This window comes from Mammaliicoccus sp. C-M13 (genome assembly GCF_022386845.1).
GTDB lineage: Bacteria > Bacillota > Bacilli > Staphylococcales > Staphylococcaceae > Mammaliicoccus > Mammaliicoccus lentus.
On sequence record NZ_JAJNHQ010000014.1, the window covers coordinates 1 to 57671 of the forward strand.

55 protein-coding genes and 1 riboswitch (1 of these 56 running past the window's edge) are annotated in these 57671 nt (G+C 31.6%); of the genes, 20 read left to right on the plus strand and 35 right to left on the minus strand.

The features are described 5' to 3' along the window. Positions 1 to 432 precede the first annotated feature (432 nt). Together LQ615_RS10910 and LQ615_RS10915 are read left to right on the plus strand one after the other, a co-directional pair. A complete protein-coding gene (locus LQ615_RS10910; RefSeq protein ID WP_017000907.1) occupies positions 433 to 834 on the plus strand; it encodes a DUF4870 domain-containing protein in 402 nt (133 codons plus the stop codon). Positions 835 to 1063: 229 nt separating this feature from the next. Then, the gene (locus LQ615_RS10915) at positions 1064 to 2362 is read left to right on the plus strand and encodes a cation:dicarboxylate symporter family transporter (RefSeq protein ID WP_017000905.1); all 1299 of its coding nucleotides are present in this window, start codon (positions 1064 to 1066) and stop codon (positions 2360 to 2362) included. Positions 2363 to 2398: 36 nt separating this feature from the next. Here the strand turns inward: LQ615_RS10915 and gmpC are convergent, their stop codons facing one another. From gmpC to LQ615_RS10930, 3 genes are all read right to left on the minus strand, one after another. Then, a complete protein-coding gene (gene gmpC / locus LQ615_RS10920) occupies positions 2399 to 3241 on the minus strand; it encodes a dipeptide ABC transporter glycylmethionine-binding lipoprotein (protein WP_103268997.1) in 843 nt (280 codons plus the stop codon). A gap of 66 nt (positions 3242 to 3307) precedes the next feature. After that, positions 3308 to 3414, minus strand: a riboswitch (SAM riboswitch). Between the two features lie 53 nt (positions 3415 to 3467). After that, positions 3468 to 4127, minus strand: a complete 660-nt coding sequence (locus LQ615_RS10925; RefSeq protein WP_017000902.1) for a methionine ABC transporter permease — start codon at positions 4125 to 4127, stop codon at positions 3468 to 3470. Then, the gene (locus tag LQ615_RS10930) at positions 4127 to 5146 is read right to left on the minus strand and encodes a methionine ABC transporter ATP-binding protein (protein ID WP_017000900.1); all 1020 of its coding nucleotides are present in this window, start codon (positions 5144 to 5146) and stop codon (positions 4127 to 4129) included. The genes LQ615_RS10925 and LQ615_RS10930 overlap by 1 nt, the downstream gene beginning before the upstream one ends. 262 nt (positions 5147 to 5408) lie before the next feature. Here LQ615_RS10930 and LQ615_RS10935 point away from each other — a divergent pair, with 262 nt between their 5' ends. Next, complete coding sequence (locus tag LQ615_RS10935; RefSeq protein WP_017000898.1) at positions 5409 to 5720, plus strand: DUF485 domain-containing protein; 312 nt, start codon at positions 5409 to 5411, stop codon at positions 5718 to 5720. Beyond that, positions 5717 to 7264 carry a solute symporter family protein gene (locus tag LQ615_RS10940; RefSeq protein WP_103268998.1) on the plus strand — a complete coding sequence of 516 codons (1548 nt, stop codon included), beginning with the start codon at positions 5717 to 5719 and terminating at the stop codon, positions 7262 to 7264. The genes LQ615_RS10935 and LQ615_RS10940 overlap by 4 nt, the downstream gene beginning before the upstream one ends. 216 nt (positions 7265 to 7480) lie before the next feature. On the opposite strand, the gene LQ615_RS10945 is transcribed toward LQ615_RS10940, so the two are convergent. The 4 genes from LQ615_RS10945 to fdhF form a co-directional block, all read right to left on the minus strand. Then, positions 7481 to 8608 carry an FAD-dependent monooxygenase gene (locus LQ615_RS10945; RefSeq protein WP_239704168.1) on the minus strand — a complete coding sequence of 376 codons (1128 nt, stop codon included), beginning with the start codon at positions 8606 to 8608 and terminating at the stop codon, positions 7481 to 7483. A gap of 179 nt (positions 8609 to 8787) precedes the next feature. Beyond that, complete coding sequence (locus LQ615_RS10950; protein ID WP_369917462.1) at positions 8788 to 9567, minus strand: N-acetylglucosaminidase; 780 nt, start codon at positions 9565 to 9567, stop codon at positions 8788 to 8790. A 153-nt stretch (positions 9568 to 9720) separates the two neighbouring features. Continuing rightward, positions 9721 to 10191, minus strand: coding sequence for a helical membrane plugin domain-containing protein (locus tag LQ615_RS10955; RefSeq protein ID WP_017000947.1), 471 nt, complete (start codon positions 10189 to 10191; stop codon positions 9721 to 9723). After that, positions 10191 to 13130 (minus strand): formate dehydrogenase subunit alpha, encoded by a 2940-nt coding sequence (fdhF, locus tag LQ615_RS10960; RefSeq protein ID WP_103269002.1) that lies wholly within the window; start codon positions 13128 to 13130, stop codon positions 10191 to 10193. The genes LQ615_RS10955 and fdhF overlap by 1 nt, the downstream gene beginning before the upstream one ends. Positions 13131 to 13343: 213 nt before the next feature. Between fdhF and LQ615_RS10965 the strand changes: the two genes are divergently transcribed. From LQ615_RS10965 to LQ615_RS10985, 5 genes are all read left to right on the plus strand, one after another. Continuing rightward, positions 13344 to 14783, plus strand: coding sequence for a carbon starvation CstA family protein (locus tag LQ615_RS10965; RefSeq protein WP_239704167.1), 1440 nt, complete (start codon positions 13344 to 13346; stop codon positions 14781 to 14783). A gap of 162 nt (positions 14784 to 14945) precedes the next feature. Further along, positions 14946 to 16235, plus strand: coding sequence for a D-serine ammonia-lyase (locus LQ615_RS10970; RefSeq protein WP_239704166.1), 1290 nt, complete (start codon positions 14946 to 14948; stop codon positions 16233 to 16235). A 6-nt stretch (positions 16236 to 16241) separates the two neighbouring features. Continuing rightward, positions 16242 to 17174 (plus strand): DMT family transporter, encoded by a 933-nt coding sequence (locus tag LQ615_RS10975; protein WP_017000944.1) that lies wholly within the window; start codon positions 16242 to 16244, stop codon positions 17172 to 17174. Between the two features lie 20 nt (positions 17175 to 17194). Further along, positions 17195 to 17659 carry an NUDIX hydrolase gene (locus LQ615_RS10980; RefSeq protein WP_017000943.1) on the plus strand — a complete coding sequence of 155 codons (465 nt, stop codon included), beginning with the start codon at positions 17195 to 17197 and terminating at the stop codon, positions 17657 to 17659. Between the two features lie 332 nt (positions 17660 to 17991). After that, positions 17992 to 19464 (plus strand): catalase, encoded by a 1473-nt coding sequence (locus LQ615_RS10985; protein ID WP_017000942.1) that lies wholly within the window; start codon positions 17992 to 17994, stop codon positions 19462 to 19464. Positions 19465 to 19718: 254 nt separating this feature from the next. On the opposite strand, the gene LQ615_RS10990 is transcribed toward LQ615_RS10985, so the two are convergent. Next, positions 19719 to 20906 carry an MFS transporter gene (locus LQ615_RS10990; protein WP_239704165.1) on the minus strand — a complete coding sequence of 396 codons (1188 nt, stop codon included), beginning with the start codon at positions 20904 to 20906 and terminating at the stop codon, positions 19719 to 19721. Further along, complete coding sequence (locus LQ615_RS10995) at positions 20906 to 21337, minus strand: MarR family winged helix-turn-helix transcriptional regulator (protein ID WP_070044985.1); 432 nt, start codon at positions 21335 to 21337, stop codon at positions 20906 to 20908. The genes LQ615_RS10990 and LQ615_RS10995 overlap by 1 nt, the downstream gene beginning before the upstream one ends. Before the next feature lie 164 nt (positions 21338 to 21501). On the opposite strand from LQ615_RS10995, the gene LQ615_RS11000 reads away from it, so the two are divergent. Then, positions 21502 to 22692 carry a M20 family metallopeptidase gene (locus tag LQ615_RS11000; protein WP_239704164.1) on the plus strand — a complete coding sequence of 397 codons (1191 nt, stop codon included), beginning with the start codon at positions 21502 to 21504 and terminating at the stop codon, positions 22690 to 22692. A 711-nt stretch (positions 22693 to 23403) separates the two neighbouring features. On the opposite strand, the gene LQ615_RS11005 is transcribed toward LQ615_RS11000, so the two are convergent. Then, positions 23404 to 24705, minus strand: coding sequence for a Na+/H+ antiporter NhaC family protein (locus LQ615_RS11005; RefSeq protein WP_239704136.1), 1302 nt, complete (start codon positions 24703 to 24705; stop codon positions 23404 to 23406). A 146-nt stretch (positions 24706 to 24851) separates the two neighbouring features. Between LQ615_RS11005 and LQ615_RS11010 the strand changes: the two genes are divergently transcribed. Continuing rightward, positions 24852 to 25448: a hypothetical protein gene (locus LQ615_RS11010; protein WP_016998757.1), complete on the plus strand. Its 597-nt coding sequence runs from the start codon at positions 24852 to 24854 to the stop codon at positions 25446 to 25448. 59 nt (positions 25449 to 25507) lie between these two features. Here LQ615_RS11010 and LQ615_RS11015 read toward each other — a convergent pair whose 3' ends face one another. Then, positions 25508 to 26365 carry a helix-turn-helix domain-containing protein gene (locus LQ615_RS11015; RefSeq protein WP_016998759.1) on the minus strand — a complete coding sequence of 286 codons (858 nt, stop codon included), beginning with the start codon at positions 26363 to 26365 and terminating at the stop codon, positions 25508 to 25510. Between the two features lie 252 nt (positions 26366 to 26617). On the opposite strand from LQ615_RS11015, the gene iadA reads away from it, so the two are divergent. After that, complete coding sequence (gene iadA / locus LQ615_RS11020; protein ID WP_239704135.1) at positions 26618 to 27769, plus strand: beta-aspartyl-peptidase; 1152 nt, start codon at positions 26618 to 26620, stop codon at positions 27767 to 27769. Between the two features lie 42 nt (positions 27770 to 27811). Here iadA and LQ615_RS11025 read toward each other — a convergent pair whose 3' ends face one another. Next, on the minus strand, positions 27812 to 28528 hold the full coding sequence (locus LQ615_RS11025; protein ID WP_135021030.1) for a tyrosine-protein phosphatase: 717 nt from the start codon (positions 28526 to 28528) through the stop codon (positions 27812 to 27814). 181 nt (positions 28529 to 28709) lie between these two features. Here LQ615_RS11025 and LQ615_RS11030 point away from each other — a divergent pair, with 181 nt between their 5' ends. Next, positions 28710 to 29312, plus strand: coding sequence for a nitroreductase family protein (locus tag LQ615_RS11030; protein ID WP_016998763.1), 603 nt, complete (start codon positions 28710 to 28712; stop codon positions 29310 to 29312). Between the two features lie 84 nt (positions 29313 to 29396). Continuing rightward, positions 29397 to 29591, plus strand: a complete 195-nt coding sequence (locus LQ615_RS11035; RefSeq protein ID WP_369964520.1) for a hypothetical protein — start codon at positions 29397 to 29399, stop codon at positions 29589 to 29591. Positions 29592 to 29722: 131 nt separating this feature from the next. Here the strand turns inward: LQ615_RS11035 and LQ615_RS11040 are convergent, their stop codons facing one another. The 8 genes from LQ615_RS11040 to LQ615_RS11075 form a co-directional block, all read right to left on the minus strand. Further along, positions 29723 to 30289 (minus strand): GNAT family N-acetyltransferase, encoded by a 567-nt coding sequence (locus LQ615_RS11040; RefSeq protein WP_016998765.1) that lies wholly within the window; start codon positions 30287 to 30289, stop codon positions 29723 to 29725. Positions 30290 to 30313: 24 nt separating this feature from the next. Beyond that, positions 30314 to 31177 (minus strand): ROK family protein, encoded by an 864-nt coding sequence (locus tag LQ615_RS11045; RefSeq protein ID WP_147640827.1) that lies wholly within the window; start codon positions 31175 to 31177, stop codon positions 30314 to 30316. A gap of 41 nt (positions 31178 to 31218) precedes the next feature. Then, positions 31219 to 32163, minus strand: a complete 945-nt coding sequence (gene corA, locus LQ615_RS11050; RefSeq protein WP_016998767.1) for a magnesium/cobalt transporter CorA — start codon at positions 32161 to 32163, stop codon at positions 31219 to 31221. 244 nt (positions 32164 to 32407) lie between these two features. Then, complete coding sequence (purU, locus tag LQ615_RS11055; protein ID WP_016998768.1) at positions 32408 to 33250, minus strand: formyltetrahydrofolate deformylase; 843 nt, start codon at positions 33248 to 33250, stop codon at positions 32408 to 32410. 115 nt (positions 33251 to 33365) lie between these two features. Further along, positions 33366 to 34232: an SDR family NAD(P)-dependent oxidoreductase gene (locus tag LQ615_RS11060; protein ID WP_016998769.1), complete on the minus strand. Its 867-nt coding sequence runs from the start codon at positions 34230 to 34232 to the stop codon at positions 33366 to 33368. A gap of 183 nt (positions 34233 to 34415) precedes the next feature. After that, complete coding sequence (locus LQ615_RS11065; RefSeq protein ID WP_239704134.1) at positions 34416 to 34730, minus strand: PTS sugar transporter subunit IIA; 315 nt, start codon at positions 34728 to 34730, stop codon at positions 34416 to 34418. Positions 34731 to 34739: 9 nt separating this feature from the next. Continuing rightward, positions 34740 to 35042: a PTS sugar transporter subunit IIB gene (locus tag LQ615_RS11070; protein ID WP_064211402.1), complete on the minus strand. Its 303-nt coding sequence runs from the start codon at positions 35040 to 35042 to the stop codon at positions 34740 to 34742. Positions 35043 to 35044: 2 nt separating this feature from the next. After that, on the minus strand, positions 35045 to 36139 hold the full coding sequence (locus tag LQ615_RS11075) for a DUF871 domain-containing protein (RefSeq protein WP_064205073.1): 1095 nt from the start codon (positions 36137 to 36139) through the stop codon (positions 35045 to 35047). 114 nt (positions 36140 to 36253) lie between these two features. Here LQ615_RS11075 and LQ615_RS11080 point away from each other — a divergent pair, with 114 nt between their 5' ends. After that, complete coding sequence (locus LQ615_RS11080; protein WP_064205074.1) at positions 36254 to 37555, plus strand: PTS sugar transporter subunit IIC; 1302 nt, start codon at positions 36254 to 36256, stop codon at positions 37553 to 37555. A 143-nt stretch (positions 37556 to 37698) separates the two neighbouring features. Here LQ615_RS11080 and LQ615_RS11085 read toward each other — a convergent pair whose 3' ends face one another. Both LQ615_RS11085 and LQ615_RS11090 read right to left on the minus strand, forming a co-directional pair. After that, positions 37699 to 38181, minus strand: coding sequence for a DUF456 domain-containing protein (locus LQ615_RS11085; protein ID WP_016998932.1), 483 nt, complete (start codon positions 38179 to 38181; stop codon positions 37699 to 37701). Positions 38182 to 38195: 14 nt separating this feature from the next. Further along, positions 38196 to 39407, minus strand: coding sequence for a sugar efflux transporter (locus LQ615_RS11090; RefSeq protein WP_016998931.1), 1212 nt, complete (start codon positions 39405 to 39407; stop codon positions 38196 to 38198). A 133-nt stretch (positions 39408 to 39540) separates the two neighbouring features. Between LQ615_RS11090 and LQ615_RS11095 the strand changes: the two genes are divergently transcribed. Further along, positions 39541 to 40179, plus strand: coding sequence for an MOSC domain-containing protein (locus LQ615_RS11095; protein ID WP_016998930.1), 639 nt, complete (start codon positions 39541 to 39543; stop codon positions 40177 to 40179). A 28-nt stretch (positions 40180 to 40207) separates the two neighbouring features. Here the strand turns inward: LQ615_RS11095 and LQ615_RS11100 are convergent, their stop codons facing one another. Continuing rightward, on the minus strand, positions 40208 to 41083 hold the full coding sequence (locus LQ615_RS11100; protein ID WP_016998929.1) for a LysR family transcriptional regulator: 876 nt from the start codon (positions 41081 to 41083) through the stop codon (positions 40208 to 40210). A 174-nt stretch (positions 41084 to 41257) separates the two neighbouring features. Here LQ615_RS11100 and LQ615_RS11105 point away from each other — a divergent pair, with 174 nt between their 5' ends. Next, entirely contained in the window at positions 41258 to 42079 is an 822-nt protein-coding gene (locus tag LQ615_RS11105) for an undecaprenyl-diphosphate phosphatase (protein WP_218688304.1), read from the plus strand. Positions 42080 to 42155: 76 nt separating this feature from the next. On the opposite strand, the gene LQ615_RS11110 is transcribed toward LQ615_RS11105, so the two are convergent. From LQ615_RS11110 to LQ615_RS11120, 3 genes are all read right to left on the minus strand, one after another. Then, the gene (locus tag LQ615_RS11110; RefSeq protein ID WP_016998927.1) at positions 42156 to 42710 is read right to left on the minus strand and encodes a ribonuclease FAU-1 family protein; all 555 of its coding nucleotides are present in this window, start codon (positions 42708 to 42710) and stop codon (positions 42156 to 42158) included. A gap of 193 nt (positions 42711 to 42903) precedes the next feature. Then, complete coding sequence (locus LQ615_RS11115) at positions 42904 to 44787, minus strand: DHA2 family efflux MFS transporter permease subunit (RefSeq protein WP_016998926.1); 1884 nt, start codon at positions 44785 to 44787, stop codon at positions 42904 to 42906. Positions 44788 to 44799: 12 nt separating this feature from the next. Next, positions 44800 to 45447 carry an HlyD family secretion protein gene (locus LQ615_RS11120; protein WP_016998925.1) on the minus strand — a complete coding sequence of 216 codons (648 nt, stop codon included), beginning with the start codon at positions 45445 to 45447 and terminating at the stop codon, positions 44800 to 44802. A 209-nt stretch (positions 45448 to 45656) separates the two neighbouring features. Here LQ615_RS11120 and LQ615_RS11125 point away from each other — a divergent pair, with 209 nt between their 5' ends. Continuing rightward, the gene (locus tag LQ615_RS11125; RefSeq protein WP_016998924.1) at positions 45657 to 46208 is read left to right on the plus strand and encodes a TetR/AcrR family transcriptional regulator; all 552 of its coding nucleotides are present in this window, start codon (positions 45657 to 45659) and stop codon (positions 46206 to 46208) included. 55 nt (positions 46209 to 46263) lie between these two features. On the opposite strand, the gene LQ615_RS11130 is transcribed toward LQ615_RS11125, so the two are convergent. Further along, positions 46264 to 47787 (minus strand): phospholipase D-like domain-containing protein, encoded by a 1524-nt coding sequence (locus LQ615_RS11130; RefSeq protein ID WP_239713585.1) that lies wholly within the window; start codon positions 47785 to 47787, stop codon positions 46264 to 46266. A 129-nt stretch (positions 47788 to 47916) separates the two neighbouring features. On the opposite strand from LQ615_RS11130, the gene LQ615_RS11135 reads away from it, so the two are divergent. After that, positions 47917 to 49026 carry a 5-methyltetrahydropteroyltriglutamate--homocysteine S-methyltransferase gene (locus LQ615_RS11135; RefSeq protein WP_218707232.1) on the plus strand — a complete coding sequence of 370 codons (1110 nt, stop codon included), beginning with the start codon at positions 47917 to 47919 and terminating at the stop codon, positions 49024 to 49026. A 130-nt stretch (positions 49027 to 49156) separates the two neighbouring features. Here LQ615_RS11135 and LQ615_RS11140 read toward each other — a convergent pair whose 3' ends face one another. The 3 genes from LQ615_RS11140 to LQ615_RS11150 all read right to left on the minus strand — a co-directional run bounded on the left by LQ615_RS11140 (position 49157) and on the right by LQ615_RS11150 (position 51212). After that, entirely contained in the window at positions 49157 to 49639 is a 483-nt protein-coding gene (locus LQ615_RS11140; RefSeq protein WP_016998921.1) for a cupin domain-containing protein, read from the minus strand. Between the two features lie 14 nt (positions 49640 to 49653). After that, positions 49654 to 50367, minus strand: a complete 714-nt coding sequence (locus tag LQ615_RS11145; RefSeq protein WP_016998920.1) for a YebC/PmpR family DNA-binding transcriptional regulator — start codon at positions 50365 to 50367, stop codon at positions 49654 to 49656. Between the two features lie 197 nt (positions 50368 to 50564). Further along, a complete protein-coding gene (locus LQ615_RS11150; protein ID WP_135031185.1) occupies positions 50565 to 51212 on the minus strand; it encodes a Bax inhibitor-1/YccA family protein in 648 nt (215 codons plus the stop codon). A gap of 325 nt (positions 51213 to 51537) precedes the next feature. Here LQ615_RS11150 and LQ615_RS11155 point away from each other — a divergent pair, with 325 nt between their 5' ends. Next, positions 51538 to 52344, plus strand: a complete 807-nt coding sequence (locus LQ615_RS11155; RefSeq protein ID WP_016998918.1) for a LysM peptidoglycan-binding domain-containing protein — start codon at positions 51538 to 51540, stop codon at positions 52342 to 52344. Positions 52345 to 52577: 233 nt separating this feature from the next. Here LQ615_RS11155 and LQ615_RS11160 read toward each other — a convergent pair whose 3' ends face one another. The 5 genes from LQ615_RS11160 to LQ615_RS11180 form a co-directional block, all read right to left on the minus strand. Then, positions 52578 to 53576 (minus strand): inorganic phosphate transporter, encoded by a 999-nt coding sequence (locus LQ615_RS11160; RefSeq protein ID WP_064205079.1) that lies wholly within the window; start codon positions 53574 to 53576, stop codon positions 52578 to 52580. Positions 53577 to 53588: 12 nt separating this feature from the next. Then, the gene (locus tag LQ615_RS11165) at positions 53589 to 54206 is read right to left on the minus strand and encodes a DUF47 domain-containing protein (RefSeq protein ID WP_016998473.1); all 618 of its coding nucleotides are present in this window, start codon (positions 54204 to 54206) and stop codon (positions 53589 to 53591) included. 198 nt (positions 54207 to 54404) lie between these two features. Beyond that, the gene (locus LQ615_RS11170) at positions 54405 to 56336 is read right to left on the minus strand and encodes an ABC transporter permease (RefSeq protein WP_239704133.1); all 1932 of its coding nucleotides are present in this window, start codon (positions 56334 to 56336) and stop codon (positions 54405 to 54407) included. Continuing rightward, a complete protein-coding gene (locus LQ615_RS11175) occupies positions 56326 to 57087 on the minus strand; it encodes an ABC transporter ATP-binding protein (RefSeq protein WP_016998475.1) in 762 nt (253 codons plus the stop codon). The genes LQ615_RS11170 and LQ615_RS11175 overlap by 11 nt, the downstream gene beginning before the upstream one ends. A gap of 104 nt (positions 57088 to 57191) precedes the next feature. After that, positions 57192 to 57671 carry the 3' portion of a sensor histidine kinase gene (locus LQ615_RS11180; protein WP_016998476.1) on the minus strand. It continues 528 nt past the right edge of the window, so 480 of the gene's 1008 nt are visible here — the last part of the coding sequence; its start codon lies off the right edge, out of view; the stop codon is at positions 57192 to 57194.

Consider the following 57671-nt stretch of genomic DNA (forward strand, 5'->3'; position numbering starts at 1 on the left):
CACCTCTACAATATTTTCTTAGTCGATTACATTGTACTAAAGTGAGCTATATTTGGCTCTTTTTTTATTACACAATTATATGGACATATTCTGATATAGTGCTCTAACGGGCTAGATATTTTAGTCTTGCACGTTACATTTTCTAACGAGCTAGAGTACATAAACTAGCACGTTAGAGCTTCATTTCCCCTATTTTTAATGTGATTTTATATTGAATTTATTTGATATATCGCTCTAAAGGGCTAGATATTTTAGTCTTGCACGTTACATTTTCTAACGAGCTAGAGTACATAAACAAGCACGTTAGAAAGATACTATAGGAAAGCATGCACTTTCAAAATCGAATATTTTTCATTATTATTCCTTAAAGATTAGTAGTTCACCGCTAAAACATGTATAATAATACCAATAGTTAAGCGAGGAGGAAATGATATGACGAACAGTGAACAGAACCCTTTTCAAGAATCTACAATTCATGAAGAAAATAATATAAATATTGATAATCAAACATCTACTAATGATGATGAACGTTTATTCGGGATGCTCATATATTTAACGAGTCTATTTACTGCATTAATTGCACCTTTAATTATATGGTTGATTAAAAGAGATGAATCTTCTTTTGTAGATCGAATTGGTAAAGATTATTTAAACTTCTTTATTTCTTATACAATATGGGGAATAGTTGCTGGAGTACTATGTTTGATTATTATTGGCATTATTTTACTTCCAATATTAGCAATTTTAGTATTTATCTTCACCATTATTGGCGCAGTTAAAGCTTATCAAGGTGAAACTTATTTACCACCATTATCTATTCGCTTCATTAAATAGAAATAATTAAAACACTTTTTGTATAAAAAAGTGTTTTTTTTCTTTTTAAAGATAAAAGAGGCTCATTACTTTAATTATTAATCATGATAAAATAACTTGTATTCTTTTACACTCAAGAATACATATATTTATACGTCCCCTTTTTAAACATCATTTGTGCAATTCCTAAGATGGAATCGCATAATTTTTTTGTATTAAAAACTATAGTGCTTTAAAGGAGGAAATTTTTTTGAAAGAAAACCTTAAAAAACCAAGAAGAAGATATATAAGTCTACCTACTCAAATATTAATTGCTTTAATATTAGGTGTTGTTGTAGGCTATTTTTTAAATGGACAAGATCAACTTATTAAATTTATACAACCAGTCGGTGATGTATTTTTAAACCTTATTAAAATGATTGTAATTCCTATTGTGTTTTGTTCATTAGCATTATCAATATCTAATGTTGGCGATATGCATACAGTCGGTAGATATGGTTGGAAAACATTACTTTACTTTGAAATCATTACAACTATTGCTATTGGTTTAGGTATTATATTTGGTAATTTATTTAAACCAGGTTTAGGATTAGATGCAGATAAATTGCCTAAAGGCGATATTTCTACATATGAAAGCACTGCTGATGCAGCAGAAAAATCTACTTATGGAAATCATATAATCGATACAATTGTAAGCATTATTCCTACTAATATATTCGAAGCTTTAGCTGCAGGAGAGTTACTCCCAATTATATTCTTTGCTGTATTCTTCGGATTAGCTATTGCTGCAATTGGAGAGAAAGGACAGCCTGTTAAGGATGTTCTTGGAGGTGCACTAGAAGCTGTATTTTGGATGATACATAGAATTCTACGCCTTGCACCATATGGTGTATTTGCTTTTATTTGTGTAACGATTATGACATTTGGATTATCTGCATTAATTCCATTAGTTAAGCTATTAGCTGTTGTTGTAGGTGCTATGATATTCTTTATTGTTGTTGTTTTAGGCATAGTAGCCAAAATTTGTGGTATTAACATTTTTTCAATTGTTCGCATATTGAAAGATGATTTATTACTTGCTTTCTCAACATCAAGTTCTGAAACTGTTTTACCTTCAGTGATGGAAAAAATGGAAAAATTCGGTGCACCAAAAGATATCGTATCCTTTGTAGTACCTACAGGATATACTTTTAACTTAGATGGTTCTGCTTTGTACCAATCTATAGCAGCGTTATTTGTTGCTCAAATGTATGGCGTACATTTAAGTCTAGTAGAACAACTTATTCTAATGTTCACTTTAATGATCACGTCTAAAGGTATGGCTGCTGTTCCTGGTACTTCTATTGTTGTATTAATTACCACTCTAGGATCGATGGGGTTAAATCCAGAAGGTTTAGCATTAATCATTGGTATCGATAGATTATTAGATATGATGAGAACGTGTGTTAACGTAGTAGGAAACGCACTCTCTACAGTCGTTATTTCAAAATGGGAAAATAAATATGACCATGAAAAAGGTCAACTATATTTAAATTCTCTAAAAAAATAACAAAAAAAGATTCGGCTTGGGGGAGCCGAATCTTTTTTATTTTAATGAATCCTGTATTTCTTTAATTTCTTCTTGTTTTAAATCAACTACAATTTCTCCGTCTTTAGTGTCTTCTTTCAGAGCTTCTTTCGCTTCTTCTGAATGGTATAGCTCAGCAACTCTTTTTAAAGTTTTATTATCTTTATCTTTTGTATTTGCAGCTATAAAGTTGATATATGGTTTAGCAGCATTTGCATCTGGGTTTTCTGAATAGATAGGGTCTTTCTTAGGATTTAATCCTGCTTTAGATGCAACACCATTATTTATAACAGCGATATCTACTTCATCTAACGCTCTAGCTGTTTGTTGAGCATCGACTGCTTTAATATTTAAATTCTTTTTATTTTCAACTATATCTTTAGGACCACCATCTAATCCAAAGTCTTTCTTCAATTTAATATACCCTGCTTTTTCTAATAATTTTAAAGCTCTAGCTTGATTAGAAACGTCGTTTGGTATAACAACTTTAGCACCGTCTTTTAAATTTTTAATATCTTTTATTTGATTAGAATAAATACCCAGTGGAGCGAACACAGTTGTTCTAATTGGTGTGATTTCTGTTCCTTTATTTGCTCTTTGGAATTGATCTAAAAATGCAAAATGTTGGAATGAGTTTAAATCAATATCACCGTCTGACAATGCTTTATTGGGAACGTTATAATCCGAAAATTGTTTAACCTCTACATTAATATCTTCTTTTTTAGCTAATTCTGCTACTTTATCCCATACAGCAGTATCATTTGAAGCGATACCCACTGTTACCTTTTTATCATCTTTTTTATCACCACATGCTGCTAATAGTAAAACTAATGTCATTAATAATGTTAATACTTTTTTCATTTTATTCGCTCCTTTTCTTATGTATATAAATAAAAATCCCTTTTAAGCTTAGCTCAAAAGGGATTAACTTTATCTGCCAAGTTTAAAACTTGATGGATTTAGCACAGTTCTCTTTATAGAGTCCGCTGCTGAGATTTCATCGGGCCATATCCCTCAATCTCTCTTGATAATTTTTATTTGATTAATTCTGATAATACCTATCATATTACTCTAAGTCAATACTTTTTTAACTTCTTCTTACAATTTTAGACAACACATTACCTAAAGATTGGATAAGTTGTACCATAATGACTAGAATAACGACCGTAATAACAATAACAATTGTATCAAAACGTTGATAACCATAAGCTAAAGCTAAGTCACCAATACCGCCTCCACCTACTGCACCGGCCATCGCTGTAGCACCAATTAAACCGATAATAGATGTTGTTAATGCTAGAATTAAAGACCCTAGTGCTTCAGGTAATAAGAAATGTCGAATAATTTGAAACGGTGATGCTCCCATAGAATGTGCCGCTTCTATGACGCCTGAATTCACTTCTAACAGTGAGTTCTCTACTAATCTTGCAATATAAGGCGCAACATAGACTGTTAAAGGTACTATTGCTGCAGAAGTTCCAATAGATGTACCCACAATCATTTTAGTAAAAGGTACAATAGCAATAAGTAAAATAATAAACGGTACCGAACGGAATATATTAATAACTGGATTTAGCACATGATATATAAAAGCATTTGGCCAAATACCATTCTTTCTAGTTATAACAAGTAAAATACCTAAAGGAATACCAATTAATGCACCGATTACTAAAGAAACAGTAACCATGTATAGCGTTTGGTATATAGCGTCATATAGTTGAGATGAATCTAAAGATGATCCAAACATTATGCTTCAACCTCCTCATATTCAATATTTAAATCTGTTAAATACTGAAAACTATTTTGAATTGCTTCTTGTTCTCCATTCAGACGTAGTGTTAAATAACCTACTGGTGTACCTTGAATGTCTGACATTGATGCAAACAGTATATTTATTTGTACGTGGAATTTAGTGATTAAATCATTGATAATACTATGTGTCACTTGTTCACCATCTATGTATAATTTAATGTCTGTAGCAGTTTTATCTTCAGGAATAAGTTTTCTTAAGTTTGAAGATATATCTGTAGTTATCACAGTTGATACAAAGTTTTTAGCAGTTGATGTTTGGGGGTGACTAAACACATCTAATACAGGACCAATTTCAATAACTTCACCATTTTCCATAACCGCTACTTTATTGCATATTTGTTGGATAACACTCATTTCATGTGTAATTAATAATATTGTGACTCCAAATTGTTCGTTAACTCTCTTTAGCAGTTTTAAAATTGAATCTGTAGTTGCAGGATCAAGCGCACTTGTTGCCTCATCACATAATAAGATTTTAGGATCTGTAACTAATGCTCTAGCAATTGCTACTCTTTGTTTTTGACCACCTGATAATTCATTTGGATATTGTTTACCTTTGTCTTCTAAACCAACAAATTCAAGCAATTCATTCACTTTATCTTTAATGTCATTTTTATTTTTACCTTGTAAAATTAAAGGCATAGCTACGTTATTAAAAACTGTCTTTGAATTTAACAAGTTAAAATGTTGAAATATCATTCCTATATTTTTCTTAATGACTTGTAACTTTTTCTTCGAATATTTATTCACATCATGACCGTCTACTAATACTTCTCCAGATGTCTTTTCTTCTAATACATTCACTAACCTAATTAAAGTACTCTTCCCCGCACCGCTATATCCGATAACACCGAATATATCTTGCTCTTCTACTTTAAAACTTACATCTTTAAGTGCTTGTATTTCAGAATTCTTTTGTTGGAAAATTTTATTCACATTTTTAAATTCTATCATAACATTTATCCCTTCCGAATTCTTATTATTATGATAAGAATTATATTGATGTTTACCTTTAACGTCAATACTTATAATCAAACTTTTCTAAATATTCATATATCTATATTGTATTTTTTCTCTTAAATACTTTATTCACATTTTCTTGATGAATTTTTATTAATGTAAGCGTTATCAATAAAATATTGACAACTTTGTGAACAATCAATAAAATGAAACTTAAGATGTATTTTTACATCCAAAAAACAAGGGGGTTATAAGTATGGCTGAGCATGATTTCAAGCGTTTAGCAGCAGATCCAAAGTTTAAAGAACTTGTGAAAAAAAGAAATAACTTTATATTTCCTATATCTATATTCTTTATTTTTGCTACACTGCTATTTCCAGTATTGACTGGATATACAAATATCTTGAATAATATTGCATTTTGGAATATCTCTTGGGCATGGATTTACGCATTATTATTATTCATTATGGTATGGACTCTTGTCACTTTGTATATGCGTAAAGCTAAATCTTTTGATAAAGATGCTGAAGCATTATTAATGGCGCATAGAGAGGGGCAAAACAAATGAATGTAATTGTCGTCGTTATGTTTATACTATTTGTTAGTATTACATTGTTTATTACATATTTTGCATCTAAAAGAACGCAATCAGCAAATGACTTTTATACTGCTGGAGGCGGGTTAACAGGTTGGCAAAATGGGTTAGCAATTGCTGGTGATTACTTATCAGCTGCATCATTTTTAGGTATAGCGGGTGCCATCGCATTATGGGGATTTGATGGTTTCTTCTATAGTATCGGTTATTTAACCGCGTATCTCATTGTGTTATACATTGTTGCAGAGCCTTTAAGAAACTTAGGTAAATATACTTTAGCAGATATGATTGCAGCTCGATTTGAGCTTAAAAAAGTTAGAGCAATGGCAGCAGTATCTTCCATTACCATTGTTATTTTCTATATGTTAGCTCAATTAGTTGGAGCTGGTGCACTTATTCAATTGCTATTCGGTATACCTTATACACTTGCTGTTATTTTGGTCGGTATCATGATGACAATTTATGTATTGTTTGGTGGTATGACTGCAACAAGTTGGGTTCAAATGGTTAAAGCCGTATTACTTATGATTGGTACTATTATTATTTCATTTTTAGTGCTATTACATTTTAATTTCAATCTTTCTACTATGTTTGGTGAAATGCACAATATTAAATCACCTGCTTTTAAAAGTGAATTTATCAACCCTGGCTCACAAGGTAAACCGCCTTTAGATAATATCTCACTAATTATTGCTTTACTATTTGGTACAGCAGGTTTACCTCACATACTGATGCGATTCTTTACAGTTAAAGATGCCAAAACAGCAAGATCTTCTGTAATGTGGGCAACATGGATTATTGGTATATTTTATATTTTAACGATATTACTAGGATTTGGTGCGGCTGCATTATTAACACGTGAAGAAATCATAAACGCTAACCCTGCTGGTAATATGGCAGCCCCATTATTAGCTGCAAAGTTAGGCGGAGACTTCTTAATGTCATTTGTTTCAGCCGTAGCATTTGCTACGATATTAGCAGTAGTAGCTGGATTAGTATTGACTGGAGCATCTGCTTTCGCGCATGATATTTACGGGCAAGTTATAAAAAAAGGGAAAATTAGTGAGCGTGAGCAAATGAAAGCAGCAAAATTAGCATCATTAGCGGTTTCAGTTGTATCTATTATACTAGCCTTATTTGCACAGAATTTAAATGTAGCGTTCTTAGTATCATTAGCATTCTGTGTCGCAGCAAGCGCAAATTTACCTGTTATTATATTCACAATATTTTGGAAAAGATTTAATACTCATGGTGCAATTACTGGTATAGCTGTTGGCTTAATTGTGTCACTTGTACTCGTAATATTAAGTCCAAATGTCATGAATCCAGAAGGAACAGCATTTATTACAATGTCACCAATATTCCCATTATCAAACCCTGCAATCATATCAGTTCCAGCAGGATTTATTGGTGCATTTTTAGGGACATTCTTAGGCAAATCAGAATCTCATGATAAATTCCAAGAAGTGCAAGTTAAATCAGCGACAGGCATTTCAACTTCAGATATTTCACATTAAAAATCCGTTCAGTTATGTTAAAAGAGTCTGGGACATAAATAATTGTCCCAGACTCTCTTTTTGTATTGGCAGTAGCTGACTGGTATGAGAATGCGCTTATAACAAGCTATTTTCATACCTAGTCATCCTTGCCGAGGTGGGACTACGAAATCTTTTTAATAAAATGAGATTTCTGTCCCACACCCTTTCTTAATTTTTAATTAGCCTATTCATAAATTATTTTAATTTCGCTTTTTGTAAAAATTTAACTTTTTTACTTAATGATTTTGAAGACATAGATTTCAGCATTTTATTTCTCATTTTTATTTTCATCGTATTGGATGCCTGTCCAGCTTTTCCAATTTTCCTAGATTTTTTAATTACTTTTTTAGTGTGCTTAACTCTTAGTTTATTGTATCTTTTTAATGCTGCATCAACGTCTTTTTCTTTTAATAAGTTGGTTAAAGTAACAGCATCTTCAATAGCTTGTCCTGCTCCTTGCCCCATATCTGGCGTAGTTGCATGAGCTGCATCACCTAATAATACTACTCTTCCTGAAATGAATGATTTTAATGGTGTAAGGTCATACATATCATGGTGCAAAATACCAAGTTCTTCTTGAGCGTCTAATACATTACGTACTTCATCAGGATATTGATTAAAATATGCTTGAAGATGAGGCTTTTCGAATGATTTAAACTGTAAATCGTTCTCTTTGGCATTCATTGTACAGAACCAATATAATTCGTCATCCTTTAAAGGTACAATTCCAAATCTACCTTTATGTCCCCAATATTCTAATGCAGTAGTTCGATCAATATTCAAGTTTTCATTTACAACGCCTCTGAAACAAGTATACCCTGCGTATTTAGGTTCAGATTTTGGTTGAATTTGTTTCCTAATATTTGAATTCAAGCCATCTGCTGCGATAACTAAATCAGCTTCTGCTTCTTGCCCATTTTCAAAATATAACCTTATATTATCTGGAGTTTGTTTAAATTCTTTTAATTTATAATCTAAATTTATACGTTCTGTAGGTACATGTGTTTTTAATATTTCATGCAAAACACTTCTATGAATTGTTATATTTTGTTCCTCATCTTGGTTCATTTTTAAAGTGTTTAAAAATGAATCTAAATTAGTTCGAATTTCGATTTTGTTAAGGGCTTGTCCTTCTTGTTCAATTGCATATGTCATTTTGTAAGGCTTTAATGCTTTTAGTACATTGCTTCCAATGCCTATCCCAGCACCTACTTGATTCAAGTCATTTCTTTTTTCATAAACTTGTACATCATGCCCCGTTTGATAAAGTAAACCAGCAGCAGTTAAGCCACCTATTCCCCCACCAATTACTGCTATTTTCATTTTGTTCACTACTTTCTTTAAAATAAAAATCTTTACTTCTCAATTATAATTAATATAACTATATTTTAACATGAAGTCATTACGATAAATAACCCCAGTTCAATTAATAAACCCCAAAAGTTAAATTATTAGTAACTTTCGGGGTTCTTATTATCAATATCAAGAACTAGAGTTATCTATTATTTATAATAATCTTTATATATTTCAGCTTTCTTTAAATCATGTTTATCATAATAACTTTCCATAATCTTACCAATACTCGTCGCCCAGTTCACATCAGTCGCATATAAATGCTGTCCTGGATTGTAAGGATTCCACCTCATTTTGTATAAAGTATCTTGTCCATTATCTAGATAATCTTTCCTTACAAATCTTGCGCCACCATCTATTGCTTTTTCAGGTGAAGTCCAACCCTTCTTACGCGCATAACTGCTTCCTGTTTCAACTGCGTCTTGATCAAAAGCACCAATGCCATAAAAGTTATAAAAAGTTTTTCCATTGGACATTTTAACACCGCTAGCCAACTCAGAATTGCCGTTTCCAGTTTCTATGAAAGCATGACTTAATAAATAAATAATATTAATATTATACTTATCTTGTGCGTTTAAAAATGCTTTTTCTTTACCTTTCAAAACACCTTTATCTTTTAAAATATCTTTAACTTGTTTTTCAGATATATCAACTTTTTCAGATATATCCATGAATTGTAAATCTGTTTTACTCTTATCAATATCCATATACTTATCGATATCTTTCTTATCTGCATACACAAATTTATTATCTTTTTGTGTCACAGCTGGTGAATCACTCTTTGTCTGAATTTCCAAAGCTTCTTCATAAGTATGTGTTTGATGATTCTTGAAAAAAGGAGACTCGAAAATAATTAATAAAATAATAAATACAAATATAATAATGAGTCCTAATATTAGGGTGAATCTATCTTTCAAAAAGTTAATGATTCTCACACCTTTTCTTTTAATATAACCATATTACGTTATAAACTTATCTTAAAATATAACAAATATCAATAAAACCGTTTATTTTATATTTTTAAATAATATAAAAATAGAGTCCAGAACAATTATTTATGTCCCGGACTCTCCTTCATTTCATTATTCTTCTCTGCTCATACCTTTTAAGAAATTCAACAGCATTGTTATACTGCTATTTATTTCTGGGTCTTTTAATGCGCCTAATAAATCTTTAACTGAAGTTTTATTATTCGAATTGGCTCTATTTGCTACTCTCATTCCGTTATTTATCTTTTTCACAAATACAGAAGCTTCTTCTAAATCTAAATCTCCAAACATAAACAATACGTTGCCTATATTATCTAATATACCTTCATACTGTTCTTTATTTAATTCTGTTACAATGTTCCCCGTTATAACTTTTCTTTGAACGATAGCTGCATGTACAGCATCTAATGCTTCTGCTTTTTCTAAAGCATCGAGTATATCTATTCCTTTTTCAATAGCAATTTTTTTATCGCTCAATCTTTCTTGCAGGATTTTCATATCCTTTTCAATTTTGTATTCTTTCGGCTCTTCCATTCGTTTAATGACTCTAATTCTCTCACCCATTATAATTCGCCACCTTTATTTGGGAATGTATAATCTGGTCTTTCCCATTTATCTTGAACTCTAACACTGATTTGTGGATTTCTCGTACCAAATCTATAATTGTGTTTTGGTATTGGCGCACGACCATTTTTTGTAATGACTTCAAGCTTTGCATAGTTATCTTTATATGCTGGTGTATTCGTATCCTTATCAACGTCACTATCTGTAACAAAGTTTGGTGCACCTTCGTTTTGGTCGTTCAATGGAATGTAAATATGATTACCTGACACTCTATCTGTAACTTGTACATTCAATTCTGTTGTACCAGCTTTAGATGTGACTTTCACTCGTGCACCGCTTTCTATACCATGTTCTTCTGCCAATTCTTTTGAAATTTCACAGAAATTCTTTGGTAATTTATAAGCTAAACCAGGTACTTGATATGTCATATTACCTTCGTGGAAATGTTCTAATACTCGCCCATTATTAACATGAAGTGACATTTCTTCAGTCTTTTTAGATTCTACATTGAATTCTAATGGGTACAATCTCGCCCTACCATCAGGGAAATGGAATTGCTCAGTATATAGTAATGGTGTATCAGAACCATCTTCATTCATCGGCCATTGTAAACTATTATAACCTTCTAATCTATCGTATGTTGCGCCTCTTACTAACGGCATTAAACTTTGTGCTTCAAACCAAATTTCACTAGGATGTTTATAATCCCAGTCTGCTCCTAATGATTGAGCAATCAATTGAATAATTTCCCAATCTGGTTTGGAATCTCCAAGCGGATCTAATGCTTTATTAATTCTTTGAATACGTCTTTCAGTATTCGTAAATGTCCCATCTTTCTCTAATGATGGTGACGCGGGTAAAACAACGTCTGCAAATTCTGCTGTTTTTGAGAAGAATAGATCCTGCACAACTAAGAAGTCTATTTTTTCAAAAGCAGATCTAACATAGTTAAGGTTAGCATCGACTACCCCTGTATCTTCACCTTTTATATAAAGTGAACGTAATTCACCTTCATGTATACTATCTATCATTTCATGATTGTCTAACCCAACTTCACTATCTAACTCTACATTCCACGCTTTTTCAAATGGTTGACGTATTTTTGCATCAGTAACATCTTGATAACCAGGTAATGTATTAGGCATACTGCCCATATCACTACATCCTTGAACGTTATTATGTCCTCTTAATGGATAAGCTCCTGTTCCTGGTCTCATATAGTTACCAGTCACTAGTAAAAGGTTAGATATAGCTGTACTTGTGTCACTACCTACGCGATGTTGTGTTACACCCATAGCCCAACAAATTGAAACGGCTTCTGTTTGAACAATTTCTTTAGCAAGCGCTTTTAAATCATCTTTACTAATACCTGTTCTTTCTTCAGCATATTCGAGCGTAAATGGTGCCAAACTCTCATAGTATTCATCAAAATCATTAACATATTCAGAAATAAAGGCTTCATTATGCCAATTTTGATCGATAATATATTTGGACAATGCTGATAACCATACTAAATCTGTCCCTGGTGTAGGTTGATAAAACTTATCTGCACGGTCAGCCATCTCGTGTTTTCTAATATCAAACACATATAATTTTTGTCCTAGTAATTTATGTGCTCTCTTAATGCGACTTGCGATAACTGGGTGCGCTTCAGCAGTATTCGTTCCAATAGTAATAACCATATTTGCTTTCTCTAAGTCTTCAATTGAACCTGAGTCTCCACCATAACCAACTGTTCTAAATAAACCTTGAGTTGCTGGAGATTGGCAATAACGGGAACAGTTATCTACATTATTAGTACCAATTACTTGTCTAGATAGCTTTTGCATTAAATAAGATTCTTCATTTGTACATTTAGATGAAGAAATAAATCCTAATGCATCTTTACCGTATTCGTTTTTGATTTCAGAGAATTTCTTACTAACAAGTTCAATTGCTTCTTCCCATTCTACTTCTTGGAAATAACCTTCTTTACGTACAAGTGGTTTTAATAAACGGTCTTCTGAATTGACATAATCCCAAGCAAACTTACCTTTCACACATGTTGAAATGTGATTAGCTGGAGAATCTTCATGTGGTAATACTCTTAGAATTTCTCTACCTTTAGTCCATACGTCGAATGAACAACCCACTCCACAATATGTACAAACTGTTTTTGTCTTTTCGATAGTTTCTTCACGCATTGCCGCTTCAGAATCTGATATAGCAAACAATGGTCCATATCCTGTTTCTGCCTTTTTAGTTAACTCTATCATTGAACGCAGTAGACCAGGTTTTTGGTCCGTCATATAACCTGCTTGTCCGAGCATGTCATTTTCCATTAATGCGTTACAAGGACACACTGTGACACATTGTCCACAGTTCACACAACTTGACTCATCTATTGCTTTATCATTATCCCAAATTACTCTTGGCTGTTGACGTTTCCAATCAATCGTTAAAGTTTCGTTTACTTGAACGTCTTGGCATACTTCTACACATCTACCACACAATATACATTGGTCTGGATCGTATCTATAAAAAGCACCAAAATCTTCTTCATAACCTTTAGATTTAAATGGTATTGATTGATGTTCCAAACCAAATTCGCCCATAGTATTATGAATTTCACAATCACCATTATTGTAATCACATACTGTACAATATAGTTCGTGATGCTCAAGAACTCTATCTAGTGCTTGTTTTTGTGCTGATTTAACATTTTCTTTTTGAGTATTTACAACCATACCGTTTTCAATCATTGTGCTACATGCTCTTTGAAGTTGTCCATTTACTTCAACAATACATGAATCACACGTTTCGATTGGTCCAAGTGATTCGTTATAACAAATTGATGGAACAAAAGATAACTCTTGAGCTTTTATAAAATCTAAAAGTCTCATACCTTCTTCTACAAGATAATCTGTACCATCAATTGTTAATATTTGATGTTCTTGCATATCATTGTCCCCCTCTTATTCAATTTTGCCCATAAAAGTCATATTACCCAATATTTTTAAATGACTTATTTTAATTATAATTTTACATTTTTACTAATGCAAACATTTGTAGAATTTAACAATATTAATTATCTGAAATTTCTAAAATCTTATTGCTAAGTATACGGAACTTTGCTAATCTATTGTTATTCTATTTTGAAAGAGGTTTTAGCGATGATTACATTTATTTCTTCCATTATTATATTGATTTTAGGTTATATTTTTTATGGAAAATACATAGAGCGTGTTTTCGAAATCTATCCAGATAAAGAAACACCTGCTTATAGTAAGCAAGATAACATGGACTTTGTACCAATGCCTGCCTGGAAAGGTTGGATGATACAATTATTAAATATAGCGGGGCTTGGACCTATTTTTGGAGCAGTTTCAGGTGCATTATATGGTCCAGTCGCATTTATATGGATAGTAGTAGGATGTATTATCGCAGGTGGCGTGCATGATTACTTTTCAGGTATGCTTAGTTTAAGACATGGTGGCGCACAGTTTCCTAAACTTGTACAACATTATTTAGGTAAGTTTATTAGAGTATTTACAGATATTGTATCTGTCGTGCTTATGGTGTTAGTTGCTGCTGCTTTCGTAGCTGGTCCAGCACAACTACTTTCATCAAAAACACCTATTTCATTCTTGGTAGCATTAATTATCATATTTGCGTACTTTATTCTTGCTGCTATTCTTCCTATTAATAAAATAATTGGTCGTATTTATCCAATATTTGGTGTTATTTTAATTGTGATGGCTGTTAGCGTAGCAGTTGCGTTGATATTTAGTGGAAAACCAATTCCAGAAATTACAGTTCAAAACTTACATCCTAGTGGCATCCCAGTATGGCCCCTTCTTATGGTAACAATATCATGTGGTGCTATTTCTGGTTTCCATTGTACTCAAAGCCCTATTATTTCAAGAACTGTTAAAAATGAATCAGAAGGCAGAAAAGTATTTTATGGTGCCATGATTTCCGAAGGTATTATTGCTCTTATTTGGGCAGCAGCTGGTATGACTTTCTTTGGTGGTACTAAAGGTTTAGCAAGTCAGTTACAATCAATAGGACCAGCAGGTGTTGTAGATCAAATCTCAATTCAATTACTAGGACCTGTAGGCGGTGTATTAGCATTACTAGGTGTTATTATTTTACCGATTACTACCGGTGACACTGCATTAAGAAGTTCTAGAATGATTATAGAAGATTTTGTTAAAGATAAAGTGAGCATAAATTCTAAAGCTTTAATGATCGCTGCAAGTTTTGCTGTTGGTATTCCTGCTTTCTTTCTATCTACAATCGATTATTCATTCTTATGGAGATATGTAGGTTTCACAAATCAAATTGTCGCAACTGTCATGTTATGGGTTAGTGTGAGTTATTTACTTAGATATAATAAAGCACATCTCGTTGCTGGGATTCCAGCATTGTTTATGACAGGAGCTGTCAGCGTATATGTGTTATATGCACCAGAAGGCTTATCCCTCCCTTATAACACTGCTTTAATTGGTGGCGCTGTAGTATTTATTATTGTTTCAATATTATATGTAAGAGCCATACTTAAACAGACTGAACCAATTGCTTCACCAACTCAAGATTTATATACGTCTTAATTTGAGATTAAATCTATCTATGCATAACCAAACTTATTCTAAGCAAACCTAGCCTGGATAATGTGTTATGTATAGATTTTTTATTTTTAAATCATGACTATCTATAGTTGAAGTATAGCTGTATGATATGATTAAAACAGTTTATAAAAAGGAGCGTATTATATGACTTTCAACGTACAAACACTTAAAAATCAAAATCCCATCATTTCTAAAATGGCAAACCATGAAGAAATTTTTTGGCAAAACCCAGACTATCAGTCCGATTCCTCGCTTCCTTTTACAATTGATGATATTAAAGATGCGGAAGCAAGATTGAGCCGTTTTTCTTCATATATAAAAACAGTTTTTCCAGAGACAAAAGAAAACAATGGAAAAATCGAGTCTCAAATTTTTTCATTAGATACATTTAAAAATATAGAATTTCCTAATTTAAAAGGTCAATTGCTTTTAAAAGGCGACCATGCCTTACCTATTTCAGGTTCTATTAAAGCACGCGGTGGTATTTACGAAGTTTTGAAATTTGCAGAAGAAACAGCTATTAAAAATACTAACTTCACTGAAAATAGTGATTATAGTATTTTAGCAACTGACCAATTCAAAAATTTATTTTCACAATATCGCATTGCTGTAGGTTCCACAGGAAACTTAGGCTTAAGTATAGGTATTATGAGTGCGAAATTAGGTTTTAAAGTCACAGTACATATGTCACAAGACGCAAAAGAATGGAAAAAAGCTTTATTAAAATCTAAAGGTGTGGAAGTTGTAGAACACGTTCAAGATTATGGCTATGCTGTTAAAGAAGGCAGACAACTTGCTCAAAACGACCCTTATTGTCACTTTGTAGATGACGAATCTTCAAGTGATTTATTCTTAGGATATGCAGTAAGTGCACTTCGTGTTTATAAACAACTTGAGGAAAGAAATATCACTGTAGATGACAATCATCCTCTATTTGTTTATTTACCATGTGGTGTTGGTGGTGGCCCAGGAGGCGTAGCTTTTGGCCTTAAAATGATTTTTGAAAAAAATGTTCATCCCGTATTTATAGAACCTACGGAAGCACCTTGTATGACTTTAGGTATGGTTACTAAATTACATGATGCCATTAGCGTACAAGATATCGGTTTAACTGGTAAGACTGTAGCAGATGGTTTAGCTGTTAGCAGGCCTTCAAAACTAGTTGGAGATATAATGACATCATTGTTATATGGTGCTTGTACTGTAGAAGATGATCAACTATATCTTTATTTAAAAACTCTAAAAGATCAAGAAAACATCTTTATAGAACCATCTGCAACATCAGGCTTCCATGGTGTAAAAAATATAATAGAAATTAATAAAGATACAGAAAATGCAACCCATCTCGTGTGGTCTACTGGAGGTAATATGGTACCTGATAAAGAACAGGCATTATATTATCAAAAAGCTGAAGAAATAATAGATAAGGAGTAAGCTAACTTGATATTACTAATTATATTAGGTGTTGTAGCTGGTCTATGTGTACCACTTCAAACATCAATAAACACGAGATTAGGAAGTTATACAAAATCGCCTATCCTTGCTTCTTTTTATTCATTTTTAATTGGTACGTTAACATTAATCATTATTAATTTAATAATGAACCCTCAAAAATTAACACCGTCATTCATTATGAACCAAGAATTTTCTTATGTATGGTTTACTGGTGGTATGCTAGGCGTAGTTTTCTTAACAGGAAATTTATTGCTCTTGCCAAGAATTGGCGCTGCTTTGACAGTAGTAATGACAGTATCAGGTCAAATTATTATGGGACTATTTATCGACCAATTTGGATTATTCGATGCAGAAGTTCATACTATTAATATAGGCAGAATTAGCGGCGTTTTGCTGATGTTAATTGGTATAATATTTATGAATTATAAAAAGAAATCTGCAAGAATTATTACGAATGAAACGCAATACACAAAATTTTGGATGATTTTAGGTTTGTTTACTGGTTGTTTACCACCTATCCAAACCGCCATCAATAGTGCATTAAGATATGAAGTTCAATCTTTCTATTTATCATCGCTCATTTCTTTCGCAATTGGTACGATAGTATTACTAATACTATCTCTTATTATAGTTAGAAGAGTACATTTTAAATTAAACCAGGAAGGGCAAGGTAGAATCAAACTTATTTATTTCATCGGTGGACCTTTAGGAGTTGTATTTGTAACAACTAATATTCTACTAATGCCAGAATTGGGTGCTGCACTAACATTAATGGTTGTTATATTTGGACAAATGCTAATGGGATTAATCATCGATCACTTCGGTATGTTTAACACGCCAAGGTATAGAATTACTTTAAGAAGAGCTGTTGGCGCATCTTTAGTCTTTATCGGTATAATAATATTGAAATTATTTTAATTCATTAAGGGGTGAATGATATGGACTTAACATTACAATCTGGGGATGGTATGTTAAATATTAGAGTTGGTGCTATCATTAAATCGAATAATCACTATTACTTTCACTATGATAAAAAAAGGAATTACTATGCCTTAATTGGTGGGCGCGTTAAATATTTCGAAAGCTCAGATTCGGCAATTAAGCGAGAAATTAATGAAGAGTTAGGCATTGAATGTAATGAGGTACAATTCGTTACTACAATACAAAATTTCTTTGAATACCAAAATACGTCTATTCATGAAATTTTATTTATGTACAAACTTGATTTAGACGAACATATTAAAAATATTCCTAATAATCATAATCAAAATAATATCGATTATGTATACGTTAATTTAACGGATATTCCAGAGTTAGACATTAGACCTGAAAAAGCAAAAGAAATCATACTAAAACAAATTGACATACAACCATTATTTATCGATAGAAATTCTACTAAATAATAGTAATTTTCGTTTAGAGTACATTTTCATGTACTCTTTTTTAATTATTTATATTCTTTATAATCAATTGTGGTTATATTTTCTCACTCAGCTAAATTTTACTATTCTTATTCATTATCATAAATATTAAGTAAAACTTTAAAAATACAGCATTTTTATTGTAAAATGTTTATTTTATTCACCTATAGGGTAGTTAAAGTGAACAACATGTTCACAATTACTTATATTTTTTCTAATTATAATAATTCTTTTACTTGTCTCTTTGCTCAGTTTAAATTATAATAAGTATGAAATTAGAATTATTATAATTAAGGAAACATAGGAGGACAATTATGACTAACAATTCAAAACTTACAGGTCTTTTTGGTGCACCTGTATCAGATCGTGAAAATACTATGACTGCTGGTCGTCGTGGCCCTATCTCAATGCAAGACATTTATTTCTTAGAACAAATGGCGCATTTTGATAGAGAGGTTATTCCAGAACGCCGTATGCACGCTAAAGGTTCTGGTGCTTTTGGTACTTTTACAGTAACACATGATATTACACAATATACAAACGCGAAAATCTTCTCAGAAATCGGTAAACAAACAGAAATGTTTGCACGTTTTTCTACAGTTGCTGGTGAACGTGGTGCTGCAGAAGCAGAACGTGATATCCGTGGTTTCGCACTTAAATTCTACACAGAAGAAGGTAACTGGGACTTAGTTGGTAACAACACACCTGTATTCTTCTTCCGTGATCCTAAATTATTCGCAAGTTTAAACCACGTTGTTAAACGTGATCCAAAAACAAACATGCATAACCCACAATCAAACTGGGACTTCTGGACACTTTTACCTGAAGCATTACACCAAGTAACAATCTTGATGACTGACAGAGGTATTCCAAAAGGTTTCCGTAACATGCATGGTTTCGGTTCTCACACTTATTCAATGTACAACGATGAAGGCGAAAGAGTATGGGTTAAATTCCACTTCAGAACTCAACAAGGTATTGAAAACTACACTGCTGAAGAAGCGGAACAAGTTATTGCTAAAGACCGTGAATCAAGTCAAAGAGACTTATTCAACGCAATCGAAGAAGGCAATTTCCCTAAATGGAAAATGTACATTCAAGTTATGACTGAAGAACAAGCTAGAAATCATAAAGACAATCCATTCGATTTAACTAAAGTATGGTTCAAAGACGAATACCCACTTATTCCAGTTGGTGAATTCGAATTAAACCGTAACCCAGAGAACTATTTCCAAGATGTAGAACAAGCTGCATTCGCACCTACTAACATCGTTCCTGGTATTGATTTCTCACCAGATAAAATGTTACAAGGTCGCTTATTCTCATATGGAGATGCTCAACGTTACCGTTTAGGTGTTAACCATTGGCAAATCCCTGTTAACTCTCCTAAAGCTGCGGAAAACGTATGCCCATTCTCTAGAGATGGTCAAATGAGAGTTGATGGTAACTTTGGTAGCGAAATTAACTATTATCCAAATAGTTATAGCAAACACGAATCACAACCTGAATATAAAAAACCAGGTCTTGAAGTAGAAGGTCAATTATACGAACACGATTTCCGTGAAGATGACGATAACTACTACGAGCAACCAGGTAAATTATTCCGTCTACAATCACCAGAACAACAACAACGTATCTTCCAAAACACTGCAAATGAAATGCAAGGTACTACTGATGAAGTTAAACACCGTCACATCCGTAACTGCTACAAAGCAGATCCAGATTACGGTAAAGGTGTAGCTGAAGCATTAGGCATTGACATTAACTCAGTTGATTTAGAAGGATAATATAAAGATAAAACACGCCATGTATAATGGCGTGTTTTTTTATACATATAAATAGATGAAGTAGCAAAGTGTGAATAGTTGTGGACCCTCTCTTGCGATACTCAGAGTGTCTAACAACTTTAAAATTCGATTTTCTAGCCTTTTATACTTATAGTTTTATAATAATAAATACAAATTTTAATAGACAGAAAAAATAGGGAGCGTTACAGAATCTCATTTCACTAAAAGATTTCTGTTCCGCTCCCCTCTCTTTTTTAATTAACTGCTTTTTGTGTCTTAATCATATGTAGGAAGTAATAGCTTACTAATCCTACTAAGGCTACAATAGCCATTGCGAAGTATAGTCCTGAATATCCTATTGAGTTTGTAAAGTTACCTAATACATATGGTCCAAAGCCCAATCCGAAGTCTAGACCTATAAAGTATGTTGAAGTTGCTAATCCCATTTTTTCTATTGGAGATACTTTGATAACCAACGCTTGGAAGATTGATTGTAAATTCCCAAAGCCTAATCCTACAAATGCACCTGCTATTAATAATACTAATCCACTGTTTGCTATACTGATGAGGAATAGTCCTAATACTAAACAAATAAATGCTGGGATGGTTACAATATTCTCCCCTCTTTGATCCATAATTCTACCTGTAAATGGTCGTGTTAGTAGAATTGCAATAGCGTATACAACGAAGAAGAAACTTGCTGCATCTACTAGATTATTTTCTTGTGCGAAGAATTGAATAAATGAAAGTACTGAAGAATATGCAATACTCACAATAACAACAACAATTGCTATCGGTAATGCATGAACTGAGAAGAAGTCCGTTAGTTTAAATCCTTTTTTAGTTTCATTTTGTACTGCTACCGGTGTTTCTATCTTCATAAATATTGACATTACAAATGCGATAACAATTAAAGTTGTACAAATTATAAATAATCCTTCCATTGGTATGTGTTGATATAAAATCAACCCTATAAACGGCCCTATAGCCGTTCCTAGTACCATACTTAAGCTGTACATACTTATACCTTCACTACGTCTATCCGCAGGTGTTATATAAGCTGCTATTGTCCCTGTTGCAGTACTTGCAATACCACTGGCAGCTCCGTTAATAATACGTACAATTAATAGTAATGCGAATGACGATGCAGAAACTAAATATAATCCATTAGTAATAACTAATAATAAACCTCCGATTACTAATACTTTTTTCGTTCCCAATATGTTGATATATTTACCAGTTATAAATCTACCAACTAAAGAACCCACAATAAATAGTCCTGATGCTAGTCCTGCTAAGCTATCAGAAACGTGAAAAGTTTCTTTACTATATCCACCTACTGTAACTAATAATAAATACATAGATAAAAAGATAAAGAAACTAATAACAAAGTTAAATATAAAATCTTTCGTCCATATAGGATGTTTAAATTGATTACTCACTACTCCGTTGCCTCCTCAATTAAATAATTTCGAAATTGGTTTAACAATTCCTCTGCTTTTAATAACTCTTGTTCATCTGCACCTATTGCTTCAAAACATTTATTCTGAAATTCTAAGACTTGTTCATAAATTTCTTTATGCATTGCTTCGCCTTTTTCAGTTAATGTTAAAAACTTTTCTCGTTTATCTTCTTTACTGTTAATGGCTTGAACAAGGTTAAATTCAATAAGCTTTTTGATTATTTTACGAGCTGTAGGCTTTTCTATAAAAGAACGCTTGGACACTTGTACGAGTGTTGTAGGTTGATTCCCTGCAATATCACGTAAGACTCTATACTGAGCTGCATATAAATCATATGGCTCTAAAATCACATTAATGTGATGTATATATGGCCTATAAACGTTTATGTAACTATTAAAAAAATTATTCATTCTTTTATACCGCCTTTTCTCATAAAAATAAAGTTAGCTTTGCTAACTAATACTACGCTATTCTACTCCTCTCAAATATTTATGTCAACATGCTTTTCTAATTACAACATTACATAAGCAATTTTTACTATAATGGAATTAAATGATTAATAGGAGGAGAAAAGATGCTAGAACATTTATTTAATAAGTTAAATGATAAAGAAGAAGAAATGATAGCCATCAGAAGATATTTACATGAGAACCCTGAATTATCTTTTGAAGAAGAACAAACAGCTAAATATATTGCTGACTTTTATCAAGATAAAGATGCTATTGTAGAGACAAATATAGGCGGAGAAAATATACATGGCATTAAAGTAACTATTGATTCTGGTAATCCCGGCAAGACACTTGCGTTAAGAGCGGATTTCGATGCCCTGCCTATTAAAGAAGATACAGGTTTAGAATTCTCATCTAAAAATGAAGGTATCATGCATGCTTGTGGCCATGATGCGCATACAGCGTATTTAATGATTCTTGCAGAATGTTTAATAGAAATGAAAGATAAATTGAACGGAAAAATTGTTATCATACATCAACCAGCTGAAGAAAAACCTCCAGGTGGCGCACAATATTTAATTAAGGATGGCATATTGGATGGCGTAGATAATGTTATAGGTGTACACGTTATGAGTACTATGCCTGCTAACAACGTTTATTACCGAGAAGGAAATGTTCAATCTGGACGCAACTTTTTCAAATTGAAAATCACTGGTAAAGGTGGACATGGTTCTTCTCCACATTTAGCTAACGATCCAATTGTCGCTGCTAGTAGTTTCGTTATGTCAATACAAACAATAGTATCAAGAAGGTTGAATCCATTTGATATGGGCGTTATTTCAATAGGATCATTTGATGGAAAAGGACAATTTAATATCATTAAAAATGAGGTTGAACTAGAAGGTGATGTTAGAGGAATGAATGATGATGCCCTTGAATTAATGGAAAATGAAATTAAAAGAATAGCCCATGGATTAGAGGCAATGTATGGCGTTGACTGTAACTTACAATATACAAATGATTATCCAGTATTATATAACGATCCAAGTTTAACAAAACAAGTTGTACAATCTATTGAATCAGCAAATATTCCCGAAGTTAATGAAGTTATAAGATGTGAACCACAGCCACCTTCAGAAGACTTTGCATACTATGCTGAAGAGTTACCGTCTACATTTTTCTATGTCGGAGCAAGTCCAAAAGATAAAGAAACATATGCCCACCATCACCCAAAATTTGATATTGATGAAAGCGCAATGCTGATTGCAGCTAAAACAGTTGCTGCTGCTACAGTAGATTATTTAGGTGAAAAATAATTTAGTTATGATAAAACTAGCAATAAAGCAACCTGGGTGATAATTGTCATGGTAAATCTTATAAAGGCGTCTGTAGTTGGATTATTGTCTTACTTAATCCAATAAAGGGTGGTCTATTTGGATTATTGTCCTAGTAAATCCAATAAAGGTGTATGTACTTGGATTATTGTTCTAGTTAATCCAATAAGAGGGTCTGTACTTGGATTATTGTCATACTTAATCCAATAAAGAGTGGTCTATTTGGATTATTGTCTTAGTTAATCCAATAAAAGGTGCTCTACTTGGATTATTGTCCTAGTTAATCCAATAAGAGGGTCTGTACTTGGATTATTGTTCTAGTTAATCCAATAAGAGGGTCTGTACTTGGATTATTGTCTTAGTTAATCCAATAAAAGGTGCTCTATTTGGATTATTGTCCTAGTAAATCCAATAAAGGTGTATGTACTTGGATTATTGTCTTAGTTAATCCAATAAAAGGTGCTCTACTTGGATTATTGTCCTAGTTAATCCAATAAGAAGGTGTCTACTTGGATTATTGTCTTAGTTAATCCAATAAAAGGTGCTCTACTTGGATTATTGTCTTAATAAATCCAATAAGAAGGTGTCTACTTGGATTATTGTCTTAGTTAATCCAACAATAATATCAACTCATGCTTTTGATTAACCCCATCCAAAAAAGAGCTAAGGATTTAAGTCCCTAGCTCTTTTTATTTACACACTCTTATCTTTTCTTTTAGGATGCCCAACGATTATGGATACTATGCCACAAACGACGAGTAAATAAGGATAAAATGAATATGGTATCAATGAGACACTTGAAATGCCTGCAACACTTGTTGCTGCTAACACTTGGCCTCCGTAAGGTATGATACCTTGCACACTACTTGCGAATATATCTAGTATGCTGGCAGACTTCCGGGCGTCAATTTCATAATCTTCCGAGATTTCTTTTGCTAAAGGTCCAGCAGTTATAATAGCAATTGTATTATTAGCTGTAGCGAAGTTTGTTGTAGTTACTAAACTTGCTATACCAAACTCTGCTCCCTTTTTAGTTTTAACTCGACTTGTTACAGTATTGAGCAACCATTGAATACCGCCTTGATATTGAATCATTCCGATAATACCTCCGATGAATAGAGCTATCATCGCTATATCTTGCATACCTATTAAACCGTCAGATATGGCTTTTAAGTTTTCATTAATTGTAAAGGATCCTGTGGTCAATCCGATAAAGCTTGCAATTACAACACCTAACACTAACACCATTAAAACATTCATACCACATATAGCGGCGATTAATACAAATAAATAAGGTATCACTTTAACTAAAGAATAGCCACCTTGACTTGTTTCTGCTATACCTAAATCTTTAGTTAGAAACCAAAGAATAACAACTGTCATAATCGCTCCGGGTAAGACAATGAAAAAGTTCACTTTAAATTTGTCACCCATTTTAGTTTTTTGAGTTCTAACAGCTGCAATAGTTGTATCAGATATCATCGATAAGTTATCTCCAAACATTGCGCCACCTACAACTGTTGCTATCGATAAGGCAATTGAGATATCTGTTGACTCAGAAATACCAACACCTACAGGGGCCAATGCTGCTACTGTCCCCATGGATGTACCCATCGCAACTGAGATAAACGCACCTACGATGAATAAACCAGCTAGTAAAAATTGAGGTGGAATTAATGATAAACCAAGGTTTACAGTCGAACTTACCGCTCCCATTGCTTCAGCCGTTTCACTAAACGCTCCAGCAAATAAAAATACAAATACCATTAATAAAATATTAGGGTGGCCTGCCCCTTTTGTAAATATGTCTATTTTTTTCGTTAAATTAGTTTTTGGATAAATAATAAATGCAAAAACAGTTGAAATCAATAAAGCAACATTTATTGGTAGAAAATTAAAATCACTTGTAATAATACCTGTACCTATAAACAAAGCAACAAATACTATTAAAGGTGATAGTGCCCAAAACGATGATTTTTTATTTATTTGTTCCATTGGAATCTCCTTATTGTTAACTTTAATACTTCAAAAGATTACATGACATCATACTATACGTCAAATTATTTTTTTGATGATTAGATTATTTATTTTAGGCAATATCATATATAATAGTGGTTAAATAATATTGAAGGGGTTATACGATGATTATAAGCAATACTGTGAATAGCTTTATACACAACCATCAATTAACAAAATCATCATTTGAATTATACTATACGAGATATTTTAATGAATTCTCAAATGCTGGTAAATATGTTGATAATCTTGTATCAGCTCTTCCTTATACTATTCCAAAAATCGAAAATGACATTCGAAATATATCACATGTAAACGATCAGCTCGTACACATTATATTTGATATTCGTTTGCTGTTTTTAAAACAATATAAAGTTTATTTGCAACCTAATATCTACTTTTTAATTGGTGACTATCAAGATTTTGGCACCATCCCTACAAAATCTTCAACAACATTATTTTTATTTATAGAAAAGTTATCCGAACGCGTTGATGATTTATATGCAATGGTCGCCTATTACTTCACTAAATTATACATACACCAAACAGAGTATATTCAACACTTCTTCAATGAACAAACTCAAATTAAATACCCTAATATGCTTTTAGAAGAAATAGCAACTTTAGGCATCATGCGGCAATTAGATATTAATTATCCTTTTATGTCAGATTCAAATTATAATAAAATACAAAAATTAGAACAAGAACTACATTATATATAACTTCAAAAGGAATGGAAGTGAGACAGATATATACGTCTCAACCTCCACTCCTTTATTTTTTATTCATCATGTGTATTTTTCAAAGACTTCATCAAGTCTCTTATAAGAATAGTTACACTATGTTTTTTTGATAAATTACTTATATATAAAGCTACTTCTAATTGTTTAATATCTGTGTCATCAATAATTTTCATTTCTTTTTTCGATTGAACGATATTATAAACTAGTTCACTAAACAGCATATATCTATTAGAATTAATCGTAATATCCAATGCTGATTGAGCATATGCTAAGCATCTATCGTATAATGCTTCACTAAAATAAATATTCGATAAAGTATAATATAGTTTTATTTTATAGTTGTCCTCTACGTTAAAACGTTTAGCTATTTGCAAACCTTCTTCTAATGAAGATTTAGCCAACTGATTATTACTTTCTCTATAATAGAAAATTGCTCTCGTATTACAAATTGAAACTTGTAATTTAGTAAACATATTTGAATCAATTAACTTATACGCTTCTTCTATTAATAAGATTGCTTGATTTATATCTTCATATTTATAAAAAGCTATGATAGATCTCACCCATTTAGATGCTGCGATTTCGTCAGTGGAACTATTTGATAAATAGTTGCCATCAATAATAGGTGTTAAAGCATCGTAATCTCTATCTTCAAGTAACCTTTCAATTACTTTTAACTTTTGTTCAAGTTGTGTATCTAGTTCTTCCCCAACATATAAATAGTCCATACTGCAATTTAATTTTCTAGAAATATTAAATAGTAATTGCGATCCCGGTTGCAATTCGTTTTTTTCTATTTTAGAAATCTGACTTTGTGTTGCAATACCTTTTGCTAGTGATTGTTGAGATAACTTTAAATCTCTCCTACGTTGTTTAACACGTTCTCCTAATTTCATCTATAACGCTCCCCGACATTCTATTGTCTTTATTTCATACATCTTTATGTTTAAACTTATTACACTTAATAAATCTTACATCTTTTATATATAAAAAGACTAACTATGTCTCTTCATTCTAATCTCGCTAGAAAGAAAATACAATTAATTTAGCTATTACAAATTTGCGACAATATCGGTGATACTTTGCTTTAATGATTCAAGTAATTTAAAATATGTAACAATATACAATTTCATAGGGGGGCAGAACTCATGTTCACAATCATAAAAAATGGTGATATTTATTCACCAAAATATATTGGCCAAAATTCAATTCTTATTCAAGGTCAAACCATCCTCAAAATCGGTGATATAGATATAGAAAAATTTAAAGATATCGATCCAAACTTGAATATAATTGATGCAGAAGACAATATTCTTATACCCGGTATAATAGACCCACACATTCATTTATTAGGCGGTGGAGGCGAAGCAGGTTATATGACGCGGACGCCAGAGGTGAATTTATCTGAACTTATAGAGTGCGGTATTACTTCAGTAATAGGATTAATAGGTACAGATGGTATTTCTCGTACACTTTCAAGTTTATATGCAAAAGCCAAAGCTCTTGAAGCAGAAGGAATTTCAACATATATGTATACAGGTAACTATCACTTACCTGTTACTACTATTACTGATTCTATAAAAGAAGACTTAATGTTAATAGACAAAGTAATTGGTACTGGAGAAATCGCTATTAATGACTTTAGATCTTCTATACCTAGCACAAATGAACTGGCTAAAATTATTGCAGAAACTACTGTTGGAGGAATGTTGAGTGGTAAAGCAGGAGTTACTCACTTTCATTTAGGTACTGGAAAACATAACTTAAATCAAATTCATAATTTACTAGCAAACTATGATGTCAAAGCGAATAAAATATACATTACGCATTTCGACAAAAGTTTAGATTTACTTAAAGAAGGCATCACTTTAAGTAATCAAGGTGTTTATATAGATTTAACAGCTGATACAAATACTGTAGACTGTGTAGATTATTACCTTCAAAATAATGGCGATATCGCTCAACTCACTATTTCATCTGACAGTCACGGTAGTTTGCCTAAATTTGACCACAATAATCAACTTGTTGGGTATGATGTTGCTAAATGTTATACATTAACAGAACAACTCTTTAATTTACTCAAACATTATCATCAAGATAAATGGGATGATATTATAGCACTGTTCACTTCTAACGTAGCTAATGCATTAACATTACATCATAAAGGACATATTCATGAAAACTATGACGCCGATATTTTAATCATTGATAAGAATAGCAATAAGATTAAAAATGTCCTAGCAAAAGGAAAAGAAATGTTATCTGATTACAAAGTAATACGTAAAGGTATGTATGAATAATTAAGGGCCGGGACAATTATGTATGTTCCGGACCCTTAATTTCTATATATCAATATTATTTAATATTTTCCTTGCATTTTCTTTAAGTTCATTTACTTTTTCGACGCCTTTTGTTCGTTCAATATAATCGTAACCTTCTTGTAAATGGAATGTTCTATTCGAAGTATTATGTGCATCACTTCCGATTATATGAATAGCATCTTTGTCTAATAAGAAATCCGCAGATTTTTTAGCATCTTCTCCATATCTATTAACTAATGATCCTGCTGTAACTTGGCATAGCGCACCTCGTTCAATTAAATCAAATAATATTTTCGGGTTATCTTGTATAGGAATTATTCGTTCTGGATGAGCTAATATAGGTCTATAGCCAGCATTAAATAATTTATCAAATGTTTCATCTGCAAATTCTGGAATACTAAAGAACGGAAATTCAATTAATACATAGCGTGAACCTTCAGTTATTGGTAATAATTCACCGGACTGTAAGCCTTCCAGCTCTTTACCAAACATATGAATTTCCTGACTCGGATGAACTTTTAAATTTATGCCATTTTCATCTAGCAATGCCTGTACTTCTTTTGTTCGGTTTTTAACTATATTAGCATCATTTTTAAATCTGTGTTCTATATAGTGTGGTGTAGCTACTAAATCAGTTATCCCTAACCCTTCTGCAACTCTAGCTAATTCAAGCATACTGTCAGCGTCAATTGGTCCATCATCAACATCATAAAGCAAATGATTGTGTATATCTATCATATGTACAGCTCCTTTTTATGAATCAACTTTTTCTACAAATTATCCTTATTACCTTTATTGTAACAAATTTTCACTCAATCAATATATCAAAATGATTTGTGTTCATGTATAAGCAAAGAATTTGAAAAGTCCAACCACTTTAATCATGATTAATATATAAACATTTAGGAGTGAATTATTAATGGAATTACAAGATGTCATTAACAAACGTCGTTCAGTAAAACAATACGAACCTTACGAAATGGATCGTGAAACGATAACAAAATTATTAAACAAAGCTTCTTTATCACCTTCTGCTTGGAATTTACAACAGTGGAAAGTGATTGTAGCACATTCTGATGAAGCTAAAGAAAAACTATACGAAGCAGCGAACAAACAAATTAAAATTAAAGAATCCAGCGCTACTTTCATCGTGCTAGGTGATTTAAATGCCCATAATACAATTGGTGATATTGCCGATGACTGGATAAAGCATAATCATATACCTGCTGAAAAACGCGAAGGGTTAATCCAAAGTGTTAATACTTTCTTTGAAGATGAAACAAATAAGAGAGATGAAGCGGTGCGTGGTGCTTCACTATTTGCGATGAATTTAATGTTAATCAGTGAGGACGAAGGCTATGCTACTTGCCCAATGATTGGTTTTGACAAACAAGCTGTTGTCGATTCTTTTAATATTGATGATAATTTAGTACCAGCAATGTTAATTACAATTGGTAAAGGCGAAATGTCCAATGATAGAGCATCTCGTCATGATGCATCATCATTTGCTAAATTTGAATAAAGACAATACATAATGTCTAAACTTTGTAATAATATTATAATATTTCACCTCAAATTTATATTATAATAAAAGTAACAAAGTGAGGTGTTTAAATTGAACAAACGTTATCAAAAAGTTCTATTACTTTACTTAATTTCAACGTTAGTACCATATACTTTGCTTAACAAAAATAAAGATATTCAATTAACGAAATCATGGTTACCTAGTTCATTAATTGGATATGGAATATTTGCATATGGATTGAAGGTACTAACTCAATTAAAAAAAGCATCTAAATAAGATGCTTTACTACATGTGAGTATAGAGTACAAATCTTTCACTCAAAATAATTCTCCTAATTCGTTTTTTATGAACGAATTAGGAGAATTTATTTTGGTTTTTGTAAAGTGCATACTTGCTTAAAACAATTCTTACGTCTTAGGCTTATTATTTTCTTTATACATATTATCTGTTATTGCATATATTACATCATCAACTATTTTATCTTTATGAATACGATTTTTAGGCATTACGCCTACTTTTTTCATGCCAAGTCTTTTCATAACTTGTCCTGATTTGGGGTTTAATGTACTATGCACACCTTTAACTTGATTTAATCCCATTTCTTCAAATGATAATTTCAACAATTGATTAGCTGCTTCTGTTACATAACCATTTCCGCTATACTTTAGGTTAATCACATAACCAATTTCTGCCCTCTTATGATCTACTTCCAATCGTAAATCAATTGTACCTATAAATTTATCGTTTTCTTTTAATATAATACCGTATTTTCCTAACGGGGATTGTAAATAATACTTTGTAATGACTTCTCTTGTTTCATCTTTAGACAAATGTGTTGGAAAGACATGCGTTGTATTTTCAATATTAGAAGCATATTCAAATAATGATTGCGTATCTTCTAAAGACACAGGTCTCAATATAAGTCTTTCTGTTTCCATTGTTTGATATTCCGCTAATTTCACTAGTAAGTCCATATTATTTAATCCCCCTTTTAACCTTTATTTATATTCGCTTTGTGCAAGTGCTAAACAACCTATTACGCCTTGGTCATCATTTAAACTAGGTTTCACAATATAAGTTTCAACTGGTGGTAAATTTAAATAACCATTATTCAATATTTCAAATTGCTTATGAATTTTATCTAATAAATGATCTTGATGCATGACACCACCACCAAAAATAATCTTTTCAGGTGATAACATTAGCGTTGTATTATAAGCCGCTTGAGCTATATAGTATGCTACCATATCCCAAGTCTTATCTTGTTCTTCAATATCTTTAGCTTTAATACCTGCACGTTTTTCTATAGCTGGTCCAGACGCCAATCCTTCTAAACAAGTATGATGGAATGGACAATTACCTTCAAAATCATCATCTTTATGCTGTTTTATAGACATATGACCCATTTCAGGATGACTTAGTCCTTGAATGTAACGACCATTCATCATAGCTCCACCGCCTACACCTGTCCCGATAGTGTAATAAACTGCTGAATCAACGTTTTTTGCAATTCCTTTTTGATATTCGCCGTATAAAGATGCATTAACATCTGTAGTAAATGCTATAGGTACGTCAAAATATTTTTTTACTGAACCGATAAAATCAAAATCTTTCCAAGCTGTCTTCGGAGTAGATGTAATATATCCATATGTTTTTGACTCTTTATTTATATCGATAGGTCCAAATGAACCTATTCCAATACTTTTCAATTCATAATTTTTGAAAAAATTAATAACTTCAGTCATTGTTTCTTCAGGATATGTAGTTGGTATAGAAACACGCTCAATAACATTTAATGCTTCATCACCTATTGCACATACAAATTTTGTTCCTCCCGCTTCAATTGCTCCATAATATTGCATGATTGACACTCGCTTTCTCATTATCTAATATTTTTGTAATTTTAAAACCATTTTTTCTTTTTAAATACAACTAGCATGATTGCTGCTATTGCTACCATAATGAATAATACAATGTAATAACCGTTGTGCCAATTTAATTCAGGCATATTTTCAAAGTTCATTCCATAAATACCGGCTATAAGTGTTAATGGCATGAATACGACAGAATAAATCGTTAAAATTTTCATAATGTTATTCATTTTAAATGAATTCAATGAAATATAATTATCCCTTATATCACTTGTCATTTCCCGTGAAGCATCAACCATTTCCATCTGTTTAATAAGATGATCATTAATATGCATGATATATAACAATTGTTGTTCATTCAAATTTAATACTTTTCCTTCACGCATCCGATAAACTAAATCTTTCATTGGTTGAACAGTTCTCTTAATTAATAACAACTCTTGTCTTAAATTAAAAGTATCATCAATCAAAGTCTTTGTAGAACTATCTACATTATGCCGATCTTCAAAGTTAAAGACTTTATCTTCAATATCGTATATAAACGGAAAGAAATTATCTGTTATATCATCTAAAATATTTAATAATATATCTTTTGGTTCTTCATATTGTACCGTACGATTAAAAAGTTTTCTTTTAATTGTATCAATTTCCTCAAATCGTTCTTTATGGAAAGTAACAATATAATCTTCGCCTATGAATATATCGATTTCTTCTGATTCTAGCGTTTTTAAATCTAAAGCATGAAATACTAAAAATTGATAACCATCATACTGTTTGAATTTTGGTCTCTGTTGTACCAATGTTGCATCTTCAATAGATAAAGGGTGAAAATCAAAATATTGTGCGAGTACATTTGTTTCTTCTTCAGTTGACTCGTTCATATCAACCCATATCCATTTATACTTTTCTTGAACTTCACTAGGAAAGGTAGTTTCTTTTATCTCATCATTTAAATTTATGTAATAAGTTTTAATCATATTTTCACCGCTTAGAATTGATTTAAATTCATTATATATTATTTTAAAGTTTAGAACATAAATTGATTGTTCAAAATAATTCTCCTAATTCGTTGGAGTTTTAATTAACAGATTAGGAGAATTTATGTATGTATACGATTTTGAAAGTACAAGCTTCAATGTCAGCACTTTGCAAAATCGTTACAGTTTATATTTGATACTATTATAACTTCAGAACAATTAGTCTTGCTTCTTTTATACTTAATTAAGAAAATACGATAGTCTTGTTTCCATTAACAATCACTTTATGTTCACAATGCCATTGTACCGCTCTAGCAAGTACTTCTGATTCTACATGACGACCTGTATTTTTCATATCTTGTGCTGTATAGCGATGGTTCACTCTTACAACATCTTGCTCGATAATCGGACCAGCATCTAAGTCTTCTGTTACATAATGGCTTGTAGCACCTATTAGTTTAACCCCTCTTGTATACGCTTGTTTATATGGATTAGCTCCGATAAATGAAGGTAAAAATGAATGGTGTATATTGATTATTTTCAAGTGGTGTCTATCAACAAATTCAGGAGATAATATTTGCATATATTTAGCTAATACTAATAAATCAACGCCATATCCTTCACAAATTTCTGTTATTTTCTCTTCACTTTGTCGCTTTGTATCTTTTGTAACTTCTACATGATGAAATGGAATACCCATGTCTTCTACAAATTTTCTATTATTTTCATGGTTGCTTATAACGCAACTAATTTCGATAGGAAATTCTTGTCTGTTTGCTCGTAACATAATCTCACTTAAAGCGTGATCTTCTTTAGAAACGAGTAGCGCAGTTTTCACTTTCGTGTTAGCGTCATAAATTTTGAAATGTATATTTCTGCTATTTAGTTCTTTTTCTAATAGTCCTTTAACTTCATCATTTTGATCGAAGACTATTCTTAAATATAAATGATTTTCATTTTCTTGAACATCTGTATAGTGATCCAAATGAAATATATTAGAGTTTGTATTTTTAATAGTTGTAGAGATTAAAGATGTGATTCCTATTTCATCTTTACAATCTGCAAGTAAAATATAATGATTATTCATGTTTCTCATCCTTTTATAAATTGTGTAAAAATTCTTACGATAATAGCTATTATAAAATTTTATATGAGATAACACAATCAAACTTGCCTACTTATTCCAATGTAAGCGAATTCAGTTAATAATTATTATTTAAATACATAAATTGATCCAATTGCAATTCTTCCAATGTATCTCTTATTAATTTTTTTCTTTGGAAATAATTTAATCCATATTTTTCAACTGGAACAACTTTACCTTCGTAAACATACTTACCATTAAATAAAGTGCGATTTTTTGTCACTTTAATAGTTGAGAGCGCCCCTTCTTCTGGCGAAATAAAAAATGAATCAAATACTTTGTAGATGAAGTCACCAATTTTTTTATTGTATTTGGTTTTGCCTAAATTAGTAGACACAGCTCCCGGATGTACAGCCGATACATTTAATCCATGTTTACTAAAACGTTCATCCAATTCCTGCATAAAGTAAAGTACTGCTAACTTAGATTTACTATATGATTTAACTGGGTTAAATTTTAGTGGGTAAGCAAAATTATGATTCCCCATAGCTGTATATTTGTATGCACCTGATGATACAACAATAATTTGTTTATCTTCACTTTCCATTATTTTTTCGAATAAAGTATGTGTTAATAAAAAATGACCTAAATAATTTGTTCCAAACATGAGCTCATAACCATCTACAGTTTTTTGCCTTGTTAAAGAAACGACACCCGCATTATTAATCAGGCAATCTACATGTGTATAACGATTTAAAATATTAGTTGCTGCTTGCATTACACTCGCTAGATCAGATAAATCACATTTGATGATATCAACACGCTTATAAGGGTGTCGTGCCTGTATGAGCTGCTTAACTGATTCTCCTTTATCAACGTTTCTACAAAGTAATATTAAAATATCATATTCTGACGCTAATTCAATTACAGTGCTTTTGCCTATACCAGACGTAGGCCCGGTAATAGCTAGAATTCTATTCGACATTATAATTACTCCTTTTATTTATTAAGTTATATTTACCCGAAAAAATGTATAATTAACATAAATGAGAATGAAAAATCGCTCTTTCTATTCATAAGATTTTTTATCGCTTTGTCATGTCTACTGCCAACATAACTAATCAGGCTGAGTCATTTATTTATGTCCCAGCCTGATTAGTTTCTAAAATTACTTTTTTATATAATTTTCATGAACATAAATTAATTCTTTCGCCATCTCTTTTATAATTTCAGTTGAAATAAGTTGATCTTCTGCGTGTACCAATAACAGATTAAGTTTAATCTCTTCTCCTGCAGATTCGGATTGGATGAGGTCTTTATGAACTTTATGTCCTTCAGTTAAATATTTGTTGCCTTCTTCAAATAAATCATAAGAATCATTAAAATTATTTGATTTTGCTTCTTGAATTGCTTGCATATAGGTACTTTTAGCCATGCCTACATTCGTTATAATCTGAAAAGCTATCTGTTCGTACTTTTCCATTTAATCACCTTATTCCATTAGACTTTCTGCTTGTTTAAGTACCCCTTCTCCATCCATCATGCCATATTGTTGCATGCCTATAACGTCGATTGGAACTTTTCCGTCAGCTATTTTTTCTACTTGAGCTTTTTGAAATCTCACTTGAGGTCCTAATAAAATGACATCAACTTCATCTATTTTCGATTCAGCTTCAGATAAAGCTAATGCTTCAATTTCATAATCTTTATTTTCTTTATCGGCAGTTTCTTGCATTTTTTTAACCAACATACTAGTAGACATACCCGCTGAACAAACTAATAATATTTTTTTCATTTTTATCTCTCCCATAATTTAAATTTAAAGAATGCCCAAGGTTTTAAGTAATCTAATAGTTGCAAGTCATGATTTTCTATTTTTCCTACAACATTCACTTTTCCTGTGTTGAGCATCGGTTTTAAAGCAATTTGTAATTCCCCTTTATATTGACCATATTCATCATTATCGATTAATACATCGCCTCTTTTTATAGCAACTGTATGATGAGGTGGAAATGATTCTTGTTTATATTTCACTCGACTTTGAGTAGAACGAATCAAATAGTCGCTTACATCACCTCTATAAAAATGTGGTTCTTCAAAAATAATTTTCTTTTCTAAATCTGTATAGCTTCCCACTAATTTAATATCAAAAGTTATCGGTTCATGGATTAAATCACTCAATTCCTTTAATTCTTTTTCAGATGGATAGCAATTACTGATAATAACATCATCTATTAAGCCGGTTGCCCATAAATATTTTGCTTGAGAAGTAATCGGCAAACCGCGATGTTGCTCTAATGTAGGAAGTCCTTCTGTAATAGGCCAAGGTCCAAAATCCGCTTCTTTACTAGATACAAATGCAGCTGTTCTCAAGCCGTAATGTTTAAATTTCTTACTGCCTTCTATAAAAAAGGCTTCAGATATACCTGCATAACGATGGGGATAAAAGTTATGACAACCTACGAGCCGATTTCGATTAGGTTCAAAGTCTAATACATTGTCTATATAATGATTCATTACGCTCATATTCAGCTCTATTTTGATTCCATATGGATTATAAGTCATATCACTCGTTTCTTTTGCTCCTACCCCTTCGTCGAGTCTGATACCATCTACACCCATTTCATAAAAGAATGATAAATCGTTAGTTTCAATATTTAATACTTTAAATGTTCTAGGTGCTACATCAACAAATATTTCAAAATTTAAAGACTTTGCGAATTGAATAATTTTTTTGATAGATGGAAGTATTTCGGATTTGTTTTCTTCAGTAATTTGTAATAAGTTCGTAAATATTCTAGAAAAACCGTACTCATGTGCTTTCTCTATATACTTTAAGTCATCAGCTTCCTTAGATTTCCCCGGATATAGAGATATCCCCAATTTTCTCATGATATAACCTCACAATTCTTTCAATTAATTTCTTTTTTATAATTTTGAATAATTTTACTATTTAGTTTATACTATAACAAAATTAAAGCGCTTACAAACAAAGGGGGATTAACATTGAATAATTTTGCAACTTGGATAGAAAATAAGCTTTCGGGACCAATGACTAAGCTTTCAAACCAAAGACATCTACTTGCTATTCGTGATGGGGTTATTTCAGCGTTACCATTCATTATATTTGGTTCATTTTTCTTAATATTTGCAACACCACCATTGCCAGAATCTTGGGCAATTACTAAGTGGGCAACAGCACATGCCGAAGAAATTTTAATACCTTATAGAATGACTATGTTTATAATGAGTTTGTATATCGTTTTTGGTATAGGATATAATCTTGCAAAATCCTATGACCTTGATCCATTATCTGCCGCACAACTTTCTACCGCAGCTTTTCTATTAACTATCGCACCTACTATGGACGATAAATTAGGTTTTGTTTTACCTATGACAAATTTAGGTGGGCATGGTTTATTTGTCGCAATGATTGTTGCTATTCTTTCTGTAGAAATATATCGTTTCTGTAAAATTAAAAACATCACGATTAAAATGCCACCACAAGTTCCACCTTCCGTCAGTCGCTCATTCGAATCTCTTATACCTGTCGTTTTTGTTCTAGGGTTTATGAGTATCATTACAGTACTATTCCAACTAGACTTACACTCACTCGTAGATAAAATTGTCGGACCGCTTGTGTTTGCAGGCGACACACTACCAGGTGTTTTAGTGCCAGTATTTTTAACAACATTCTTCTGGTCATTTGGTATTCATGGAATGTCTATTGTCGGTACGATAGAACGACCATTATGGGAAGTTTATTTAGCTAAAAACGGTGAAGCACATGCAGCAGGAGAAGCACTACCTCATATTGCACCCGAAACATTTTTCCAATGGTTTGTATGGATTGGTGGTGCGGGCGCAACTTTAGGTCTTGTTATTTGTATATTAATATTTGCAAAATCACAATTCCTTAAAAAAATGGGTAAAGCAGTTGCCATCCCTTCTTTATTTAACATCAATGAACCAGTTATATTTGGTTTACCAATTGTATTAAACCCAATTATGGTCATTCCATTTATTTTAATACCTATCGTTTTAACGATTATCACTTATATCGCAACTGCCCTAGGATTAGTCAATGCGACCAGTGTAATGCCTCCATGGACTTTACCTGCTCCAATTGGTGCATACTTAGCCACTGGTGGCGATTGGCGGGCTATCATACTCGTATTAATCAATATTGCAATTTCTGTCGGTATTTATTTCCCATTCTTTAAAATGTATGATCGTAAAATGATTTTAGAGGAAAGTGGCGAATCTAAAGAAGAAATTGAAAAAGATATGGAAGAAGAAAACAAATAATAATGTAGAAGATATAAATAAGGATGAAAGATGCACGAAGATTTTTATAAAAAAATAAGCATATCACTTTCAAACTGAAACAATCCGTTAAGTGATATGCTTATTTATTTTGAGTTAGAATTTATGTTTCAAGCTCTTAAATGTTAAAAAATAATATCAATAAAGAACCAAATAACCATAACGATCATGATAAGTGCTTTTGCTATTGTACTTGTTAAAAATCCTAATAGTGAACCTATACTTGCATTAAGTGCAGCACTGATATCACTCTTTTGTATAATTTCTGAAACGAATACTAAGATAAACGGTACGATAATAATACCGAAAGGTGGAAATACAAAGCAACCAATAATAACACCAACTGCTGCCATTGTCTCTCCTAATTTAGAACCACCAAATTTTTTCACAAAGTAACTGTTCATGATGATGTCCGACAAAATCATAAATACTGTAAAGAGTATCATAACCGTCCAAAATACCCATGATAATTTTGATGAATCTATTGCAAAATGATATATAAAGTACCCTATCCAAAGAAATAAAACGGATGGGATAATTGGTTTGATTAAACCGATAAATGCAATTACAAACATTATAATGATAAGTAACCAACTAATTGTTGTCATGTAATTTAGTACTCCTAACTAATTTGTGTATTGTTTTGTTCCTTATGTTCTATAGTGAAAATTAAAAGAACAAACGCAAGTGCTATCGAAAAACTTGAAACAAAGAACACATTTCCTAATCCTACTATATCACTCATGACACCACCAAGTAAATTTCCACCTAGTTGTCCAATAACCATAGCGTTCGCAAATAAAGTCGAAGCGTAACCTGGAAAGTCTGGTAAAATATCTTGGAAATAACTGATACCGAGCCCTAACAAAATAGCTAAGAAAAATGCTAAAGCTAATTGTCCAATTAACATTGCAGTAAAACTATCAAACACCCCGATACTGAAATAATAACCAAAGCCAAATATTGAACCTACCATGAGTAAAGTTTTCGTTCTGAATTTACTTGCGATAGCTCCTAGAATAATCATAAGCGGTACTTCTAAGCCTGCACATAAACTTGCTAAATAACCAACATGAGACTCGTCATCTTTCAAATATTCAGTTACATATAAAGGCATGTTTAAAGTATACATCCATTGCCCAATATGCAATAGAATGAAAGCTAAAAATGGTATAAGTAAAGTCGGTTCTTTAATTAAGTTCGGAGCTTTTTTCTCTGGAAAATTCCCTACTATATTATTTAAGATTTTCTTTGGTTCCTTATAAAATAATAATAGTAATACGAGTACAGTTAAGAATATAGTAACCGTACCACCAAATAGACCGTCATAACCCAATAGTGAAAGTAATACAGTACCTATCAATGGACCAAATAAGAAACCTAATGAGAAAGTTGATCTTAAAACAGTATTGGCAAAGATACTTCTATCTTTATATTCTGATTCATTAATAGATTCACGAGCAGAAGCATACATTTGAGGCATTGCAGGTGCTGCCAGACCTTGGAACATTCCGTATAATACAATGAAGATCCAAATAGTATGTACATAGAAATAAATGGAGAAACATAAAGCACCCATTATAAGGGCTGTTGCGATAAGATATTTACGGTTGATTTTACCATTATCTGAAAACCTAGCTACTATAGAATTCACAGTGAAGGATGCTCCAGCAGCAAGAGCCATTAATAGACCATATTGGCCACTAGTCATTCCTAAGTGTTGTGTCGCATATAACACTAAGAACGGGGTAGTGATTGCGATTGCCATACCGAGTAATCCCATATTCACTGTAAAGAGCTTATAATTTTTGATTTGAAACAGTTTCAAAAACATGAATTCACATCTTTCTTTATTTTATTATATGCTTGTACTTTATAGCTAAACCCCTGTTACGTCAATGCTAAAATTGATATAATTTTTCTAAAGTTATAAAATAAATTTACATGATTTAAGAAGGAGAAAAGCCATGGTATTTAAAATTGATTATATTTCTACTGGTAAAGTTTCTAACGTTACGTTCGATAATCAAAAAACAAAAAAGACCGCCATTTATAAAACCCCTATTTCAAATAGTATGTTTTTATCAAAAACAGGGTTTGTTGAAGATGAACAACAATATAAAGGGCACGGCGGTCCTGAAAAAGCTATATGTTTCTATAGTAAAGATAACTATCAATATTGGAACGATATCATTCACCTGTTGCCTGAATATGCAATTTTTGGAGAAAACTTAACAGTCTCTGGCTTAACTGAAGCGGATTTAAATATCGGTGATACATATCAGTTAGGTGAAGCCACTATACAAGTATCTTGTCCAAGACAACCTTGCGCTACAATCGCGCAAAGGTATGGCATAAAAGACTTAGTTAAAAGAATGGCAGACAGTTGTAAAACAGGATGTTATTTTCGCGTAATCAAAGAAGGCTATGTATCACAAGGAGACGATTTAGTATTGATTGAACAAAAAAAGCCTTCCCTTTCTATACTTGAATTGAATGAAACACGTTTTAAAGATAATAAAAACAAACAACGCATACAATCAGTATTAAATCATGATGGTATAAATGAAGAAACAAGAAATATATTTATTAAATTATTAAAATAAATGATAACATCGTACAAATCTCTATCGGTTACTTCTTTTTAACATCAATTTGGTTTATGTAATTTTTAATCACTTCAATAAATGATTTTACTTGTGGTAATTGCAATACACTATGTTCATAACAAATATATGTTGACCGTTTTAAAGGCTTTTTCATGATATTTAATTTTTTAATTTCAAAAAGGTCTGTATCTATATCACCTATAACTAATTCAGGTAAAACTGTAACGCCTACACCATTTAATAACAATGCTTTACAAGTTGCGATTTGATCTACTTTTATAAGAGCATGGTATTCTTGTTTGAAATAATCTGAATACCATTCTTCAATTTGCTTTAAATATATTGGTTCAGCTTGAAATTCAATCATCGGTAATAAATGCAAATCATGTTTTCTATTTTTAGGATAAATAAAGTAATGTTGTTCATTTAATAATAAGTCGTTCTGTACATTCATTACTTCATTACCTCTAATTACTGTTACATGAAATTCATTCTGATATGATTTAATATGTTCACTTGAGCCAATTTGTAATTGTATATCGACGTTAGGGTAAAGTTTAGTATATTGCCCTAGAACTTGAGGCAAAATTGTTTGTCCAATTAACGAAGATACGCCAATTGAGATACTCCCATTAACTTCCCCGACTTTCGAACTTATTCTATCCAGTAATAGACGCTCTTCTTTAAGCATTTTTCTAGCGTGATCAATAACGAGCGAACCTTCATTAGTTGTTATTAATTGCTTCTTAGTCCTTATAAAAATATCTATACCAAAAAAGTTTTCGATAGATTTGAGACGTTGACTGACGGCAGGCTGCGAAATATAGAGAATGTCAGCAGCTTTCCTCAATGTCTTTACATCTTCTAAAGTCACTAATAGTTTGTAATCATCTACTTTCATAAAAAGACACCCTCCTCACATTTATTTCATTATAACATGCTTTAATTATTACAAGCATGCCTTTAAGCAACTACTACTTAAGACCGAATTATAAAAAATCTTACTATCTAAATTGAATACTTTTTTAAAATTAGTTATAGTTAAGCATGTAAATTAAATAGGAAGGATCTTACTATGTTACTTATTGAGATAATAAAGTATATTTTTCTAGGTTTATTGCAAGGTGTAACTGAACCCATACCTGTATCTTCTAGTGGTCACCTTGTAATGGCTCAAGAATTTTTAGGCTTACATACTGAAGGTTTAACATTTGAAATTTTTGTAAATACGGCTTCATTAGTTGCTGTACTGATTTTGTTTAGAAAAGATATTATCGAACTCATTGTTGATACTTTAAAATTTATTAAAGGAGATCGCACTGAAGAAGTAATTCGAAACTTTAGATTTGCTATGTATCTTGTAGTTGCCACGATACCTGCTGGTGTTCTTGGGTTAATCTTTAACGATATAATTGGTGACACAAAAAGTGTTATGCTAGTCGGTTTCATGTTAATTGTAACTGGTATTGCACTATGGTTTATTAAAAATAAACGCGGTCAAAAGTTAGATAAAGATTTAACGTTAAAAGATGCGATTATAGTAGGGCTATTTCAAGCTATTGCATTAATTCCAGGACTTAGTCGTAGTGGTGCAACGATAGTTGGTGCTTTAGGTGTTGGTATGAATCAAAAAACAGCATTTAAGTTCTCATTCTTACTTTATATACCAGTAAGTTTAGGGACTGCATTGCTTGGTATTAAAGATATCATTCAAACACCCCCAGATTCTTCATTAATGATTTCTTATATATTCGCATTTGTAGCTTCACTTGTGGCCAGCTATTTCTCTTTAAAATGGCTAAAAGGCATAATGGAACGCGGACAATTAGGTATATTTAGTAAATACTGTTTCGTTGTAGGACCATTAGCAATTATACTTGCACTGATATTCTTATAAAAACTTTTAAAAAACGAGCATACACAGTTAATACTGTGTATGCTCGTTTTTTATGTAAATCATAGTTTAGGAATATTTATTTATTACTATTCTTATTTGCATTCATTATTTCATGAAAACAATATCTTATCTTTTTCTCTATTCCTTTAAAATCTGTTTCTAACTTGAACATAATCTCATGAGCAGTAACATATGCCTTATGAAATTGCGCTTTAGAAATTTTGTTTTCTTTAAGCATTCTTTCTAAATCATCTTCATCAACTAGTTCATATTCCCCTGTCTTTGGTATCACCAACACATCTAAGCATAAATCTAAAGTTCGTGCATTTCCAAGCTGGGTAATATTCCTCAAATTCACATCAAAATAATACTGCACTGGTTGATTTTGTTTATTATACATCACAGTAATACTATATGGCTTTTTCTCCGGTAATATTTGCATCCATTTATAGCCCTTGTCAGCTACTGTAATTTCTTTACCTACAACATTTACTATTAACGGTTCTTTTACTTCAAGCATCGTTACAAGTCCTACAAGACCTTTAAAGTGATTAGTATCCAGCGCAACTTCTTTATATTCGCGATTAAGGAGACGTCGCCAATGACGTTTGTCAATATACTTAACTTTCACAAGTTACCAACTCCTTTTATTCATTATATAAAAAACGGGAGCCGATATAAAGCATTCGAGTAATCTTTTATTTTTTTTATTATTTTACACAAAGAAACCACAAGAAGTTTGAAATTCTTGTGGCTTTGAAATGATTATTTATATATAAAATTTAAACTTTAAAACATATGATTTTTAATTCTAAAATTTTACGTTATTCATGTGAAATATAATGTGACTTACCTTTTAAGAATAAACTTAAGATTAATGCAATAACACTAAACAGAGTTGCAATCCAGAAAGCGTCATTTATACCTTGTACAGTTGCAAGTTTATTTAGAAACTCAACAAGTGCTGACATGCCACTTTCTTTTCCACCAACAGAATCTGAAAGTGCTTTAACTTGTTCTTGAATAATTGGATCAGTTGAATCTAAATTATCTGACATGTTAGCTAAATGAGTAGTCGTATTTTGTGTCATAACTGTTACAAGTATTGCAGTACCAATTGATCCTGCCAATTGTCTCACTGTGTTACTGATTGCATTACCATGCGGTATCAATCGTTGAGGTAATGAATTCATCCCAGCCGTCATAATAGGCATCATGATAAAACTCATACCAAATGAACGTACGATATAAATAATTAATATTGTTGAATATGGTGTATCCATATTTAACTGTGTTAACTCCCATGTTGCAAAAGTCATAATTGTTAAACCAATTAAAGCTAATGGCTTAATACCAAATGAATCTAGCATTTTACCAGCAATTGGTCCCATAAAGCCCATTATTAATGAACCTGGTAACAATAATAAACCAGAATCTAATGGAGAAAACCCACGAAGATTTTGTAAGTAAATTGGTAATAATATCATACCACCAAATAAACTCATTGTTACGATAACGTTAATAACTGTCGTTAATGTGAACCCAGAATATTTTAATGCTGACATATCAAGCATTGGATTTTTCATTCTTATTTCACGAATAACAAACATTGTTGTAAAGATAACGCCAATAATTAATGATAATGAAACTGTTGTAGATGTCCATCCATTATTACCCGCTTCACTGAAACCGTATAATAATAGTCCAAAACCTAACGTACTAAATATAATACCTTGAACGTCTGGTTTAGGGTTAGACGTTTGCTGATAAATTCTAAACCAGAAATAACTGATTATGATAGAAATTAAACCGATAGCAAACATTCCGTAGAACATGATATTCCAATGGTAATTTTGTACAACCCAACCTGATAATGTTGGTCCTATAGCTGGTGCTAAAATAAATGCAATACCTAATGTACCCATTGCTGCACCACGCTTTTCTGGTGGGAAGATTGTCATAAACACATTAGAACCTAATGGCATAAGCACGCCTGCTCCTACAGCTTGTATGACACGTCCTGTCATCATCATTGGAAAGTTTACTGACAACGCGCAAATGAACGATCCGATTGTAAACAGAATCATTGCTATAATGAATAATTTTCTATAAGAATACTTACTGATTAAAAAGGCGCTGATTGGGATTAATATACCATTTACAAGCATAAATCCTGTCATTAGCCATTGACCAGTTGAAGCTGAAATACTAAATTCATTATTAATAACAGGTAATGCTACATTTAATAATGTTTGGTTTAAAATTGCTATGAACATACCGAACATCATTGCAATTAATATTTTATTTCTTGTAATACCTTTACCATAAACAAAATTAACATGATTCTTTTTAATTTGTTCGTTGATTGGTTCGTCTTCATGTATTTCCATACCACGATCAGATAATACAGAATCTTCATCTTCTGAATTATTATTATCGTCAGATACGTTTTCTTTAAATGATGGTTGATTATTTTCATCTTGGTTCATTTGTTCAACTTGCTCTTCTTTATATTCTTTTTGATGACGGTTAACTGTTAAGCTATCATCATCTTTAGATTTAAGTTGACTGTATTCTTCTTTATGATCTTTTTCAAAAGATTCATTAGAAACTTGTTTTCTTTTTTTACGTTTTAATACAAATGCATTAATTCCAATCCAAAGTAAGATTGCAATTATTATATAAGCCACCGTAAAGGTTGATGTCATAATACACCCTCCTTAATTCTTGTGGATTCGAACTTCAACATTCATTCCTGGAACAACATTTGTTGATGGCTTAGAATCAAATGTGATTTTCACTGGAACAACTTGTGTCACCTTTGTATAGTTTCCATTACTATTTGATGAAGGCATCAACGAGAAACTTGATGCAGTTGCTAATCCAACTTGAGACACTTTACCTTTAACACTAGCTTTTTGACCATCGATATCAATGTCAACTGCTTGTCCTTCTTCTACATCCTCTACATCTGTATCATCAATGTTTGCAGTTACATATAAATCATCAAAATTATATGCATAAGCAATCGGTGAGCCAGCTTGTACTAAATTGTTCTCTGTTTCAGAAGTTTTTACGATTGTACTTTTTGATGGTGCTTCAATCTTCATTTTTTGAGATTGACCATCTTCGCCTTTACCTTCTACTTCACCAATTTTATCGCCTTTGTCATAAGTTTTACCTTCTTTAGCGTCAAAACTAGTTAAATTACCTGATACTGGACTAGCAATTTTAATTTGCTCTCCATCCACTTTTGCATTTTCTGTTTTTACATAATCTGTTGCTTCACTATAATAATGGAATCCTACTAGGCCAATAGCCACTAAAACCACTATCGTGATAACATTTACAAGCACGATTTTTTTCATTACTTTATATCCTCCATATTTCAATGATTTACTTATTATACGGCTACGCTTTTACTAATTAAACCAACAAAAATTAAAAATTTGTCGGGTTAAATTAACTAAAAAATCAGATAAATCAACATATTAAATTAAAGTTTTTAAAGTATATTAATATATATTCTATACTTTATTTGTTAAAATATAGGACATGTAAGTTATCGAGGTGAATTATGAAAAAACATGCGAGACAATTAATTATTAGTAATATGGTTTATTTATTGGAAGATTATCACTTTGACGAAATTACAATAAAAATGTTGTGCGCAGAAAGTGGTATTAACCGTTCAACTTTTTATGCCCATTTCAAAGATAAATATGATACATATGATGAAATCCAAAAATATCACATGAGTAATTACGAAAATTTAATGGATAATATTGAACTATCTATTATTGAAGAACCAGCCAATAGGAGAAAATATGTAAAACGGTATTTTACAAATGTTTTTTATTATATTTTAAAATACCAAAAATTTTTCTACAGTGTCTTTGTTTTACATCCTGAACGAGATTTTATCATTAACTTTATCAAGCTTATAAAAGACAGAATTGAAAAACTCATTTCTAAAATCGGTACATTACAAGATGCCAACTTCTTTCTTGAATATACAATTGGTGGACAAATCGCGTCTATATATAGTTGGTTACGGGACGGATGTCAGGACTCACCTGAAAAAATGGCAGATATTATGTATAGAAACATCTTAAGAATAAACAGATAAAAATTAATGCTCCTACTTCGTTTGAATTTTAATTAACGAAATAGGAGCATTTATATTAGAAACTGGATAAACCAGTCTCTTCTTGTATTCTATATAATAGTTTCTTCCACAGTGATTCATCTTTATATTCATCATACTGTGCAGTGTATGAATGTTCATTATTAATCCATGCATCATTAAATGTTGTAGATAGTTTTTGAAACGCAGGATCATCCTGTTTACCTTGAATTATAATATCAGTTTCCAAATTGTAATCATTCATATTTCTTCTAGTTAAATTGGATGAACCTAATATCATCGTTGCATCTTTATTTTCATGTTGTTCAAACAATAAATATTTAGAATGAAATTGTTCCCCATTGCTTAAAGCCCATTTCACTTTAATATTATTATTTGTTCGATTAATTAATTCACTAGCTACCGGTTTATTAGGCACGCCTGGTTTTTCTTTACCAAAAGCTTCCTTATTAATGTCTAAAATAATTTTAATATCTACATTTCTTTTAGATGCTTTTATCAGTTCTTTAACAACATCACGGTCAGATAAATAGAACATACCTATTGAAATACGGTCTTTGGATTGCACTTTCTTAATGTTACTAATGACCTTTTCTTTAATTTTACCTTCTGTAGCCAATTGTACAGTATAACGTGCATTATCTTTCCAACTATTATGATTGATTTTAAAATCTGATTCGTCATATTGAGCACCGCTCATATTTATAGCAGCAATCTCAGATTTTATGAGTGCCTTTTGAATCGGACCAGACACTCTTACACCGACATTTTGATGATAACCACTTGGATCGTGAGGATTGCTAGAAAGTATCATCCCATGATTTTCAGTAACAAGTGTTTTTCTGTGATTGGCTTTCATATTTAATAACTTTAAATAACTTCTAACAGTAACATTTGGTGCTTCTCCACTCAGAGGGTTAGGCAACTTACCTTTCTCACTATTACCAAACCATTGAAATAATGTGCGATATGCACCTGAATAAATAGGATTAGAATCTCTTAACTTACTTAAATTTGTGTAACGTACATCTATATTATGATTCTTTAAATCTTTTATATTATCAGGCGTGTATGAGCCATAAAATGTATTGATAGGGTCTGTTAATATTATGATTCTGACATTTGGATTCTCTTGTTTTTTCTGAATTAAAGAATCTGTAATCCGTTTTGATATTGGTGGATACTTTTTGTCTCCAGTTTGATAACCATTGAATAAAAACATATCCATTATAATAAAATCATTTGCTTCTTGAATGGTTTCATTGACTTTATCAAATATTTCGTGGTCGTAATGCATTTCATTTCCGGACTTATATGATAAATCAGTTAATAGTTCTACATCATCTGTTTTAGTCTCTGAACTTAATTTTGATACTCCATGAGGTAAGGGCTTAAATACGTTATAAATACTGACTGCTATAATCGTGAATATTATTATATATAAACTCCATAAAATATAATGTTTCTTAAATTTACTTCTTTTCTTTTTACTTTTTGTAGATTTTTTTCTTTGCTTTAATTTATTTTTACTCTTCACATTTGTTTTCTTTTTATTTGCCAAATTTATAACCCCCTCTCCTTATATTTTTATTATATCAAAATATAATTGACAGCGATGGATTACTTTGGTATTTTTATTAATATTGAATTTTTCAGAATTTTTAGAGAAAATACATAGGAGTGAAGTAAATTGACAGAAGCATTAAGACCTTTCCGTGCCGACCATGTTGGCAGTTTATTACGCACAGAACCTTTAAAAGAAGCTAGAGAGAAATATTTTGAAGGTAATCTATCTAAAGACGAATTAAAAAAAGTCGAAGATGAAGAAATAAATAAAATAGTCGAAAAACAATTAGATGTCGGTTTAAAAAGTATCACTGATGGAGAATTCAGACGTGCTTATTGGCACTTTGACTTCTTAGAAAATTTAACAGGTATTGAAGATTATGAGCCTGAAATTGGACTGACTTTTAATGGTGTAGAAACTAAAAAGCACGACGTAAGAGTTGTCCAAAAAGTTGAATTTAATCCTAATCATCCACACTTTGAACATTTTGAATATTTACATAAGCAAGTTGACGGTAGAGCTGTAAGTAAAGTGTCTATTCCAAGTCCAAATCAATTATTTCACCCAAATATTTTAAACCACGATATTTATCCTGATATTCATGATTTTGCTAAAGATGTATCAGAAGCTTATCGTCAAACTATTTTAAAATTTTATGAACTAGGTTGTCGTTACTTACAAATTGATGATGTTTATTGGGCTGGATTAGCAGCAACAAAACAACTTATCAAGAATAGAGAGCGTACAGAAGATGAAAAAGCAGAAGCGATTAAATTAGCCGCTAAAGTAGTGAATGATTCATTGAGAGATCTACCAAATGACCTATTAATTACTACTCATATTTGTAGAGGGAATTATCAATCTTCATGGGCAATTAGTGGTGGATATGAGCCAATTGCAAAAGAGCTATTCACAGAAAAATTACAAGGTTTCTTCCTTGAATACGATGATAATCGTTCAGGAGACTTTGAACCTTTAAGACATTTCGATAGAGACGATGCTTATATCGTTCTAGGATTATTCACTTCTAAAACTGGTGAATTAGAAGATAAAGAGAATATACTAAATCGTCTTGATGAAGCGACAGAATATGTATCGAAAGACCAACTATGTTTAAGCCCACAATGTGGCTTTGCTTCAACTGAAGAAGGTAATATCTTAACAGAAGAAGCACAATGGAAAAAGTTAGCTTATATTGTTGAAACAGCAAAAGAAGTATACGGCGAACTATAAAAAGAACAGTATAGCCCGTTAGAGCTATAAATCCAATATATAAACAATGCTCCTAATCCTTTATTTTTAATTAACGGATTGGGAGCATTTATTTTGAGTAAGAGATTTATATTTCGCCTTTTTTGCTATTTTATTCAATGGATTCAAATGCATACTTTTTAATTGCTTCTTCATGTTGGGGGTAATCTACTAACAATTCTTCTTGAGTAAACAATTCGAATTTTTCAAATTGAAAACCTGGTGAACACATACAGCCTACTAATGCAAAATCATTATCGCCTTCAACAGTTGATGCAAATATTGTATTTTTAGGTACAAGTGCTTGTAACACATCACCATCTTGAATGTTAGGCCCTACTTTTACTTGTTCATAAACGCCATTGGAATGAATCATGTGCACAGTTAATGTTTGTCCTGCATGATAGTACCACACTTCATCTGATTGAATACGATGAAAATGAGATATGTTATCTTTTTCTAATAAAAAATATATACTCGTATACATCGCATTTTGGTCATCCAAAGTATGACTAGATTTAATAATTTCTTTATAATAGCCACCTTCAGGATGAGGCTCTAAATTTAGCATATCAATCCATTGTTCTTGATTCATTTTTATCTCTCCATTTATAATTCAACGTTATGATAAACTTGTTGAACATCTTCTAAGTCTTCAATAGCATCGACTAATTTTTCAAACGTTTCTAAATCTTCTTCAGATAATGTTACTTCAGATTGTGCTAACCAAGATAATTCAGCAACTTCGAAGTCCTCTACACCATTATTTTTTAGTACAGTTTGGACTTGAGCAAATTGATCAGGTTCAGCATAAACAATTGTTAAATCTTCTTCTTCAATAACATCTCTAACGTCTAAATCTTCTTCCAATAATAATTCAAAAACTTCATCAGTAGATTTACCTTTAAATGCAAATACTGCTGTGTTATTAAACATGTATGCTACTGATCCAGAAACACCCATATTTCCACCATTTTTACCGAATGCAGCTCTAACGTCACTTACTGTACGGTTAACGTTGTTTGTTAATGCATCTACAATAAGCATTGAACCACTTGGACCAAAGCCTTCGTATCTTAATTCATCATAATTTTCTTCTGAACCGCCTTTTGCTTTTTCAATAGCTCTATCTACTATATGTTTAGGAACAGAATACGTTTTAGCTTTTTCCAATACGAATTTTAAATTTTGATTAGCCTCTGGGTCTGGCTCACCTGATCTAGCTGCCATGTATATTTCACGGCCGAATTTCGCGTATATTCTACTCGTATTTTTATCTTTTTGGGCTTTTTTTTCCTTAATATTATTCCATTTACGTCCCATATTTCCATCTCTCTTTCAAAGTGAGTTATTTTAACATTCTTATTATACAATATTGCGCTCATCTCGCAAAGTTTACCGTTTTATGTAAAAAAAAGTGAGATTGAAAAATCTTGATAAAAGTAAATTTTTAATTTTGCCATATACAACCAATATAATAAAATAGACTGAGACAAGTAATTTTGTCTCAGTCTAATTATTTAATCTCTCAAAATACTCGCTAATCTAAGTATATGCATGATGATGTTAAGTAAGTTTATAAATAAGTTAAATCCCATTTCTCTCGGTGAAAATTGACCTCTTTTCATTCGATTGAAATCGTACACTGTATATAATAAGAATAAACCAATTCCAATAACTGAAATAATTGTATGGAATATAGGATTATTTAAAAATATACCAATAAAACTAGCAATAACTAAAGCTACTAATGTAACAAATAAATATTTTCCTAATCCCGCGGCATTATCAATCATGAAGTAACCTAGCACACCAAAAGCAGCAAAGGCTCCTATAGCTAACGCGATATTACCATAAAATGCTTGAGTACCTAATGTTCCTAGGTAATACATAAACGATGTATAAGATAATATACCAATTAAAAATGCGAATAGATTTGATATTAATCCTCCAAATTTTCTAGATGATTTTGTAAATAAAGAAATCATTATCATAGCGAATAAGCCTATTGTTATAGGTAGATATAATGCTGGTGGCACAAACTGACCTAAATATGTACCAATTCCAAAAATTACCCAATAGTATAAAAAATACAACCAAGTTTTTCGAATTGATGAACCTCGTGATTCTATTTCTTGATATGTACCGTAGTTATGTTCATAACTCAATTTTTATCATTCCTTTTATAAAGTATTATCCATATTTTACATGTTAGACCTTAACATATCAAACGAGTTGATTGATTCAAATTTGTAATATTCAATCAACAACCATATATTACCATATTACATATATACCCCACCATCACAGTGACTATGCATATAAATATTTTTCAAAACAATATTTAATATTATTGTGTTTTTATTACAAGATGATTACATACAGTACACAGGTTTTTATTTTTGTTACTATTTATCTATCGAGGGATTTATATATTAGCTATTAGCTTTATGCTTTATAACATAATATCGAGATAACAAGGAGGATAAGCCTTTGAAAAAATTTGCATTCGCGGTAACAGCAGTTTCAGGTGTTGCAGCAATCGCCGCTCATAACGATGCTGAAGCTTCTACACAACACACTGTCAAAAATGGTGAGTCATTGTGGGCTATTGCAGATCAATATGGTGTGTCAGTAGATCAACTGAAATCAAGTAACAACATTTCAGGGAATATGATTTTTCCTGGACAAGTCATTACTGTAAACGGAAGTAGTTCAGCTGGAGGAAGTGGTTCACAAGAAACAGCAACTTCAGGTTCTACATACACAGTTAAAAATGGTGATTCTTTAGAAGTAATCGCCCAAAAACATGGTGTTTCAGTTGACCAACTTATGAAATCAAATAATTTACAAGGTTATATTATCTATCCTGGTCAAACTTTAAAAATTGCAGGTGGTAGTGGTAGTGATACAACTGCACCTTCTGACAATACACCACCTTCTCAAACAGGCGGTAACCAAACATTTAATGACCAAAACTTATACGACTGGGGACAATGCACATATTATGTCTTTGACCGCAGAGGTCAAGCTGGTAGTGCAATTAGCACATACTGGGGAGACGCAAAATATTGGGCTGGCGCTGCACAAGCAGACGGTTTCCGTGTAGATAATACACCAGCTGTTGGTTCAATTATGCAATCAAGTGCTGGTCAATATGGTCATGTTTCATATGTAGAATCTATTAATGCAGATGGTAGTCTACTTGTATCTGAAACAAATTACAATACACCACCGGGTGTAACAGACTATAGAACAATCCCTGCATCTGAAGTTTACAACTATTCTTATATTCATTAATATATTGAAAGAGGCTGGGGCATAAATACATGTCTCAGCCTCTTTTATTATAATGGCAGTAGCTGACTGGATTGAAAATGCGCTTATATCAAGCTTTTTCCAACCCTAGTCATCCTTGCCGGGGTGGGACTACGAAATCTATTTATTAAAATGAGATTTCTGTCCCATCCCTTTTTTAATTTAAATTAAAAAGCACACTTTCAAGTTACAATTGAAAGTGTGCTTTCCTATTTTTATACAAATAGTACGCAAATATGATAAATAATAAACGATAGTATTATTGATACTGGTAATGTAATAATCCATGTAATAATCATTCTCTGAGCTGTAGTCCATTTAACACCTTTAACGCGTTGAGAAGAACCTACACCTAAAATTGATGAAGATACAACATGTGTTGTTGATACTGGTAAATGAATAAACGTCGCACCAAAAATGACAAATGCTGATGATAAGTCTGCTGCAACACCATTTGCCGGACGAATTTTCATAATGTTACCACCAACAGTTTTAATGATTTTCCAACCACCTACTGCTGTTCCAAGTCCCATTGCGGTAGCACAACTTACTTTAACCCACAATTCTATATCAGTTGTAGATTGTAGATTAGCTGAAATTAGCGCCATAGTAATAATACCCATTGCTTTTTGAGCATCGTTTGTACCGTGTGAGAAAGCTTGTAAAGCTGCTGTACCAATTTGAATAAATCTAAAGTTTCTATTTGTTCTTGTTAAGTTATTATTTTTAAATACAACTTTAAAAATGGAATACATCGTAAACCCGACAATAAAAGCAAGAATTGGAGAAGCAATTAATGCTAATATAATTTTAGAAAATCCTTGGTAATGTAATACGCCGAACCCTGCCGAACCGATTGCAGCTCCAGCGATAGATCCAATTAGAGCATGTGAAGACGAACTTGGAATACCAAAGTACCAAGTGATCAGATTCCATGCTATTGCTGAAAGCAATGCTGCTAAAATAACAATCGAACCATTTTCTAATTTGAATGGGTCAACGATATCTTTTGCAATTGTTTGGGCAACACCTGTCGCCATTAAAGCTCCGATAAAATTCATTACTGCTGCTAATAATATGGCATGTCTTGGTTTAAGTGCCTTTGTAGATACTGCTGTTGCGATAGCATTGGCTGTATCATGGAAACCATTAATAAAGTCAAAAAGTAACGCACATACAACAATAGCTACGGTTAGAATGAGTAAACTATCCATTTTTTAAACTCCTTAGCTATTTTTCATAATGATTTGTTCAAGTTTGTTTGCTACTAATTGACATTTATCTGCTACATCTTCTAATGATTCGTAAATATCTTTTATTTTTATTAATGTTACAGGGTCTGTTTCACTGTTGAAAATGTATTTAATAGATTGTCTTAAAATACCATCACAGTTAGTTTCATATTCTTTAATGTTAATTGAGTGAACGCGAATATGTGAGAATTTCTTCTCTGCTACAAGTGACACAGCAATTGCAATTTCTTTTACTGCTGCTTGAATGTTCTTAACGAATTCTGCCATGTAGTCATCAGAATAACTGATAGAGTACATTTCAAACATTGCTGATGTTTCTTCCATTTCATCTAAAACATCATCCAATGCATCACAAAGTTCAAGAATATCTTCTCTTTCAATTGGTGTGATGAAAGTTTGATTTAAATCTGTAATCATTTGGTGCATTAAATCATCACCATTTGATTCATAGGCTTTTATCTTATCTGAATAAGCTTTCAAATCGAAGTCAGAGTCAAAATCCATTTCTCCAAATTCAACAGATGCGCGGCTTAAATTCTCAGCTATAGCTTCTAGCTGTATACCAAACTTATCCTTTTTCTTATTAAACATTAATAATCCTCCCAAAATATACATCATAATATACGTAATTACTCTTCCATTGTACTCTTTCAAATTGAATTAAACCACTATTTATTAATGTATTTTTAAATTTTTAAGTTCTTTGTAAACTTTCTGAAAATACAATGTTTACATTGATTTTTTATAACATAAAAAAAGACTAATGGCAAGCATTAGTCTTGAAAACCTTTATAACGCGCGTTGTATAACACGTTTAGAATGTATATAAGCAAGTACTCCAAAGAGAACATATATTAAAGAGTATAGTGACATAACAATTAATACTGGTGTGTAGAATGATTCTCCCATAAAGAACCAACCTGATTTAGCAGCAAAATAACCATGACACAAACCGATAATAAGTGGTAATGCAAAGTTAAAACTAATTTTCAATGCTATACCACGTGACATATCTCTTGAAGTATAACCAAGCTTTCTTAAAATCTTGTAATTTGAAGTTTCATCTTCAGTTTCATCAATTTGTTTAATATATATGATACAACCCGTTGATAGTAAGAAAGCTATCCCTAAGAATCCTAGCACGAATAACATTAAACCTAATGTGCTTTTAGAATTTTCATATATTTCATTGTAAGATAAAGCACCGCCATTTTCATCTTTTGCTACCTTAGCGAATATACTTTCAGCTTTTTTAATATCTTGTTTATTTTTTAAATTAATACCATATTGATCATTATAACTATCATTTTTAGCTTCATTCTTTTTCATTTCATTGAATGTATCATCTGAAACAACATTAACAGGACTATTAAATGAAACTATACTTGCTAAATATTTATCATTATTAATTGATTTAACTTTTAATTTTTTCGTTTCATTATTTACCTTATAAACAATTGGCTCTTTATCATCTACTGTTACAACTTTATCTAACATATCACTATAACCAACTATTGCAACTTCATCATTTTTTAAATTTATATCTTTAAAATCTGAAGCTTTTGCAACAACAGTCGGAGAATTAGATTGTTGACCTTCCATATCATTTCTAGCTTTAAATACTTTTGAATCATCTAACTTATAGAACGTCACATGGAAATCATGAACTTTATATGGAATACCTTCGTTCTTAAGTTCTTCTTTAAATTGTTTCGCTTTGTCTTCTTTAATGAAGATATAGTCATCTGGTGATGTATCACGAGCAGTTTCTGCTGCATTATAATATGAAATGTAACTTAAAGATAAGAGCCCTACTGCTAAAGCTGAAACAATTGCGATAATTGTAAGAGATAAAGCATTTGTTTTCATTTTATGCATAATAGATGAAGTTGATACAACATCTGTAACAGTTAACATTCCTCTTTTATACTTACGTATCGTATTGAATATTAAAGATATAGAACATCTAAATAGTAAGTAAGCACCTACTATTGTTAAGAAAAGTATAGTTAACATTCTTGTATATAAATCGATCATACCCTTAGAATTATCAAATAAAACACTTGATAAATAATAACCACTGATAATCATAATGATACCTATTGCACCGAATATAAGCTCGTATAGTTTTATTTTTTTAATTTTAGTGTCCGTTGCATGATGTTCATTCATTAAAGTTAAAATTGTTTTTCGTTTAATGAAAATATAGTTTTGTATAGATATAATAATGTAAATAACAATCATTAATATTACAGTTTGTAAAAGTGCTTGTATACTAAAATCTAAATGTGCTTCTTGATTTACTCCAATTATTTTATAAAGTATCATAAGTAAAATTTTTGATGAGAAAAATCCTAAAATAGTACCTGAAATAACTGTAAGTGCAAATAACACTAGATTTTCTAAAGCGAATGTTTTAAATACTTCACGTTTAGTCATACCTATTAATTGATATAATCCCATTTCTCTTGATCTTCTTTTTATAAATAATTGGTTTGCATATAATAAGAAAATCACAATAATAACAGTTAATAATGTTATACCAATTTTAATACCTGCGTCTGGCTTAACGCCAGATTGTAAGCCTTTTAAATCATCTGAATACTTTAAAGTTACAAATCCAAAGAATAACATGACGCTCATCGTAATTGAAAAAACATACATACTATAATGCTGGATACTACGTCGTAAGTTTTTAATGACGATTTGATTAAAGCTCATTTACGACACCACCTAACACACTTTGTGTTTTGATGATTTCTTTATAGAATGTTTCTCTATCATCGTCTCCTTTATAAAGTTCAGAATAAACTTTACCATCTTTTAAGAAAATAACACGATTAGAATAACTTGCAGCTACCGAATCATGTGTAACCATTACGATTGTTGCACCAGTTGTTTGATTAAGTTGATCCAACTTATTAAGTAAATCTGAAGCTGATTTAGAATCTAATGCACCTGTCGGTTCATCAGCAAATATTATAGATGGTTGTGCTATAAAAGCTCTTGCTGCAGAAGTTCTTTGCTTTTGACCACCTGAGATTTCATTAGGATATTTGTTTTGGATATCTAAAATACCTAATACTTTACTAACTTCTTCGTATCTTTTATATGCTTCTTTTTTAGAGATTTTTTGAATTGTTAATGGCAACATAATATTTTCTTGAACAGTTAACGTATTTAATAAATTGTACTCTTGGAAAATAAAACCTAATTCTTTTTTTCTAAAGTTCGACATCTGTCTGTTATTCATATTTTGTAGTTGATTTCCATTGATTTCAATTTGTCCACTAGTTGCGTAATCGATAGAACTTAATACGTTAAGTAACGTTGTTTTACCAGAACCAGAAGGTCCCATTATGCTAATAAATTCGCCTTTTTCTACTGACATATCTATTTGTTTTAAAACTTCTTGTTGATTATTTTTAGAACCATAAACTTTTACTAGTTGTTCGGTTTTTAATATGCTCATTTTCAAAACTCCTTTAAATTTGTTTATGGTTTAATATTAATCGTTTACCGCTTCTAAATCCTACGATTCATGATACAATTTGAACTTGCAAAGTGACATTATTGTCACTTTGCAAGTTCAATTGTTGTAAACATATTCGGATTAGGGAAAATGAGAAGGACTTTTGTACCTTCGCCGTATGTTGATTTGACATTCACTTTTATACTTAGTCCTTCAGCTATTTCTTTCACAAGATATAATCCCATGCCCGTCGCAGTTGATTCCCTTTGATTCGTTGTAGAAGTAAAACCTCTTTCAAAAATTCTTGGTAAATCTCTTGCTTTTATACCTCTACCTTTATCTTCTATTACTAAATAAGTTTGACCGTGTTGTTCTCCAGATTTAATCAATATATCACTATTTTCAGTGTATTTTAAAGCATTACTTATAATTTGTCTCAAGATGGTACGGCACCATTTTTCGTCAGTATAGACTTCTGTATTATCTATTTTTATATCGTAACCGACACCTTTGGCAATGCTTATATTTCTACCATGCTGAATTTCTTTTATGACCATATTTTTCAGATTAAAGTGTCCAAAGTA

Excerpts from the sequence above, each read along its gene's own strand:
- LQ615_RS10910 (WP_017000907.1), top strand. The coding sequence starts at position 433 with ATGACGAACAGTGAACAGAACCCTTTTCAAGAATCTACAATTCATGAA.
- gmpC (WP_103268997.1), bottom strand. The coding sequence starts at position 3,241 with ATGAAAAAAGTATTAACATTATTAATGACATTAGTTTTACTATTAGCA.
- LQ615_RS10925 (WP_017000902.1), bottom strand. The coding sequence starts at position 4,127 with ATGTTTGGATCATCTTTAGATTCATCTCAACTATATGACGCTATATAC.
- LQ615_RS10930 (WP_017000900.1), bottom strand. The coding sequence starts at position 5,146 with ATGATAGAATTTAAAAATGTGAATAAAATTTTCCAACAAAAGAATTCT.
- LQ615_RS10935 (WP_017000898.1), top strand. The coding sequence starts at position 5,409 with ATGGCTGAGCATGATTTCAAGCGTTTAGCAGCAGATCCAAAGTTTAAA.
- LQ615_RS10940 (WP_103268998.1), top strand. The coding sequence starts at position 5,717 with ATGAATGTAATTGTCGTCGTTATGTTTATACTATTTGTTAGTATTACA.
- LQ615_RS10945 (WP_239704168.1), bottom strand. The coding sequence starts at position 8,608 with ATGAAAATAGCAGTAATTGGTGGGGGAATAGGTGGCTTAACTGCTGCT.
- LQ615_RS10955 (WP_017000947.1), bottom strand. The coding sequence starts at position 10,191 with ATGGGTGAGAGAATTAGAGTCATTAAACGAATGGAAGAGCCGAAAGAA.
- fdhF (WP_103269002.1), bottom strand. The coding sequence starts at position 13,130 with ATGCAAGAACATCAAATATTAACAATTGATGGTACAGATTATCTTGTA.
- LQ615_RS10965 (WP_239704167.1), top strand. The coding sequence starts at position 13,344 with ATGATTACATTTATTTCTTCCATTATTATATTGATTTTAGGTTATATT.
- LQ615_RS10970 (WP_239704166.1), top strand. The coding sequence starts at position 14,946 with ATGACTTTCAACGTACAAACACTTAAAAATCAAAATCCCATCATTTCT.
- LQ615_RS10980 (WP_017000943.1), top strand. The coding sequence starts at position 17,195 with ATGGACTTAACATTACAATCTGGGGATGGTATGTTAAATATTAGAGTT.
- LQ615_RS10985 (WP_017000942.1), top strand. The coding sequence starts at position 17,992 with ATGACTAACAATTCAAAACTTACAGGTCTTTTTGGTGCACCTGTATCA.
- LQ615_RS10995 (WP_070044985.1), bottom strand. The coding sequence starts at position 21,337 with ATGAATAATTTTTTTAATAGTTACATAAACGTTTATAGGCCATATATA.
- LQ615_RS11000 (WP_239704164.1), top strand. The coding sequence starts at position 21,502 with ATGCTAGAACATTTATTTAATAAGTTAAATGATAAAGAAGAAGAAATG.
- LQ615_RS11005 (WP_239704136.1), bottom strand. The coding sequence starts at position 24,705 with ATGGAACAAATAAATAAAAAATCATCGTTTTGGGCACTATCACCTTTA.
- LQ615_RS11010 (WP_016998757.1), top strand. The coding sequence starts at position 24,852 with ATGATTATAAGCAATACTGTGAATAGCTTTATACACAACCATCAATTA.
- LQ615_RS11015 (WP_016998759.1), bottom strand. The coding sequence starts at position 26,365 with ATGAAATTAGGAGAACGTGTTAAACAACGTAGGAGAGATTTAAAGTTA.
- iadA (WP_239704135.1), top strand. The coding sequence starts at position 26,618 with ATGTTCACAATCATAAAAAATGGTGATATTTATTCACCAAAATATATT.
- LQ615_RS11025 (WP_135021030.1), bottom strand. The coding sequence starts at position 28,528 with ATGATAGATATACACAATCATTTGCTTTATGATGTTGATGATGGACCA.
- LQ615_RS11030 (WP_016998763.1), top strand. The coding sequence starts at position 28,710 with ATGGAATTACAAGATGTCATTAACAAACGTCGTTCAGTAAAACAATAC.
- LQ615_RS11040 (WP_016998765.1), bottom strand. The coding sequence starts at position 30,289 with ATGGACTTACTAGTGAAATTAGCGGAATATCAAACAATGGAAACAGAA.
- LQ615_RS11045 (WP_147640827.1), bottom strand. The coding sequence starts at position 31,177 with ATGCAATATTATGGAGCAATTGAAGCGGGAGGAACAAAATTTGTATGT.
- corA (WP_016998767.1), bottom strand. The coding sequence starts at position 32,163 with ATGATTAAAACTTATTACATAAATTTAAATGATGAGATAAAAGAAACT.
- purU (WP_016998768.1), bottom strand. The coding sequence starts at position 33,250 with ATGAATAATCATTATATTTTACTTGCAGATTGTAAAGATGAAATAGGA.
- LQ615_RS11060 (WP_016998769.1), bottom strand. The coding sequence starts at position 34,232 with ATGTCGAATAGAATTCTAGCTATTACCGGGCCTACGTCTGGTATAGGC.
- LQ615_RS11065 (WP_239704134.1), bottom strand. The coding sequence starts at position 34,730 with ATGGAAAAGTACGAACAGATAGCTTTTCAGATTATAACGAATGTAGGC.
- LQ615_RS11070 (WP_064211402.1), bottom strand. The coding sequence starts at position 35,042 with ATGAAAAAAATATTATTAGTTTGTTCAGCGGGTATGTCTACTAGTATG.
- LQ615_RS11075 (WP_064205073.1), bottom strand. The coding sequence starts at position 36,139 with ATGAGAAAATTGGGGATATCTCTATATCCGGGGAAATCTAAGGAAGCT.
- LQ615_RS11085 (WP_016998932.1), bottom strand. The coding sequence starts at position 38,181 with ATGACAACAATTAGTTGGTTACTTATCATTATAATGTTTGTAATTGCA.
- LQ615_RS11090 (WP_016998931.1), bottom strand. The coding sequence starts at position 39,407 with ATGTTTTTGAAACTGTTTCAAATCAAAAATTATAAGCTCTTTACAGTG.
- LQ615_RS11095 (WP_016998930.1), top strand. The coding sequence starts at position 39,541 with ATGGTATTTAAAATTGATTATATTTCTACTGGTAAAGTTTCTAACGTT.
- LQ615_RS11100 (WP_016998929.1), bottom strand. The coding sequence starts at position 41,083 with ATGAAAGTAGATGATTACAAACTATTAGTGACTTTAGAAGATGTAAAG.
- LQ615_RS11105 (WP_218688304.1), top strand. The coding sequence starts at position 41,258 with ATGTTACTTATTGAGATAATAAAGTATATTTTTCTAGGTTTATTGCAA.
- LQ615_RS11115 (WP_016998926.1), bottom strand. The coding sequence starts at position 44,787 with ATGACATCAACCTTTACGGTGGCTTATATAATAATTGCAATCTTACTT.
- LQ615_RS11120 (WP_016998925.1), bottom strand. The coding sequence starts at position 45,447 with ATGAAAAAAATCGTGCTTGTAAATGTTATCACGATAGTGGTTTTAGTG.
- LQ615_RS11125 (WP_016998924.1), top strand. The coding sequence starts at position 45,657 with ATGAAAAAACATGCGAGACAATTAATTATTAGTAATATGGTTTATTTA.
- LQ615_RS11140 (WP_016998921.1), bottom strand. The coding sequence starts at position 49,639 with ATGAATCAAGAACAATGGATTGATATGCTAAATTTAGAGCCTCATCCT.
- LQ615_RS11145 (WP_016998920.1), bottom strand. The coding sequence starts at position 50,367 with ATGGGACGTAAATGGAATAATATTAAGGAAAAAAAAGCCCAAAAAGAT.
- LQ615_RS11160 (WP_064205079.1), bottom strand. The coding sequence starts at position 53,576 with ATGGATAGTTTACTCATTCTAACCGTAGCTATTGTTGTATGTGCGTTA.
- LQ615_RS11165 (WP_016998473.1), bottom strand. The coding sequence starts at position 54,206 with ATGTTTAATAAGAAAAAGGATAAGTTTGGTATACAGCTAGAAGCTATA.
- LQ615_RS11170 (WP_239704133.1), bottom strand. The coding sequence starts at position 56,336 with ATGAGCTTTAATCAAATCGTCATTAAAAACTTACGACGTAGTATCCAG.
- LQ615_RS11175 (WP_016998475.1), bottom strand. The coding sequence starts at position 57,087 with ATGAGCATATTAAAAACCGAACAACTAGTAAAAGTTTATGGTTCTAAA.